General features: G+C 65.5%; 40 protein-coding genes (2 of these 40 only partly in view). 27 read left to right on the forward strand and 13 right to left on the reverse strand.

What is annotated here, in order from left to right:
• Positions 1-199, forward strand: partial view of a multicopper oxidase family protein gene (locus BT115_RS12080; protein WP_072322834.1) — the 3' portion only. 1,427 nt of this gene lie to the left of the window's left edge; the window shows 199 of its 1,626 coding nt (coding positions 1,428-1,626); its start codon lies beyond the left edge, outside the window; it ends in the stop codon at positions 197-199.
• Between the two features lie 8 nt (positions 200-207).
• Here the strand turns inward: BT115_RS12080 and BT115_RS12085 are convergent, their stop codons facing one another.
• Complete coding sequence (locus tag BT115_RS12085; protein ID WP_072323188.1) at positions 208-2,016, reverse strand: M14 family metallopeptidase; 1,809 nt, start codon at positions 2,014-2,016, stop codon at positions 208-210.
• 184 nt (positions 2,017-2,200) lie between these two features.
• On the opposite strand from BT115_RS12085, the gene BT115_RS12090 reads away from it, so the two are divergent.
• The 5 genes from BT115_RS12090 to BT115_RS12110 all read left to right on the forward strand — a co-directional run bounded on the left by BT115_RS12090 (position 2,201) and on the right by BT115_RS12110 (position 13,746).
• A complete protein-coding gene (locus BT115_RS12090; protein WP_072322835.1) occupies positions 2,201-6,481 on the forward strand; it encodes a dermonecrotic toxin domain-containing protein in 4,281 nt (1,426 codons plus the stop codon).
• A 278-nt stretch (positions 6,482-6,759) separates the two neighbouring features.
• Entirely contained in the window at positions 6,760-11,034 is a 4,275-nt protein-coding gene (locus BT115_RS12095; protein ID WP_072322836.1) for a dermonecrotic toxin domain-containing protein, read from the forward strand.
• Between the two features lie 58 nt (positions 11,035-11,092).
• Complete coding sequence (locus BT115_RS12100; protein ID WP_072322837.1) at positions 11,093-11,758, forward strand: response regulator; 666 nt, start codon at positions 11,093-11,095, stop codon at positions 11,756-11,758.
• Positions 11,755-13,146: an ATP-binding protein gene (locus BT115_RS12105; protein WP_072322838.1), complete on the forward strand. Its 1,392-nt coding sequence runs from the start codon at positions 11,755-11,757 to the stop codon at positions 13,144-13,146. Before BT115_RS12100 ends, BT115_RS12105 begins: the two co-directional genes overlap by 4 nt.
• A gap of 78 nt (positions 13,147-13,224) precedes the next feature.
• Positions 13,225-13,746, forward strand: coding sequence for a Dps family protein (locus BT115_RS12110; RefSeq protein WP_072323189.1), 522 nt, complete (start codon positions 13,225-13,227; stop codon positions 13,744-13,746).
• 39 nt (positions 13,747-13,785) lie between these two features.
• Here BT115_RS12110 and BT115_RS12115 read toward each other — a convergent pair whose 3' ends face one another.
• Positions 13,786-15,663, reverse strand: coding sequence for a M61 family metallopeptidase (locus tag BT115_RS12115; RefSeq protein ID WP_072322839.1), 1,878 nt, complete (start codon positions 15,661-15,663; stop codon positions 13,786-13,788).
• A gap of 142 nt (positions 15,664-15,805) precedes the next feature.
• Between BT115_RS12115 and BT115_RS12120 the strand changes: the two genes are divergently transcribed.
• Positions 15,806-16,255: a DUF4442 domain-containing protein gene (locus tag BT115_RS12120; protein WP_072322840.1), complete on the forward strand. Its 450-nt coding sequence runs from the start codon at positions 15,806-15,808 to the stop codon at positions 16,253-16,255.
• 13 nt (positions 16,256-16,268) lie between these two features.
• Here BT115_RS12120 and trxA read toward each other — a convergent pair whose 3' ends face one another.
• Positions 16,269-17,138 carry a thioredoxin gene (gene trxA / locus BT115_RS12125; RefSeq protein WP_072322841.1) on the reverse strand — a complete coding sequence of 290 codons (870 nt, stop codon included), beginning with the start codon at positions 17,136-17,138 and terminating at the stop codon, positions 16,269-16,271.
• A gap of 168 nt (positions 17,139-17,306) precedes the next feature.
• On the opposite strand from trxA, the gene BT115_RS12130 reads away from it, so the two are divergent.
• From BT115_RS12130 to BT115_RS12190, 13 genes are all read left to right on the forward strand, one after another.
• A complete protein-coding gene (locus BT115_RS12130) occupies positions 17,307-17,918 on the forward strand; it encodes a paraquat-inducible protein A (protein WP_072322842.1) in 612 nt (203 codons plus the stop codon).
• Positions 17,915-18,535, forward strand: a complete 621-nt coding sequence (locus BT115_RS12135; protein WP_072322843.1) for a paraquat-inducible protein A — start codon at positions 17,915-17,917, stop codon at positions 18,533-18,535. The genes BT115_RS12130 and BT115_RS12135 overlap by 4 nt, the downstream gene beginning before the upstream one ends.
• On the forward strand, positions 18,532-20,208 hold the full coding sequence (locus BT115_RS12140) for a PqiB family protein (protein ID WP_072322844.1): 1,677 nt from the start codon (positions 18,532-18,534) through the stop codon (positions 20,206-20,208). The genes BT115_RS12135 and BT115_RS12140 overlap by 4 nt, the downstream gene beginning before the upstream one ends.
• Positions 20,205-20,804: a PqiC family protein gene (locus tag BT115_RS12145; RefSeq protein WP_072322845.1), complete on the forward strand. Its 600-nt coding sequence runs from the start codon at positions 20,205-20,207 to the stop codon at positions 20,802-20,804. Before BT115_RS12140 ends, BT115_RS12145 begins: the two co-directional genes overlap by 4 nt.
• A 305-nt stretch (positions 20,805-21,109) precedes the next feature.
• Positions 21,110-23,851 carry a leucine--tRNA ligase gene (leuS, locus tag BT115_RS12150; RefSeq protein ID WP_072322846.1) on the forward strand — a complete coding sequence of 914 codons (2,742 nt, stop codon included), beginning with the start codon at positions 21,110-21,112 and terminating at the stop codon, positions 23,849-23,851.
• Positions 23,852-23,853: 2 nt separating this feature from the next.
• Positions 23,854-24,405, forward strand: coding sequence for an LPS-assembly lipoprotein LptE (lptE, locus tag BT115_RS12155; protein ID WP_072322847.1), 552 nt, complete (start codon positions 23,854-23,856; stop codon positions 24,403-24,405).
• A 54-nt stretch (positions 24,406-24,459) separates the two neighbouring features.
• A complete protein-coding gene (holA, locus tag BT115_RS12160; RefSeq protein WP_072323191.1) occupies positions 24,460-25,422 on the forward strand; it encodes a DNA polymerase III subunit delta in 963 nt (320 codons plus the stop codon).
• Between the two features lie 5 nt (positions 25,423-25,427).
• Positions 25,428-26,063: a nicotinate-nucleotide adenylyltransferase gene (gene nadD / locus BT115_RS12165; RefSeq protein WP_072323190.1), complete on the forward strand. Its 636-nt coding sequence runs from the start codon at positions 25,428-25,430 to the stop codon at positions 26,061-26,063.
• A 115-nt stretch (positions 26,064-26,178) separates the two neighbouring features.
• A complete protein-coding gene (rsfS, locus tag BT115_RS12170; RefSeq protein WP_072322848.1) occupies positions 26,179-26,565 on the forward strand; it encodes a ribosome silencing factor in 387 nt (128 codons plus the stop codon).
• A 7-nt stretch (positions 26,566-26,572) separates the two neighbouring features.
• Positions 26,573-27,043, forward strand: a complete 471-nt coding sequence (gene rlmH, locus BT115_RS12175) for a 23S rRNA (pseudouridine(1915)-N(3))-methyltransferase RlmH (protein ID WP_072322849.1) — start codon at positions 26,573-26,575, stop codon at positions 27,041-27,043.
• Between the two features lie 10 nt (positions 27,044-27,053).
• Positions 27,054-27,611, forward strand: a complete 558-nt coding sequence (locus BT115_RS12180) for a Maf family protein (RefSeq protein ID WP_072322850.1) — start codon at positions 27,054-27,056, stop codon at positions 27,609-27,611.
• 55 nt (positions 27,612-27,666) lie between these two features.
• Complete coding sequence (gene rng, locus BT115_RS12185) at positions 27,667-29,154, forward strand: ribonuclease G (protein WP_072323192.1); 1,488 nt, start codon at positions 27,667-27,669, stop codon at positions 29,152-29,154.
• A 30-nt stretch (positions 29,155-29,184) separates the two neighbouring features.
• Complete coding sequence (locus BT115_RS12190) at positions 29,185-33,063, forward strand: YhdP family protein (protein WP_072322851.1); 3,879 nt, start codon at positions 29,185-29,187, stop codon at positions 33,061-33,063.
• Positions 33,064-33,066: 3 nt separating this feature from the next.
• Here the strand turns inward: BT115_RS12190 and BT115_RS12195 are convergent, their stop codons facing one another.
• On the reverse strand, positions 33,067-34,263 hold the full coding sequence (locus BT115_RS12195) for a sterol desaturase family protein (protein WP_072322852.1): 1,197 nt from the start codon (positions 34,261-34,263) through the stop codon (positions 33,067-33,069).
• Between the two features lie 176 nt (positions 34,264-34,439).
• Here BT115_RS12195 and tldD point away from each other — a divergent pair, with 176 nt between their 5' ends.
• Positions 34,440-35,882, forward strand: a complete 1,443-nt coding sequence (tldD, locus tag BT115_RS12200; protein WP_177257420.1) for a metalloprotease TldD — start codon at positions 34,440-34,442, stop codon at positions 35,880-35,882.
• A 25-nt stretch (positions 35,883-35,907) separates the two neighbouring features.
• On the opposite strand, the gene BT115_RS12205 is transcribed toward tldD, so the two are convergent.
• Entirely contained in the window at positions 35,908-37,680 is a 1,773-nt protein-coding gene (locus BT115_RS12205; RefSeq protein ID WP_143144550.1) for a hypothetical protein, read from the reverse strand.
• A 101-nt stretch (positions 37,681-37,781) separates the two neighbouring features.
• Positions 37,782-38,399: a hypothetical protein gene (locus BT115_RS12210; RefSeq protein WP_072322855.1), complete on the reverse strand. Its 618-nt coding sequence runs from the start codon at positions 38,397-38,399 to the stop codon at positions 37,782-37,784.
• A gap of 697 nt (positions 38,400-39,096) precedes the next feature.
• Between BT115_RS12210 and BT115_RS12215 the strand changes: the two genes are divergently transcribed.
• Positions 39,097-45,972 carry a beta-1,3-glucanase family protein gene (locus BT115_RS12215; protein ID WP_072322856.1) on the forward strand — a complete coding sequence of 2,292 codons (6,876 nt, stop codon included), beginning with the start codon at positions 39,097-39,099 and terminating at the stop codon, positions 45,970-45,972.
• A 257-nt stretch (positions 45,973-46,229) separates the two neighbouring features.
• Here the strand turns inward: BT115_RS12215 and yjgA are convergent, their stop codons facing one another.
• Both yjgA and BT115_RS12225 read right to left on the reverse strand, forming a co-directional pair.
• The gene (gene yjgA / locus BT115_RS12220; RefSeq protein WP_072322857.1) at positions 46,230-46,769 is read right to left on the reverse strand and encodes a ribosome biogenesis factor YjgA; all 540 of its coding nucleotides are present in this window, start codon (positions 46,767-46,769) and stop codon (positions 46,230-46,232) included.
• Positions 46,766-47,011 carry a DUF1653 domain-containing protein gene (locus tag BT115_RS12225; protein WP_072322858.1) on the reverse strand — a complete coding sequence of 82 codons (246 nt, stop codon included), beginning with the start codon at positions 47,009-47,011 and terminating at the stop codon, positions 46,766-46,768. Before BT115_RS12225 ends, yjgA begins: the two co-directional genes overlap by 4 nt.
• A gap of 126 nt (positions 47,012-47,137) precedes the next feature.
• Between BT115_RS12225 and pmbA the strand changes: the two genes are divergently transcribed.
• Complete coding sequence (pmbA, locus tag BT115_RS12230) at positions 47,138-48,487, forward strand: metalloprotease PmbA (RefSeq protein ID WP_072322859.1); 1,350 nt, start codon at positions 47,138-47,140, stop codon at positions 48,485-48,487.
• A gap of 99 nt (positions 48,488-48,586) precedes the next feature.
• On the forward strand, positions 48,587-48,979 hold the full coding sequence (locus tag BT115_RS12235; protein ID WP_072322860.1) for a DUF4870 domain-containing protein: 393 nt from the start codon (positions 48,587-48,589) through the stop codon (positions 48,977-48,979).
• 133 nt (positions 48,980-49,112) lie between these two features.
• On the opposite strand, the gene ispA is transcribed toward BT115_RS12235, so the two are convergent.
• The 5 genes from ispA to BT115_RS12260 form a co-directional block, all read right to left on the reverse strand.
• A complete protein-coding gene (ispA, locus tag BT115_RS12240) occupies positions 49,113-50,015 on the reverse strand; it encodes a (2E,6E)-farnesyl diphosphate synthase (protein WP_072322861.1) in 903 nt (300 codons plus the stop codon).
• Positions 49,996-50,256 carry an exodeoxyribonuclease VII small subunit gene (locus BT115_RS12245; protein ID WP_072322862.1) on the reverse strand — a complete coding sequence of 87 codons (261 nt, stop codon included), beginning with the start codon at positions 50,254-50,256 and terminating at the stop codon, positions 49,996-49,998. Before BT115_RS12245 ends, ispA begins: the two co-directional genes overlap by 20 nt.
• 32 nt (positions 50,257-50,288) lie before the next feature.
• Complete coding sequence (gene tilS, locus BT115_RS12250) at positions 50,289-51,578, reverse strand: tRNA lysidine(34) synthetase TilS (protein WP_072322863.1); 1,290 nt, start codon at positions 51,576-51,578, stop codon at positions 50,289-50,291.
• Positions 51,575-52,315: an NYN domain-containing protein gene (locus tag BT115_RS12255; protein WP_072323193.1), complete on the reverse strand. Its 741-nt coding sequence runs from the start codon at positions 52,313-52,315 to the stop codon at positions 51,575-51,577. Before BT115_RS12255 ends, tilS begins: the two co-directional genes overlap by 4 nt.
• Positions 52,316-52,377: 62 nt before the next feature.
• Positions 52,378-53,337, reverse strand: a complete 960-nt coding sequence (locus tag BT115_RS12260) for an acetyl-CoA carboxylase carboxyltransferase subunit alpha (protein ID WP_072322864.1) — start codon at positions 53,335-53,337, stop codon at positions 52,378-52,380.
• 248 nt (positions 53,338-53,585) lie between these two features.
• Here BT115_RS12260 and BT115_RS12265 point away from each other — a divergent pair, with 248 nt between their 5' ends.
• The 3 genes from BT115_RS12265 to BT115_RS12275 all read left to right on the forward strand — a co-directional run.
• Positions 53,586-54,170 carry a hypothetical protein gene (locus BT115_RS12265; protein WP_072322865.1) on the forward strand — a complete coding sequence of 195 codons (585 nt, stop codon included), beginning with the start codon at positions 53,586-53,588 and terminating at the stop codon, positions 54,168-54,170.
• Between the two features lie 289 nt (positions 54,171-54,459).
• Entirely contained in the window at positions 54,460-55,467 is a 1,008-nt protein-coding gene (locus BT115_RS12270) for a glucokinase (protein WP_072322866.1), read from the forward strand.
• Between the two features lie 53 nt (positions 55,468-55,520).
• A protein-coding gene (locus BT115_RS12275; protein ID WP_072322867.1) for a beta-N-acetylhexosaminidase crosses the window boundary here: on the forward strand, positions 55,521-57,671 show its 5' portion. The gene runs 138 nt beyond the window's last position; 2,151 of the gene's 2,289 nt are visible here — the first part of the coding sequence; it begins with the start codon at positions 55,521-55,523; its stop codon lies off the right edge, out of view.

Genomic DNA, 57,671 nt, shown 5'->3' on the forward strand with positions numbered 1-57,671 from the left:
CCTGCGTTACGTGGGGCCGGCGCAGGAACCGCCGCCGCACGAGCGTGGCTGGAAGGACGTGGTACAGGCGTATCCGGGCATGGTCACCCGCATCGTGGCGACCTTCGACGGTTATGCAGGCCGTTATGCCTGGCATTGCCATCTCGCCGAACACGAAGCCAACGAGATGATGCGACCCTTCGACGTCGTCGCCGGGTAACGCCGCGGCTAGCGCGCTTCGCTGCGAAGTGCCGCCTGCCGCGCCGTGGCGTCGAGGCGAAGGATGGGATAGGCGCCCACTTTCTGTGCCGTGTACCACGGGCTGCGTTCGAAAAAGAACGACAGCCGTGCGCGCGGGCTCGCGGCAAAGGCCGGGTCGCTATGGAGCCTGGCATCGAACGCCGCCTTCAGCGAGGGATCTTTCGCCAGCATCTCGCGGGCCAGGGCTTCGAGCACGCGAGGCTCGCCGTATTCCTTCGGCTCGAAGATGGCATCGAGGTAGCCCCAGCGCAGCAACGAGTCCGGCGCGCGTGCGTCGAGCAGGTTCAGCACAAGCACGGCGTCGGCCTGGTCGGCGCGCACGATGACGGTGCCGGCCGGTAGATCCACCGTGGTGGGCGTGGGTGAGATCGTCACGTCCTTGAGCATGTGATGCCCTTCGAACGGCTTCTCGGACCACGTGGGTTGCGAGAGCTGATCCTGCGTGACCGCCACGTGCGTTGCGGCCGTTGTGCGGGTGTAGGGAATGCCGTGGGCGTCGAGGCGTTCGATCACAACCGTCCACTGCGGCGGAATGGCCCAGGCGGCAGGCAGTGGCGCAGTCACATCCGGCAGCAGGTCGTTCCAGCTCTGGATGGCGTACGTCTTCTTGATCGTCGGGTCGTAGCGCACCCAGGTGTCGCCCGAGATGTCGCTGGCCGTCTGGGTGAATGCATAGCCTTTCAGCGTGAACGGCTTCGAACGCGGGTCTTCCTTGAAGGTGACGGGCAGCGCGGCATCCGGCTTTGCCGACTGCGCGGCTGCCCAGGCGTCGGCGTCGCGCGAGGCCTTCAACAGTGCGGCCGGATCGCGGTTCACGGTTTCGAACACGCTGCGCAACACGTCATAGGTGGCGCGTACGCGCACCTCGTAGGACTTGAGCATGTGTGTTTCGATCAGCAGCCCCGCACGGTTGCGGATGGCGGCATAACCCGTCGAGAAACGTGGCCCTGAGCCGAAGTTGGCAATGCCCTTGGTGATGTCGCGACCGTCGCGGAACTCGAGATAGGGCGACGCGAGATGACCGAACGCTTCGTAACGGGGCATGACGTCGTTGGCATAGGCTTTCGCCTGCCACGCGGCAATCGAAGGCGGTAGCTTGTGGGCATCCTCGGCATACCAGGTAAGGTCGTACTGGTAATCCGCACCATCGGTGGTATGGATGTCGACCAGCAGGTCCGGTCGCCATGCGTTCCACAGTGTTAGCCAGGCCCGCGTTTCCGGCGCGTCGGCCTTGACGTAGTCGCGATTGAGATTCAGATACTGCGACTGGCCGCGGAATCCCATTTCCTCCGGTCCGTTCTGATTGATCCGGAAATAGGGCCCTGAGTTTTCGTGTCCATCCACGCTGTAGACGGGGATATAGACCAGCACCGCATGTTCGAGGAGGTGGGGGAGGCGACCCATCTTGGCGAAGTCGCGCAGCAGCATGAGGCCCGCGTCCTTGCCTTCGATCTCGCCAGGGTGGATGCCTGCCTGGACCAACACGATCGGTTTGCCCGCTGCGCGGGCACGTTCCGGCGTGAGATCCCCGTCCGTCGCCGCGATCACCACGGTCATCGGTCGCCCTTCCGGCGTGGTGCCGAAGGTTTCCAGGCGAATCGTGTCCGGCGACGCCATGGCGAGTCGGCGCAGGAATGCCTGAGTTTCCGCATACGACGGCGTTTTGTGGAACCCGTACGCCTCGGCGGGCGTGGTCCAGGTGTCTTTCGCATGGATCGTCATGGGGGCCACCGCGATCAGGGCGAGGAGGAGGCGTGCGGGGAACGTCGCAGGCATGAACACCTTCCGGCTGTGTGAGCGCGTCATTGTGTGGGTTTTTCGTCCCCAGCTCCATGCCGTAGGTGGCATAGCACGTCGGACATTGTCGACGGCTCCCTGGCGCCATCGTCCTCGGGCGACAGACGCCTCGTCGCCGCCCGATTATCGTCACGCGGCTCAATGTCTATCGCAAGGATGAAAGATGACTTACCTGCCTTCCATGGGATGTGCCGGGCGTGCCGGCATGTTCGTTCTTGCCGTGGCCCTGGCGCCTGCGGCATCGGCCAACACGCTGCAGGGCGCTGATACGCCCGCGGACGCGGAGAAACCTGCGATCACGAGTGAGAGCAGCACGAACCGGAGGCCGTCCGCGTTGCCGCGCGGCCTGCCGTTCGCGACGACCGACGATGAAAGTACGTTTCGCGAGATCGCGCGACACGCTTCGCTCTTTCCGATTCCCGCGCCGCACCGCGTGGCGAAGGATTTCCTCGCGCAACGCCTGGGCATCGATGGCGATGGCTATGTGGTGGCGCATTTCGCTACGGCAGAGCAGCGTGCCAACGGAAAGCCCGACCAGGTGATGCCGCTGACCGACGCGCTGATAGAAGCGTTTCCCGACCACGACCGGCATGGCTGGTTTGCCGAACTGTCGGACATGGTGGGTGGCCTTAACGGCGGCGGCGCATCGAGTCCAGGCGTCGTCGCCACAGCGATGCGTGTGGCACATGGCAAGAGCGCCGCAGACGTCTTTTCGGCGCTCGGTAAGCTGTTGTGGAGCCGGACCGGACCGGGCTACATCTACAACACGTTCATCGCGAGCGGCAATGTCGTGGCGACGGTCCGTGAAGACCATCGGCTGCTGGATGATGCATTTGGCATCTACGCCGTCGGTGGTTTCGATGCCGATCACGCCAGTCCGATCCGGCTCTCTCAAGTGGTGGACGCCTTCGCTGCGCCCGGTGCCTTCGCCGAACTGCCGTACGTCAGCCGGTTGAAGGCGGAGTTGGACGCGTATTGGTCTCGAATCCGCGCCGATTGGTCTTTGCTGGCGCGCTACGAGTTCGTCATGCAGGCACGTCATGCGCGCGATACGGGTCTGCTAACCGCGGTGCAATACCGCACGGTGATGCAGGCGGCGGCGCCGACGGTCCCGCGCGAGGGCGCCGTGACTCTCGAAGCGTTGCGGCAGACGGTTGATGGTACGGGCCAAGCCTTCCTCTTCGACATCAACGGCTACGCGGCGAGCGATCTCATCCGCTTCGTCGCTCCGGACAAGAGCGAAATCATGTACATGCCGGGCGAATCGTCGCCGTTTGTGGTCGTGCGCGATGAGGCGGCGCTTCGGCAATGGGTACTGACGCAAGCAAAAGACCCGGCAAAGCTGACCCGTCTGCTTGCGCATTTTTCCGAGCACGATACTCAGGACGGCCTGTTCTGGACGGGGGTGAAGCACGGTCTGGAAAACCTGGGCAGCGGTCGCTGGCGGGCCGATAGCGACGCCGTGGACCATGCGGACACGGCGATCGTCGGCGACGTGTTCGAGGCCATGCGGACACAAGCCGAAGCACGCTTGCGTAGCGATGCGACGGTGCAGGCCAGTACGGCTTGGGATGCGTGGCGAACCACCCTCAACCGCACGGCCACGCTCCTCGCGCCACTGGGCTATGTGCCTGCGTTGGCCATTCCCTTGCAGGCAGTCACCGGGCTCGCCGGCCTCGGCATAGGCGTGGAACAGGCCATCGACGGCCGTACCGAGGCGGAGCGGTTGAGTGGCGTAGAACAGGCGGTATCCACGGTCGTGACCAATGTGCCGCTGGGTGCGCTGTTCGGGGGCGAAATGCGTGGAGCGAGAGAGGGCGAGACGAAGGCCGATGGGAGCCCGTCGTTCGTTCGTCCGCAGCGCGTCCATGGAAAGATCGGCTACCCCCTGGGACCTACCCGGCCACCCTCCTGGCCAGCTGAGACAGTGGATCGCATCTATGCGCACGACGACGGCCGTCCCGGCCTTTGGATGGCGGCCGACCTGCGGCGCCACACTCGTCAGCAGCTGCCGCCCCGTGCGTCGCATCTCGGCGACGGCACCTATATTCAAGGCGGCGAGATCTACGTGCCATGGCGCCATGCCTCGCACGTGCGCCTGGCGCGTCTGATGCACAGTGAAAGCGGCTATCGCATGGCTCTGAGCGATGACACACCCGGCCCCCTTGTGGAACGTGGAAGCGATGGCCTCTGGCAGTTCGCCGAGATCGAGCAGAACTATCTGCCCGGAAGCTTGATTGCGCACCGCGTAGCGGGGATGCTCACCGCCGATCCTCGCGTGCTCGCTCATGCTGCGGAGGTGCTTGAACAATTCGGAGTCTCGGAGTCCTCACCGGGGGTGACCGGTATCGGCCCCGATGCGGACGCCGGAGAGCCCTTGCTCAAGCTGAGCGTCGGACACGGATTCATCGAGACCCTGTCCGCACGACTTCGCGATCCCACGGCCAAGGTGTGGACGCCGACCGAACTGCGTCTGGTCGCACCGATCCTGGCTGAGGCGACGCGTCGTCCGTTCGCGCTGTCTCTGGCGGATGGACGACTCGTCATCGCCGTATTGCCCGACGGGCGGGAAGTGACGGAGGGGTTACCCGCCACGGCGCTTCGCATAGAAATTCGTGGCGACAAGTATGTGGTGCTCGGACCGCGGCTGCCGGATACCGATGAGTCCTATGCCTCGGTGTTTTCTGCGTTCGAAAGGCAATACAGGCGTCTGGCCACACGCGATCAGGTGGTGGATCCCGCGCAGCGCGAACACCTTTTCCGAACCATGTTGGCCGACATGATCGATGCCAGGGGCACGCGCCCCGACCTCGAGCGCATGCACCGGTACTGGATCGACGGCCTCCGTCTGGCCACGAAGCACAAGGAGAGGATCAAGGCGTTATCACACCTGAGGTATGCATTGGCGAACGATTCGCAATCGCTGACGCCGGAACAGAGACGGCAGATCGACGAGGTACGTGACGTTCTGCCCAATACCCTTGCCGCGGACGTCACCGACTCGCGGCTGCTGGCGGCGGGTGTGATGGCTCGGATCGTGGAGCGGCAGAGCGCATTGCTGCCTCCGGCGCTGGCTCACCTCGCGGTCCGGGATCCAGACATCCTGAGACGAGCGAGGGCCGAAATGGGGGACGAATTCGGTATACAGGACAGCTACTACGTGAAGCTTCGGCATCCGGATGGCCGAATGCAGGTCGTCAAGGTCAACTTGAACGCGGCTGCTACAGGGTACGAGTTGTTGGCGCCAGGCGATGCGACGAATCGCGCCACTGGGTATTACCTCGTCGAGCGAGACGGCATGTGGCGACCCGAACAGTCACTTGCAGACGGCTTCGTTCTCGTGGATCCCGGTGAGTTCATTGCCACCACCCTCGCGGTCGGTAGTGTCCTGCCGGTCGATGTCGCGAGTGACCTTCAGAGTGTCATGGGCATCGTGGACGCCATTCCGCAGCCGCTATTGCGCTTCTTCAGTCGGTCGCTCACGGGCGCCGAGATCGCTGCCGACGGCGGGGTGGTCCTCACGCTCCGACATCCCACGTCGGGCGCCGTCTTGCGCTATGCGACGCACGTCGATCGACATGGGCAGCCCATCGCTTCCGCCCCGCCGACGGTCGCCATCGCTGCCGACGCGTTACCTTTCATCGATCAGCATGTCACGCCGCATGTGCCGTCCGCGACGAGACAAGGGGTTTCCCCACCAGCCCCATTCGATTCCGCCGCTTATAGGGAACTCGTCAGGACGGGACAGCCAATCAGTGCGTTCTTCGGCGGGGGATTCGCCGATCTGCACGTCAGTGCCCTGGTAAAAACGCGGCGGTTGCGTGGCATGTTGCGCGAGGATTCGCACATGGCGCTCGTGGGAGCCGCGGCGGACCACCTGTTCACGCTGGTGCTGCCCGTCGGTGAAGACGCCTTGCGGATGGCAGGGGCGGAGCGATCCGTCGGTCGCCCACTGCACGTGTTGCCCCCCGGTACGCTGATCGTGGACTCGATCTATGGCGCGGCGGTGAGCGCAGAGCATTACCCAGCCTTCGCACGTGAGGTGGCTCGTGGGTGGGAGGCAGCGGGTTGGCGCGTGACGCGATTGGAGCCCGATGGGCGTGAAGTGAGTGAATCGCCCATTGCCTTCACCGAGCGGATGCTCTCGACACCGATAACGGTGAATCTATGGAATCCGGAGCACGATCCGATATCCGAGCGACGCTATGTCGACTATGCGCGTCGCCGTTACGCAGGCGGTCTTCCTGTGCGTCATGCGGGGCTGGATTGGCTGGTGACGCGGGAGGCCCGGCGGGATTATCTGAGCTACTTCCAGCCTGACACCATGGCCATCCCCTTCGCCGACGATGCCCCGGCTCATGATCCAGTCGCATCGAGCGTCCGCGGTCTGGCCGAGACGGCCGTCGCTGCCGGGCTGACTTCGGGCGTGGCCCCAGGTATCTAAGGACGCGCTGAGCTCGGGCCAGGATCAGCGAGTGCGTCGCCACGCCCATGCCGATGCACCTCGCTGATCCGGACATGGTCACCCACACCGTGTGTATTCCCGCGACCACAGGGGAGCCCCGAAACCAACCGCGCCGTCGGCATGCGTTCGTCGGCGTGGGCGGCGTAGGACACCGGATCACGTCGATGCCGCCATCGCAATCCGTTCTCGGGCGACAGACGCTCCGTCGTCGCCCAACTATCGTCACGCCCCTCGATGTCCATCAACAGGGATGAAAGATGACTTACCTGCCTTCCAAGAGACGTGCTCACCTGCTCCTGCTCGTTGCTGCTCTGGTACCTGCGACGAGCGTCGCCAGCGCATCGGATCCCGCCTTGCGCAGGGACGCGGCGCAAACGGCGAACGCGAGCGATACGTCCGCGACACGCCAGCTTCCCGCATGGCCGCGCAGCCTGCCGTTCGCGACCGCCGACGACGAGCGGACGTTTCACGAGATCGCGCGCCAGGCGTCCCGGTTTCCTATTCCCAATCCGCGCCGCGTGGCGAAGGACATCATCAAGGAACGCTGGAACATCGATGGCGATGCGTACGTGGTCGCTCATTTCGCCACCGCAGATCAACGCACCCGCGAAACCCCCGACAACGTGATGCCCCTGATCGACGCGCTGATCAACGCCTTTCCCGATCATGATCGGCATGGCTGGTTCGCCGAACTGTCGGACACGGTGGGTGGCCTGAACGGTGGCGGCGCGGCGAGTCCCGGCATAGTCGCTACGGTCGTGCACCTCGTGCATGGCAAGAACGCCGCGGACGTCTTCTCGACGCTTGGCAAGTTGCTGTGGAGCAGGACCGGCCCCGGATATATCTACAACACGTTTTTTGCGAAGGGCAACGTCGTTGAGACCGTCCGCGAGGATCGCCGCCCGCTGGATGAAGCGTTTGGCATCTACACGGTCGGCGGTTTCGATGCGGGCCACGCCAGTCCGATCCTGCTCTCGCAGTTGGTGGAATCTTTCGCTGCGCCCGGCACGTTCTCGGAACTGCCGTACGTCAGCCGGTTGAAGGCCAAGCTGGACGCGTACTGGGCCCGAACCCGCGCCGACTGGCCCTTGCTGGCGCGTTACGAGTTCGTCATGCAGGCGCGGCATGCGCGCGAGACGGGCCTGCTTACCGATGCGCAATACGGAGCCGTCATGCAAGCCGCAGCGTCGCAGGTCCCCTTGAACGGTCCGGTGACTCTCGAGCAGTTGCGGAAGTCGTCGCCCAGCGCAGGTCGCGCTCGTCGCTTCGATATCAACGGTTATGCGGCAAGCGACCTTATCCGGTTCTTCGCCCCGGACAAGAGCGAAATCATGTACATGCCGGGCGAGACGCCGCGCTTCGTGGTCGTCCGTGACGAGGCCGCGCTTCGCCAATGGACGCTGACGCAAGCGAAGGACCCGGCGAAGGCAACCCGCCTGCTTGCGCATTTCGGCGAGTGGGAGAGCCAGGACGGCTTGTTCTGGACGGGCGTGAAGCACGGCCTGGAAGATCTGGCCACCGGCCGTTGGCAGGCCGATGGCCGTACGGTCGATCATGCAGAAACGGCGATCAGCGGCGACGTGTTCGAGGCTATGCGTACGCAGGCCGAAGAACGTCTGAGCGAGGATGCGAAGTTGCAGGCCAGCACGGCATGGGATGCGTGGCGAACCCGGATCAATCGTACGGCGACGCTGGTCGCGCCGCTGGGCTATGTGCCCATCCTGGCCATTCCCGTGCAGATCGCCACGGGACTCGCCGGTGTCGGAACGGGTATCGAACAGGCCATCGACGGCCGGACCGAAGCGGAGAGGGCTGGCGGCGTGGAGCAGGTCGTTTCCACGGTCGTGACCAATGTGCCGCTGGGCGCGGTGTTTGGGCATGAGATGCGGACCGGGAACGGCGACACGGCAAGCAATGACGCGCGGCCATCGTTCGTTCGTCCGCAACGCGTCCACGGAAAGATCGGCTATCCCCTGGGGCCCACGCGTCCGCCGTCCTGGCGGGCGGAGAGGGTGAATCGCGTCTTTGCGCGCGACGACGGCAGCACGGGCTTCTGGGCGGCAGCCGACGTGCGGCGGCACACCCGTCGGGCCGTTCCGCGCTATTCGATGCACCTTGGCGACGGCACCTTCGCCCACAATCACCAGATCTACGTGCCATTGCGCGTTTCCTCCACCGCGCGTTATGCGCAGCTCATTCATGCTGGCAGGGGCTATCGGATGGCCTTGGCCGACGGCAGCCCCGGTCCGCTGATCGAGCGTGAATACGACGGATTCTGGACGCTCGCCGACGTTGCCGACAACTACCTGCCTGGGAGTGTGCTCGCGCACCGGGTAGCGAACATGTTCACAACCGACCCGCGCGTGCTCACTCGTGCTGCGGAAGTGCTGGAACAATTCGGGCTGTGCGAATCCGGGCCCCTGGTGACGGGCATCGGGGCGAATGCGGACGTCGCGGATCCCTTGATACGGCTGAGTGTGGGACACGGCTTCATCGAGACGTTGTCCGCCCGCCTGCGCGACCCGGCGGCACGGACGTGGACCCTTTCCGAGTTGCGGATCGTCGCTCCCATCCTTGCCGAGCAGACGCGCCGTGCCCTCGCCGTGTTCCGCGGCGATCACAGCCTTGCCTTTGCGGTGCTGCCCGACGGCAACGAGGTGGCGCAAGAAGACGTTCCGGACACGGCACTCCTGGTGGAACGCCGTGGCGACGCCTATGTCGTGCTCGGTCCACGGCTTCCGGACAGCGGGTTTCGCTATGCCTCGTTGTTTGAGGCCGTGGAGCGACAGCGTCCGCAGTTCGGAGTGCCGGTGCAAATGGGGGATGGGGCGCAGCGCGAGCACGCCTTCCGTACGATGCTGGCCGATCGGATCGATGCCACGTCCAACCGCGTTCAACTCGAGCGCATGCATCGGTCCTGGATCGGTTCCCTTCCCATGCCTCACCAGCAGATCGTCCTGTTGATGCGTATCTCGCGGCTGAGGTATGCCCTGGCGCACGAACCCGCGTCGCTCACGCCGGAAGAGATACGACAGATCGATGAGGTGCGCGACCTCTTGCCCGATACGCTGCCACCCGGCGTGATGGACTCGCGCTTGCTGGCAGCGGGGGTACTGAGTCGGATTGCCGAACGACAGAGCGCGCTGCTGCCTCCCGCGCTGGAACACCTGACGGTCCAGGATCCGGCCGTCCTGGCACGGATGGGATCACAACCCGACGACGATCTTGGGATGCAAGGCCGTTACTACGCCCGGCTACGGCATCTGGACGGCCGCACGCAGCTCGTCGAGATCGCCCCGGATGCGCGCGCCGTCGGCTACGAGGTGCTTGCACAAGGAGACGGTACGCATCGCTCGACCGGTCGGTACGTCGTCGAGCGAGACGGCGTATGGCGTCCTGAGACATCGCTCGCGGAAGGGCTTGCGGTCATGGATCCGGGCGAGTTCATCGCCACTTCCCTCGCGCTGACGGATGTCCTGCCGGCTGACATCTCGCGCGATCTGCCGACCGTGATGAATATCGCGGATGCCATCCCGCAGCCGCTTCTGCGCTTCTTCAGCCGGTCGCTCAGCGGGGCCGAGATCGCTCCCGACGGCGGGGTGGTGCTTACTGTCCGGCATCCGACCTCAGGGACTGCGCTGCGCTATGCGACGCACGTCGATCGAAACGGGCGACCGATCGCCGCCGCGCCAGCATTGATTCCCGTGACGAATCACCCATCCCATCTTTCGGATGCTCATCTCAACCCCCGCGTGCCGATGGCGATGGACCTTCAGCTATCGTCGCGGCGTCCCCTCAATGTGGACACCTACGCCGAACTGTTCAGGACGGGGCAGCCCATCAGTGCTTTCATCGACATGGGGTTTGCCGACCTGCACGTCAGCGCCCTGATGACGACCCGGAGGCTGCGAGGCATGCTCCGAGAAGATGCGCATGTCGCCTTCGTGGGCAGCGCGGAGGATCACGTGTTCACGCTGATCATGCCTGCCGATGAGGGGGCCCTGCGGATGGCGGGGCCTGAGCGGGCCCTCGGCCGGCGATTGGATGATTTGCCTGCGGGCACGATCATCGTGGACCCCATGTATGGCGTGGTGGCGAGCGCGGACCGCTACGCGACGTCGGTTCGCGAGGTGGCGCAGCGATGGGATGCGTCCGGTCGGCAAATGATGCGTGTGGAACAGGATGGGCACGAATCGTCCGAGTCGCCCGTCGCCTTCACGGAGCGCATGCTGGCGGCGCCCGTGCGGGTCAATCTCTGGAATCCCGAGCATGACCCGATATCCGAGCGTCGCTATGTGGACTATGCGCTGCGACGACATGCGCGCGGGCTGACCGTGCGCCATCCGGGAAGGGATTGGCTGGCGACCCGGGAAGCCCGGCGGGACTACATGGACTATTTCAGGCCCACGACCACGACGATACCGTTTGCCGACGACGCTCCGGCGGGTGACCCGAGCACGATGGGCCTGCGCGATCTGGCCGAGGCCGCCATTGTCGCCGGCCTGTCGCCAGTACACGGACCAGATACCTAAGGACGCGCTAAGCTCGGGCCCAGGATAATGGTTCATATCCGATGCCGAGTCTCTGCCCGTGCACATCATCCTTGTCGAAGACGACGTTCAGTTGGGCGAGGCGATTCGCCGGGCACTGGAACGGCTGGCCTATACGATCAGCTGGTTCCGCGACGGCAACGAGGCCCTGCTCGCCTTGCGCGACCACGACGCAGACCTGGTCCTGCTCGACCTGGGTCTGCCGGGCAGGGACGGAATGGACGTGCTCACCGAAGCGCGGCGCCTGCGCGTGACCACGCCGGTGATCGTGATGTCGGCCCGCGATGCGCTGGACTCGCGTATCCGCGTGCTCGACGCAGGCGCGGACGATTACCTGATCAAGCCGTTCCACCTGGACGAACTGGCGGCGCGTATTCGCTCCCTGGCCCGCCGCGCGAGGGGCGCCGCCGTCAACCGCCTCGAGGCGGGGGCGCTGAGCCTCGACCTCGGCACCTTCGACGTGACCTGGCACGGCGAACGCGTGGAGCTGACTCGCCGCGAGTTCGCGCTGCTGCAGGCGCTCATGGAGCGCGCTGGCCGCATCGTTCGCCGTGAGTCGCTGGAGAATTCGCTGTACGGTCCTGACAACGTCATGAGCACGAGCGCGCTTGAGGTGCTGGTGCACTCGTTGCGACGCAAATTGAGCCACGGGGCGATCCAGACAGTACGCGGATTCGGCTACATGGTGCCCCGGGAACCGCAGTGACGGCGGCCAGCCTTCGCGCCCGCCTGCTTGTCCTCATCGTATGCGTGCTGGCGGCGGTGCTGGTGCCTCTGGGTTTCCTGAGTGCCCAGCACACGCTGGAGGAAGTGGACGAGCTTTCCGACGGCCGGCTGGCCCAGGCGGCGCGTACGTTGGAAGTACTCGTCGATCGCATCGGTGTGGAGCAGTTGCGTCAGCAGCGGGCCGCGCGCCTGCTCGTGCCCAGCGTTTCCAACCACCCGCAGGAACTGACCGTTCAGGGCCGTACGTTCGAGTCGGAAGTGGGATTCCAGGTATTCGATCGCGATGGCACGCTGTTGCTGGCCACGGAAAACCTGGCCGCGTTGCCGCGGACCCAGGCTACCGATGGAAGCTACGAGGACGTCCGTAAGGGCAAGTACGAGTGGCGCGTGTTCACCTTGATCAAGGAGGACGACGACATCGTCATCCGCGCGGGTGAGCGCTATGACAGCCGCAACGAGATCACGCGTGCCCTGTGGATCGAGCACGGTCTGCCGATGCTGCTGGGGCTGCCGTTGATGGCCTACCTCGTCGGCTGGGCCATCCGACGCGGCATGCGCCCGCTTGACGCCCTGGCCAAGGCGCTTTCGCGACGTGAGCCCGGCAGTCGCGAGCCTGTTCATCTGCGCGATGCGCCTACCGAACTGCAACCCGTGCTCGCGGCCCTGAACGAGCAGATCGGACAGATCGAAGAAGCGCTCGAACGTGAGCGACGCTTCAGCGCCGACGTGGCCCACGAACTGCGCACGCCCCTGGCCTCGACCATGATCAACCTGGAGGACGCCATGGCCTCCGCCCGTCCCGACGAAGCCGAGGCAGCACTGCAGGCGGCGCGGGAGTGTCTCGTCTCGCTGGCTCGCCGTACGGAACAGTTGCTGGCCCTGGCGCGCCTTGAGGCAGGCGCCGCGGCGGGCCCGCGCAGCCGAGTCGATCTCAGCGAACTGGCCCTGGACGTCATCGAGGAAATGTCGGCGCTGATCGGTTCCGGTGGCGTTGAACTCAGCGTCGAACTACCCGATCACCAGTTTGTTGAAGGCTATGGCGTGGCGTTGAGCGCGCTGCTGCGCAATCTGCTGGAGAACGCCTTCCGCCACGTGCCGCGAGGCGGCCATGTGGAACTGTCGATCCGCCAGGCCGGCGGCGAGGCCGTGATCGAGGTGGTGGACGACGGTCCGGGCATCCCGGCGGAAAAGCGCGAGGCCATGTTCACCCGGTTCCAGCGCGGCATCGATACCCACGGTTCCGGCTACGGTCTCGGCCTGTCGATCGTGCAGCGCGCGGTGGAACTCAACGGCGCCCGAATTCGCATGCTTGACCGCGACGACGGCGCCAGCGGCCTGCGCGTGGTGGTATCCCTGCCGACGGCGTGATCTGCGAGCGCGTTTCATTCAAGCACGCGAAAGGTGATCGGCGCATCCTCAGGAGCCCAACCCATGGAGCGTGTCACGATGAAGAACCCCGAAACGACCAAAAAGCTGCGCAAGTCGGATCTCGCCACCCCGACCGGCCTCGGTGCGGACGCCACGCGCGACATCTCGGGCGGACTGAGCGCATTGCTCGCCGACACCTTTGCGCTGTATCTCAAGACGAAGAACTTCCATTGGCATATGTCGGGGCCGCGTTTCCGCGATCTGCACCTGCTGCTCGACGAGCAGGCGTCGCAGATCTTCGCCATCACCGACGACATCGCCGAGCGCGCGCGCAAGGTCGGCGGTACGACGGTGCGTTCGATCGGTCACATCTCGCGCCTGCAGCGCCTGGCCGACAACGACGCCGACTTCGTCACCCCGCAGGACATGCTTGCAGAGCTGCGTGACGACAACGAGCGCTACGTCGGCTTCCTGCGCGAAATGCACGGTGTGTGCGACGAATACGGTGACGTCGCCACCGCGAGCCTCATCGAGAACTGGATCGACGAGGGTGAGCGCCGCGTGTGGTTCCTCTTCGAGACCGCACGCGAACACGCGTGAGGCGAAGGGGCCGGCGCGCTGGCGCCGGCCCCTTGTGTGTCACTTCCTCGGCGTAGCGATGTCGCCGATGAGGTCTTTGCCGTCGGCACGCACGAGGTGCGGGTATCTCAGCCCGCCGTGGTAATCCACCTTCACGGTCGAGTAATCGTCGATGTCCTTGATGAGAAACTCGATCGGCGCGCTGTTCGACTTCGCCGCCGTGACCGCATCCTTGAGGACCTGCGCCGAATAGTCCTTGCCGTTGATCGCGACCAGGGTCACGCCCGGGACGAGTCCGGCTTTCGCGGCGACGCCTTCCCACTGCGCATCTGTGATCACGCCCTTGTCGGACACCTGGATGCCGAGCGAATAGGCCAGGTTCACCGTCTTGCGGAGCGACTCCATCGTTTTCGCGAATGGCGTGGGCTTGTCGTCGTAGACGAGCTTCCAGCCGCCGCCCTCGATGCCGTGCTCGGGTAGCGTGTCGCCGGTGGCATCGAGGCGTTCACGCAGGAAGCTTGCCCAGTCGTACGGCTGGATGCCGTTGAGCGTGGCGATCACGTCGTCGAAGGTATAGGTCTTCGGCGTGTAGCTGCCGTTGTCCATGCCATAGAACGCACGCGCAAACTCGTCGAGCGTGTGCTTGCCGTTGGACAGGGTGCGGATCTTCGTGTCCACATCCAGCCAGAGCAGCTGCCCTTCGGGGTAGTAGTCCGAGCTGCGCCGATAGTTCGTCCACCCCGGCGTGCCGCGCGACATGAGCGGGATGCCGTCGGCCGTGTCCTGCAATGAGCGCCACGAACGTCCCGTGCGCGCCGACATGTCAGCGGCTATGCCCGCCAGCGAGTCGCGCCACTGCGCGGTGGTCCAGATGCCCGAACGCGCCGTGAGCACGCCGGCCCAGTAATCGGTCAGGCCTTCGTATACCCAGAGCAGGTCGTCCTGCATCGGTTCGGCAAAGCTCGGCGTCCACAGGTCCGCGGGGCGACGGAACTTGCCGTTCCACGAATGGATGTATTCATGCGGCAGCAGCGTGCCGGCGGCCACGTTGACGTCCGCATCCGTGAGGAAGTTCGCGAACAGGCGGTCGTCGCTGGACTGGTGGTGTTCGAGGCCGAAATGGCCGGTGTGGTCGGAGGTCACCAGCAGGAAATCGTAGTGCGCGTAGTGATGGGCGCCGAACAGCCGGTTGGCCTGCACCACGAGGGACCGCTGCTTCGCGATCTGCTCGTCCGTCGCCTTCACCCCCGCGGCCGTGTCGCCCGTGATGTTGAGGTGGACCTGGGTGTCCTGCCCAGGTGCGAGGTCGATGCGCGTGAAATGCTTGCCGGTCATCAGCGGCGAATCGACGAGGTTCTCGAAGCTCACCGGCTTGAAGCGGACCTCGTCACCGGATTGCGCGGCCGTTTCCAGGGCCGAGGCGTACTTCCAGCCGGCGGGCAGTTTCACGCTGGGTTCGACCGTGATGCGACTGCTGTAGTACCCGGCCGGATAGAAGGCCACTTCGTTGAACGAGAGGGGGATGTAGCCGGGCGTGGCCGGCGCCAGGTAGTCGAAGCTCAGTTCGAGCGCATTCACGCCTGCGGGTAGGTCGACGTGGAAGGCGTACATCTCCTGCAGGTCACGACGCCAGGGGAGGCGTTTGCCGTTGCCCGTCACGACGAATCCCGCGACATTGGCGAGGGGGCCGGAAGGCCCGTGTACGCCGGGAATCCACTTCGGGTAGTAGAGAATCGCGTGATTCCCGCTGACCGGTATGGTCTCGCGCACGTGATAGAGGTGCCTGGCGGCATCGGAAAGATCGACGTGCAGCACGAGGTTGCCCGGATACGGCTGGTCGACGGCAGCGGGCAGATCGGAGGCCGTGGCGGGCGCGGTAAGGGCGATCGCGGAAGCGACGGCGGCGGCGAGGGTGGCGCGACGAAGCAGCAGGCGCATGGTTCGGATCCCCTGGCGGTTGGCGATCCCCGATGGTCATGGGCGGCTGTCGCTCCGGGCCCGTGCCATAGGTCATGCCCACCCGGGCCTTGTTTGAAACGGGGGACTTCGCAGGGCAGGGACGCGTCGATAGCATGAGCCGATGAAAGCACCCACCCTGCGACGCATTCTCAACGCGTGGCCGCCCTTCCTGTTCACCGGGATACGCGTCGTTACCTTCGACGACTACCGCTACGCGAAAGTGCGTCTGAAACTCGCCTGGTACAACCGCAACTACGTGCGGACGCACTTCGGCGGCAACCTGTTCTCCATGACCGACCCGTTCTGGATGATCATGACGCTCAAGAGCCTTGGCGACGATTACATCGTCTGGGACCAGGCGGCCGAGATCCGCTTCGTAGCGCCCGGTCGCGAGGATGTCTACGCCGAGTTCCGCCTCGACGACGCGGTGCTGGACGAACTGCGCGCGGCGACCGCCAATGGCGAGAAGTGCCTGCGCTGGTTCGATACCGAGGTGCGCACGGCGGCCGGCGAGCATGTCGCCACCGTGCGCAAGCAGCTCTACGTTCGCCGCAAGAAGGCGAAGCGCTGATTCAGCGAGTGCCTCAGAACAGCAGGGAGGCCATTTTCTTGCGATAGGTGCTGACCAGCGCCGCGTCGTCGATGGTGGCGAAGGCGGCGAGGAGGCGCTTCTTGGCCTGACCGTCGTGCCAGTCGCGTTGGCGCTTGAGGATGTCGAGGAACTGCTGCAGACCCGCTTCGGTGTCGCCTTCGATCAGCAGGCGCACGCCGAGCAGGTCGCGGGCTTCCCAGTCGCTGTCGTCGTTCTGCACGCGTGTACGAAGGACGTCGAGCGACGGGGCATCCGTTAGCGCCCGGGCGAGTTCGAGCTGGCTGCGCAGACGCACGGCGCGCGCATCGGTGGCGAGGTTGGCGGGCAGGGCGTCGAGTTCCGCTTGTGCAGGTTCCACACGGCCCGCGCGCATCAGGGCCAGCGCGAGGTCGAGCTTCAGTTCGGCGCGGTCCGGCTGGGCAGCGATGGCCTGCTGGATGCGGTTGATGGCGTCTTCGGGGCTCTCTGCGGGAGCCTGCGTCGCCTCGGTCTCGACGGCCTCGGCCGGCTGTACCCCGTGACGGGTGAGGAATTCGCGGATCTGGCCTTCGGGCAGCGCGCCGGCAAAGCCGTCCACCACCTGCCCACCGCTGATCAGGATGACCGTGGGGATGCTGCGCACGCCGAACATGGCGGCGAGCTGCTGCTCGGCATCGACGTCGATCTTGGCGAGGCGGAACGCGCCCGCGTACTCGGCGGCCAGCTTTTCGAGAATCGGGCCCAGCGATTTGCACGGACCGCACCATTCCGCCCACAGATCCACCAGGATCGGTGTGGTGAGCGAGGCTTCGATGACGTCCTTCTCGAAGGCCGCCGTGGTCGCGTCGAAGACATGTTCACTACGGGCCTGGGCGCTGTTCACGGGGATGCTCCTTGGAAGTCGATGCCCCGTAGGTCGGGGAAGAGAGGCAGCATATCAAGGCCCGGCATGACGGGGAGGGGCGAGCCCCGACGGCTTCCGTCATGCGCCGTTTACGCGGATTTGCGATCATATGGCGCGGGCCCTCGCGGCCTTGGACCGCTGGAAGGCATGCATACCGCCCAGGAACTGATCGTCTGCGAACACTGCGATTCCGTTTATCGGAGGCAGGCGCTTGGCCGTGGCGAGGTGGCGGACTGCGTGGTCTGCGGCGCCGTGCTCGAACGTCACCAGTGGCTGGGTGTCGAGGCGCAGTTCGCGCTCATCGTGGCGGCGCTGATCGTCTTCGCCATCGCCAACCTGTCGCCGATCGTGACCCTGGGGCTGTCCGGCATGACGGCCGCCACCACACTATGGGGCGCCGTGATCGCCATGTGGCAGGACGGTGCCCAGGTGGTGGCGTTCCTGAGCGCCATGACCTTGTTCTTCTTCCCGCTCAGCCAGCTCCTGCTCTTCGGCTGGGTGCTCTGGTTTGCCCGTAGCGGTCGCCGCGCTCCGGGGTTCGCGCAGGCGATGTCGGCGCTGGTCAAGATCAAGCCGTGGAGCATGATCGAGGTCTTCATGCTCGGTACGCTGGTGGCGGTGGTGAAGGCACACACGTATTTCGACGTGGTTCCGGGGCCGGGCATCTGGGCCTTCGGGTTCTTGACGCTGTTGATCACCGTGTTCTCCAGCCACGATCCGCGCGACCTGTGGAACATCACCCGAAAGGACGCCGCATGAGCGCGCCACCGCGGGCCCGTGACCTCGGGATGATGTCCTGCCACGTCTGCCGGCTCATCACGGCCTACAGCGACGATCCCCATGCTCGCTGTCCGCGTTGCGACAACGTGCTGCACGTGCGCAAGCACGGCAGTATCGCCCGTGCCTGGGCACTGCTGGTGGCCGCGGCGATCTTTTACATCCCGGCCAACGTGTTCCCGATCATGCGCACGCAGAGCCTCTCGTCGAAGGATGACAACACGATCCTGAGCGGCATCCTGGAACTGTGGCGAGCCGGGTCGCCGGGGCTGGCGGTCATCGTCTTCACGGCGAGCATCGTGGTACCGATGCTCAAATTCATCATCATGGGCTACCTGCTGGTGTCCGTGCAGCGGTCCAGTGGCTTCGTGGCCCGGCAGCGGGCGAGGCTCTACCGCTTCGTGGAACTGGTGGGTTACTGGTCGATGCTCGACGTGTTCGTCGTGGCGATCCTCTCGGCCCTGGTCCACTTCAAGATATTGAGTCGCGTCGAGCCGCTGCCCGGCGTGGTGTATTTCGGCGTGGTCGTCGTACTCACGATGCTTTCGGCCATGAGCTTCGACCCGCGCCTGATCTGGGACAACAGGAAATCGCAATGAGCGACAGCAACGAAGGAAATACCTCGCCGCCGGAAGATCTGCCGCAACCGGTCGTGCGGAAGTCGAAGCTCGGCTTCTCGCTGATCTGGCTGGTGCCGATCGTGGCCGCGCTGGTCGGTCTCTCGCTGCTGGTAAGCCATTACCTGTCGGCCGGTCCCCGGATCACCGTCACGTTCCAGACGGCGGAGGGCATCGAGGCCGGCAAGACCCAGGTCAAGTACAAGAACGTCGTGATCGGCAAGGTCACGACCATGAAGCTGTCGAAGGACCGCACGCACATCTCGGTGATGATCGACCTGGAGAAGGACGCCCGCGCCTTTGCCACCAAAGGCACACGCTATTGGGTGGTGCGTCCGCGCGTCGGTGCCAGCGGTGTGTCAGGCATCGATACGTTGCTTTCCGGCGCTTTCATCGGCGCGGATGCCGGCGCTTCCGAAGAGGAGCAGAGTGATTTCAAGGGGCTCGAAACGCCACCGGCGGTCACCCATGGCGCGCCGGGTCGGCGCTTCGTGTTGCACGCGGGCGATCTCGGGTCGCTCGACATCGGCTCGCCGGTCTACTACCGGCGTATCCAGGTTGGACGCATCGTGTCCTATCAATTGGACAAGGACGGCAAGGGCGTATCGCTGCAACTGTTCATCGACGGTCCGAACGATCGCTTCGTGCTGAAGGACTCGCGATTCTGGAATGCCAGCGGCGTCGACGTCTCGCTCGGTGCAGACGGCCTGAAGATGAACACGCAGTCGTTGGCCACCGTCATTGCCGGTGGCGTGGCGTTCCAGGATCCCCCGGGGCCGCACGACGAAAACCCGGCACCGGAAATGGCCGAATACACGCTGTTCAGCGATCAGGCTACGGCCGTTGCGCCGCCGGATGGCAAGCCGCGCTACATCCGCATGCGCTTCGAGCATTCGTTGCGTGGTCTCGCGGTCGATGCACCGGTGGAATTCCTCGGGGTGAAGATCGGGCGCGTGGTGTCGGTCAACCTGGACTACGATCCGGCATCGCAGACCTTTCCGGTCATTGTCGGCGCGCTGGTCTATCCGCAGCGTCTCGGCCAGGCAAATGAAAAACTCGCCAAGGCCGTCGGTGGCGACGAGGACACGTTGTTCCCGCGCATCATGAGCGGGCTGGTGGCACATGGCCTGCGTGCTCAGGCGCGCACCGGCAACCTGTTGACCGGCCAGCTCTACATCGCGTTCGACTTCGATCCGAAGGCCAAGAAGGTGGCGTTCGACCCGAATGCCAAACCGGTGGAGCTGCCGACCACGCCGGGCGACTTCGACCATCTGCAGGAACAGATTTCCAGCATCGTCGACAAGATCGAGAAGATTCCCTTCGATTCGATCGGCCGCAACCTCGATGGCAGCCTGAAGGAACTCAACGGCACACTGAAGCAGGTCAACACCGAGCTGATGCCCGAGGCGAAGAAGACGTTGCAGGGCGTGAATCGCACCGTCGGCACAGCCAACGACGCGTTGTCGGAGAACTCGCCGCTGCAGCAGAACATCAGCCAGACGCTCGAGGAACTGCAGCGCACCGTCCGCTCGGTCCGCGCCTTCACCGACTATCTGGGCCGCCATCCGGAGGCGCTCCTGCGCGGCCGTGGCGCCGACGCACCGCCGAAGATCAGCACGCCGTCCGCGAAGACGGGCAAGGAAGAGCAGCCATGATCCATTCCCTTCGTCTCGCCGGTCTCCTGGCCCTCATTGGGGGCCTCGGCGCCTGCGCCTCGTCGCCCACTCATTTCCACACGCTGGTGCCGCCGGCCGCTCCGCCGGCCAGCGGCACGGCGGCGTTTGTCATCGACGTGCAGCCGGTGGGCGTCCCGCCGCAGGTCGATCAACCCGCACTCGTGCTTCGTCAGGGCGCCAGCTCGATCGCGGTGCTGGACGGCGAGCGCTGGGCCTCGCCGCTGGGCGACGAGATCCGGGCCGCGCTGTCGACCGACCTGTCGGCACGCCTGGGCACGCACGATGTGCACGGCCTGCCGCGCGCACGGGACGCAAAGGTGGTCCGCGTGCAGTTCGACGTCCGTCGCTTCGACTCGGTGCTGGGCGGCGATGCGACGGTGGAGGGTGCCTGGTCCGTGCGCGGTCCCGCCGAGGGCGCCGCGGTCACGTGTGCGTCGCGCGTGTCCGAGCCCGCCGGGTCGAGCTACGACAGCCTCGTGGACGCGCATCAGCGTGCGCTGGGCAAGGTCGCCGACCAGTTGGCAGTGGCGATCCGTTCGCTCGCCGCCGGCCAAGCCGCCACCTGCGCTCCATAGGCCCCGCTCGCCCCGTAGGACCCGCTATAGCGGCGAGGGAATGTTGCCTCACCGCTTCATTGCTCCGTCGGCTTCTCGCCGCCATGGCGGCTCCCACAACGTGCAGGCCAGCCCGCCACCTGCACTTTAGGAGCCGCTATAGCGGCGAGGAAATGCAGCCTCACCGCCGGGGGCTTCTCGCCGCGATAGCAGCCCCCACAAGGCCCCAGGCTTGGCCTCACCGTCCTCGTGGGATAGTCTCCCGCGATTGACCGCCGCGTTCTTCGCTGGCGGCCACCCCACGATTTCCACCGGTACCGAACACCATGCAGGACACCCACGATCAGGGCACGCGCGAGCAGGGCGGCTACGCCCCGGACGTCGTCGAGACGGCCGCACAGCGCTTTTGGAACGAGACCCGCGCCTTCGAGGTGACCGAGGACACGGGCAAGCCGAAGTACTACTGCCTGTCGATGCTCCCGTATCCGTCGGGTGCCCTGCACATGGGCCACGTGCGCAACTACACCATCGGCGACGTGATCAGTCGCTTCCAGCGCCAGCAGGGTAAGAACGTGTTGCAGCCGATGGGCTGGGACGCCTTCGGCCTGCCGGCCGAGAACGCTGCGATCAAGAACCGCACGGCGCCGGCCAAGTGGACGTACAAGAACATCGATCACATGCGCGAGCAGTTGAAGCGCATGGGTTTCGCGTACGACTGGACCCGCGAGGTCACCACCTGCGATCCCGAGTACTACCGCTGGGAGCAGCAGATGTTCACCCGGCTGATGAAGAAGGGCCTGGTGTACCGCAAGAACAGCGTCGTGAACTGGGACCCGGTCGATCAGACCGTGCTCGCCAACGAGCAGGTGATCGACGGCCGCGGCTGGCGCTCCGGCGCCGTCGTCGAGAAGCGCGAGATCCCGCAGTGGTTCCTGAAGATCACCGCCTATGCCCAGGAACTGCTCGACGGTCTCGATGCGCTGCCGGGCTGGCCGGAAGCGGTCAAGACCATGCAGCGCAACTGGCTGGGCCGGTCCGAGGGTCTGGAGATCTCCTTCGACGTGGACGGGCAGAGCGAGCCGCTGACCGTGTTCACCACCCGGCCCGACACGCTCATGGGCGTGTCGTACGTCGCCGTGGCGGCGGAGCATCCGATCGCGACGCGTGCTGCACTGTCCAACTCGGGCTTGGCCGAATTCATCGAGAGCTGCAAGTCCGGCGGCGTCTCCGAAGCCGAACTGGAAACCCAGGAAAAGCGTGGCTACTACACCGGCGTGGATGCGACGCACCCGCTCACCGGTGAAAAGGTGCCGGTGTGGGTCGCCAACTTCGTGCTCATGGGTTACGGCACCGGCGCCGTGATGGCCGTACCCGGCCACGATCAGCGCGACTGGGAATTCGCGCAGAAGTATTCCCTGCCGATCAAGATGGTGGTGGTCGACCGCGCCTTCGTGGACGCCGTGGCGGAACTGAAGCGCGATCTCGCGGCCGAGGGCACCGACACCGTGCAGAACGCACTGGATGGCGGTTCCTCCGATGCGTATCAGTCGTCCGCTGCCGTCGACACGATCAAGGACTTCGAAAACCGCATCCAGACCGTGGGTGCGTACACCGATTACGGCACGCTGATTCATTCCGGCCCGTTCGATGGCATGGACTTCAAGGAAGCCTTCGACGCCATCGCGGCCCGGCTCGAAGCCCAGGGCCGCGGCGAGCGCCGGGTGAACTGGCGCATCCGCGACTGGGGCGTCAGTCGCCAGCGCTACTGGGGCTGCCCCATCCCCGTCATCTATTGCCCGACCTGCGACGCGGTGCCGGTGCCGGAAGACCAGTTGCCGGTGATCCTGCCGGAAGACGTGGAATTCTCTGGTGTGCAGTCACCGATCAAGGCCGATCCCGAGTGGCGCAAGACCACCTGCCCGAGTTGCGGCGGTCCGGCCGAACGCGAGACCGATACGTTCGACACCTTCATGGAGTCGAGCTGGTACTACGCGCGCTATACGAGCCCGGGTGCGAAGGGGCAGGTGGACGAGCGCGCGAACTACTGGACGCCGGTGGACCAGTACATCGGCGGCATCGAGCACGCGATCCTGCACCTGCTGTATTTCCGCTTCTATCACAAGCTCATGCGTGACGAAGGGCTGGTGCAGAGCGATGAACCGGCCGTCAACCTGCTCTGCCAGGGCATGGTGATCGCCGAGACCTACTACCGGAAGGAAGCCGACGGTTCGTCCACCTGGTTCAATCCCGCCGACGTGGACGTGCAGCGCGACGAGCGCGCGCGCATCGTCGGCGCCGTGCTGCGCGCCGATGGGCAGCCGGTGGAAATCGGCGGCGTCGAGAAGATGTCCAAGTCGAAGAACAACGGCGTGGACCCGCAGTCGATGGTGGAGAAGTACGGTGCCGACACGGTGCGCCTGTTCTCCATGTTCGCCGCACCGCCGGATCAGTCGCTGGAATGGAACGAGGCGGGTGTGGAAGGCATGGCGCGTTTCCTGCGTCGCCTGTGGCGCGACGTCAACGCGCACGCCGAGGCCGTGCCCACGGCGACGCATCCGGCCGGCGAGGGCGCCCGCAAGGCGCTGCGCCGCCAGTTGCACGAGACCATCCAGAAGGTCGGCGACGACATCGGCCGCCGCCAGTCGTTCAACACCGCCATCGCCGCACTGATGGAGCTGCTGAACGCGCTCGGCAAGTTCGAGGACACGAGCAGCGAGGGCGTGGCACTGCGGCAGGAAGCCTTCACGGCGATGGTCCAGCTCATCAACCCGTTCACCCCGCACATGGCGCACGCGCTCTGGCAGGTGCTCGGCCACGGCGAGACGCTGGTCGAGGACGCCGGCTGGCCGCAGGTGGACCCGGCAGCCCTGGTCCGCGATTCGCTGACCTACGCGGTGCAGGTGAACGGCAAGCTTCGCGCTACCATCGAGGTGCCGGCCGCGGCCTCGAAGGACGAGGCGGAAGCCATGGCACGGGCGGAACCGAACGTGGCCCGCCTGCTGGAGGGACAGACCGTGCGCAAGGTGATCGTCGTGCCCGGCAAGATCGTCAACATCGTCGCAGGATAACCATGAGCCCGAACCTCCTTCGTTCGCTTCGCGTCGCCGCGCTCGTCTCCGTCGTGGCGCTGGTCAGCGCCTGTGGTTTTCACCTTCGTCACAGTGCCGCTCTGCCGCCGGGGATGAAAAAGATCCACCTCACCGTGTCGGGCGGAGGACGCCTCGAGCGCGAGCTGACCCGTGCGCTGGAGAATTCTGACGTCACGGTGGTGGACAAGCCGGCGGTCGATGCGGCCGAACTCGCCATCACGTCCAACACCTTCCGTACCGACTCGCTCACGGTGAGCGGCACCGCGCGCGTGACGGAATACGCGGTGCGTTACCACGTGGACTTCAACGCCAAGGCGAGCGACGGCACGGTGATCATTGCGCCGCAGTCGGTCGACATGTCGCGCGAGTTCAGCTACGACGCCACCAACACCATCGGTACCGCGAGCCAGACCGAGGAACTGCAGCGCAGCCTGATCGGCGACATGGTCCAGGCGATCCTGTTCCGTCTGCAGGCCGCCGGCGCGCATCCCGCCCTGGCAGCGCCTGCGCAGGCGCCCGCCTCGTCGAACTGACCGCTGGTGCCGCTCAATCCGTCCCAGTGGCAGAAACATCTGGCCGGCGACCGCATGGCGCCGGTGTATCTGCTGGTGGGCGAGGAATTGCTCGTACTCGAAGCGGCCGATGCCGTGCGCGCCATGGCGCGCCGGCTTGGCTACGCGGAGCGCGAGGTACTCGAAGCCGATAGCCGGTTCGACTGGGACGATCTTGCCCGCGCCTCGGCGGGGCTGTCGCTGTTCGCGACGCAGCGCCTGCTCGACCTGCGGCTCGCTGGCGGTCGTGCCGGCAAGGACGGCGGTGCGGCCATCACAGCCTTCGTTGGCGATCCGCCGCCCGACACCACCTTGCTGATCACCGCCACCGAGTGGAGCAGCAAGCACGAATCCGCCTGGACGAAGAACGTGGATCAGGGCGGTATCCAGGTCGTGTTCAACGCACCCCGGCCGCACGAGTGGACGGCATGGGTCGGCTCGCGGCTCGCCTCGCGCGGCCTCAAGGCCACGCCGGACGCGGTGGCGATGCTGGCCGAGCGCGTGGAAGGCAACCTGCTCGCCGCTGCCCAGGAAATCGACAAGCTCGTGGTGCTTGCCGGCGACCGCCCGCTCGACGCCGCGACGCTGGAAGGCCTGGTGGCGGACAGTGCCCGCTTCGACGCGTTCAAGCTCACCGATGCCGCTTTCGCTGGCGAAGGCGGCCGCGCGTTGCGCATTCTTGCCGGGTTGCGGGCCGAGGGCGACGAACTGATCGCGCTGATGGGCTGGCTGGTGAACCAATTGCAATTGGCGATGCGCCTCGCCAACGCCCGCGATGTCTCGGCGCAGGCGAAGATCGAGCGCCTGTGGCCCGCGCGTGAGCAGCTTTTCCGCAAGGCGCTGCGTCGTGCGCCACGCGAACACTGGATGGCCTGCCTCGCTCGCGCCGCGCGGATCGATCGCATGGCCAAGGGGCGCGAGCAGGGCGATGCATGGCTCGAAGCGGAGCGGCTGATCGCCGCCATCGCCGAACCGCGCGCGGCCACGGCATTCGCATGAGCGGCATGCGTCCGCTCGCCATCCTCGGCGGCACCTTCGATCCCATCCACCACGGCCATCTGCGTGCCGCGTGGGAAGCCGCGGAAGCGCTGGATGCCGAAGTCCGTATGGTTCCCGCGCGTACGCCCCCGCACCGGCCGCCGCCGGTCGCCGACGCGGCGGGGCGCGTGGCCTTGCTGCGCGCTGCGCTTTCCGGACAGCACCGTCTATCCATCGACACCCGCGAGCTCGAGCGCGAGGGCCCGTCTTACACCGTGGACACCCTGGCGTCTCTGCGCGACGAGATGGGGCCGGAACGCCCCCTCGTGCTGCTCGTGGGCATGGACGCGTTCGCTGGCCTGGCGTCCTGGCACCGCTGGCGCGACTTGTTCGCCCTGGCCCACGTGGGCGTGCTGACCCGCCCCGGTGCGGACCAAGCGCTTTCGGGTCCCCTGGCCGACTTCGTGGCGGATCGCCACGCGGCGCACGTACAGGGGCCGGCCGGCAGCGTGATCGGGATCGCCATCACGCCCCTGGACATCGCCGCCACCGCCATTCGCGAGACGTTCGCGGCAGGACGCGAGCCGCGTTTCCTGTTGCCGTCGGCGTGTTTCGAGGATGAGACGCTGCTCGCGCCGTACCGGGCGCTGGCCTCGGTATAGGGCCCTCGCCGCTTGCGTGGGGCCGAAAACCTGCCTCGGCATTTGACGCGACCCGACCGGGCGGGGGGTATACTCCCGCCAACCCCGGCATTCCGCCGTGAGAGGGTTCCGCATCTTGAGTTCGACCGCATCCCGCAAGGCCAAGTCCGCCGCCAGTAACGAGCACCTGCGCCAGCGCGTGGTTGCAGCCCTCGAAGATCTCAAGGCCAAGGACGTCCGCGAAATCGACGTCCGCGGCAAGACCTCCATCGCCGATATCCTGTTCATCGCATCGGGCACCTCGGCCCGCCACGTCAAGTCCATCGCCGACGAAGTGATCAAGTTCGCCAAGGAAGCGGGCGTGATGCCGCTTGGCGTCGAAGGCCAGACCGAAGCCGAATGGGTGCTCGTCGACCTTGGCGACATCATCGTTCACGTGATGATGCCGCGTATTCGCGAGTTCTACGGCCTGGAACGTCTCTGGACCGTCGGCGACGACGGCGCCGAAGCCGCAAACGCCTGAGCCCGCCGTGCGGGCTCGCCTCATCGCCGTCGGCGAACGCATGCCGGCCTGGGTGGCCGAAGGCTTCGCCGAGTACCGCAAGCGACTGTCGCACGAGCTGCCGCTCGAACTGGTCGAGATCAAACCCGGCACGCGCGGCAAGGGTCGCGACGACGCGAAGGCGATCCTCGACGAAGGTGTAGCGATCCTCGCGGCCTTGCCGCGCGACATCCACGTCGTGGCCCTCGATGGCCGTGGCAAGCCCTGGTCCAGCGAAGACCTCGGTCAGCAACTCCAGCAGTGGCGGATGGGCGGGCGTGACCTCGCCTTTCTGATCGGCGGCCCTGACGGCCATGCGCCCGACGTGCTCTCACGTGCCGACCAGACCTGGTCCCTCGGACCGCTGACCTTGCCGCACATGCTCGTTCGGCTCGTTCTGGCGGAGCAGTTGTATCGCGCCACGACGCTGGTCGCCGGCCATCCCTACCACCGCGCCTGAAGGAAACGACGTGCTTTACCTGGCTTCGCAATCCCCACGTCGACGCGAGCTTCTGGATCAGCTCGGCGTGATCCACCGGACGCTGGAGGTAGACGTCGAAGAGATCCGCCAGACGAGCGAATCGCCCGATGCCTACGTCTCGCGCGTGGCGCTCGACAAGGCACGCGCCGGCTTTGCGCGCGTTGCCGGTGAGCCGGATGCGCGCGTATTGGGCGCGGACACCGAGGTCGTGCTCGGCGACGAAGTGTTCGGCAAGCCGCGCGACGCCGACGACGCAGCCGCCATGCTGGCGCGCCTCGCCGGCCGCGAACACCGCGTGGTATCGGCGGTATGGCTGGTGGATGCGACGGGCGCACGGGATGCAGTGTCCGTGTCCACAGTGCGCTTCGCGCCGCTCTCGGCGGCAGAGATCGCCGCCTACGTCGCCACGGGCGAGTGTTTCGGCAAGGCCGGCGCCTATGCCATCCAAGGTGGCGCCGCTGCTTTCGTGGCTCATCTTTCCGGCAGTTATTCAGGTGTGATGGGCCTGCCGCTGTTTGAAACTTCCCGGCTCCTCCGCGGTCCGTGACAGGTCGTCGATGCGCGGGCTATAAAGCACGATGACTCAAGGAAAAGGGGCCGTGGTGAGCGAGGAAATCCTGATCAATGTCACACCGCGTGAGACGCGGGTGGCGATCGTCGAAAACGGCATGCTCCAAGAGGTCCACGTCGAGCGCGCGCAAAAGCGCGGCTACGTGGGCAATGTCTACAAGGGGCGGGTGCAACGGGTGATGCCCGGCATGCAGGCCGTGTTCGTGGAGATCGGCCTCGAACGTGCCGCCTTCCTGCATGCGTCCGACATCGTTCGCCCGCCGCTGCCGCCGACCGATGCGCCGGTGGAAGGCAAGAGCAGCGGCCACGGTCCGGTGCCGCCGATTTCCGAACTGGTCCACGAGGGCCAGGAAATCGTGGTGCAGGTGGTCAAGGATCCCATCGGCAGCAAGGGCGCACGCCTGTCCACGCACCTGTCGATTCCGTCTCGCTACCTCGTGCTGCTGCCGCATTCGCGCACGCTGGGCGTGTCGGTGCGCATCGAGGAAGAGTCCGAGCGGCAACGGCTGAAGGACATCATTCTTCCGCTCATCGGCGAGAACCACCTCGGTTACATCGTTCGCACCAATGCGGAAGGCCAGTCGGAGGAATCCCTGGCATTCGACGTGACCTACCTCGGCAAGGTATGGCGCGTGGTGCAGGAGAACATCCAGAAGGCCAAGGTCGGCGAGCGCGTCTACGAGGAACTGTCGCTGCCGCTGCGCTCCCTGCGTGATTCGCTGAACGACGGCATCGAGAAGGTGCGCGTCGATTCACGCGAAACCTACGAGAAAACCGTCAAATTCGTGCACAAGTTCATGCCGGTGCTTTCCGACCGCATCGAGCACTATGCGGGCGAGCGGCCGATCTTCGACCTGTACGGAGTGGAGGACGAAATCCAGCGCGCCCTGCGCAAGGAGGTGCCGCTCAAGTCCGGTGGCTACCTCATCGTCGACCAGACCGAAGCAATGACAACGATCGACGTCAACACGGGTGGCTACCTCGGTAGCCGCAACCTCGAGGAAACCGTTTACCGCACGAACCTCGAAGCAGCGCAGGCGGCGGCGCGCCAACTGCGCCTGCGCAACCTCGGCGGCATCATCATCATCGACTTCATCGACATGACCGACGACGAGCACAAGCGCCAGGTGTTGCGCATGCTCGAGAAAGGTCTGGCGAAGGACCACGCCAAGACCACGGTCTATCCCATGTCGGCGCTGGGTCTCGTCGAGATGACCCGCAAGCGCACCACCGAGAGTCTGGAACGCCAGTTGTGCGAACCGTGTCCGGCATGCAGTGGACGTGGCACGCTGAAGACCGCCGAGACCGTGATTTACGAGATCTTCCGCGAGATCACTCGTGCCGTACGTCAGTTCAATGCACAGAAACTCCTGGTGATGGCCAGCCCCAAGGTGGTCGGGCGCATCCTGGAGGAAGAATCGGCCGCGGTTGCCGAGCTGGAAGAATTCATCGCCAAGAGCATTCGCTTTCAGGCGGAAGAGCATTACTCGCAGGAACAGTTCGATGTCGTTCTTCTCTGAACCCGGCGCGATCCGCCGGCGCCCAGGCTGGTGAATTCGTCCTGGCGCCATCGCGTACGACGCCTGCGGTTTCTGCTTCTGGGTCTTGTCGCGAGTCTGCTGGTCGCCCTCGCGATCGTCATGGCGCTCGGCCAGCTTCTGCTGCCGCTGGCGGCCCGCTATCCCGAGCGCGTTGCCGCGCTCATCAGCGAAAAGGTCCAGCGGCCCGTGCGTTTCGCGTCGCTGGAAGGCTTCTGGCGTCCGTCGGGCCCGCTCTTCGTCATGCGCGATGTCACCATCGCTTCCACCGGCGGCGGTGAGCCGCTGCATCTTCCGCAGGCGGCGGTGAAGCTGGACTTCGGCGGCCTGGTGCTGCCGTCGCGTCACCTGATCAATCTGCGTCTGCGCGACCTCCGCCTCGGCCTGCGTCGTGCGGCAGATGGTCGGTGGAGTATCGACGGCTTCGATGCCGGTGGCGGTACGCAGAAGGTGTCGCTGGGCAATGTTTCTGCCGACCTGTGGCTCAGCAATCTGCATCTCGACATCGCCGACGAAACCACGCACCGGCAATACGGTCTTGTCGCCGATCAGCTGCGCATCAGCATGCAGGGTGCCATCACGCGTTTCGGCGGTACCTTGCGTCGCGAGAACGTCAGCAGCCTGCTCACGGCAGCGGGCACGTTCGCGACGGACGGCTCCAACGGGCGCGTCTACGTCAAGGGCGCAGACATCGACTTCGCCGCGCTGACCAGCGACTTCGAGTTCGATGGCTACGCGCTCGCCGCCGGCAAGGGCAGCTTCGAATCCTGGCTCGACTGGCGCGATGCGCGCGTGGTGCGCGCTACGTGGCGCGTGGACCTCGACAATCTCGCCGTGCGCGGTCCGGCGTGCACGGTCAGCACCGCCGGCTTGCACGGCATCGTGGATCTGCATCGTCGCGCCGATGGCGATCGTATCGACTGGGCGGGGCGCGACGGCGGCGATCTCGCCCTGCTGCTTCCTCACGCGGGCAACCGCAGCGACGGCGTGCTGGCGGGGCGCAACATCGATCTTGCACCGTTGCTTCCCTGGGCCGGCGTGCTTCCGCAGATGTCACCCGCGTTGGCGCGCTGGCTGGGCGAGGGCCATCCGCGCGGCCGCTTCGATCAACTGCGTGCGGACTGGAATTCCGATGAGGGTGTGCGTTTTGCGCACGCCACGTTCTCCGGCCTCGGCATCGACGCGAGCGGGCGCCTTCCCGGCGTGTCCGCGTTGAAGGGCGAGCTGTTCGGCGACGGCGAGGCGTTCGTGCTCAGTCTCCCGACGCAGGCGACGACGCTCGACGTCACCGGGGTGTTTCGCAAGCCCTTCGTCATGTCGTCGCTCGGCGGTGACATCGCGGTCTACAAGGACGACGGCGATTGGCACATCGGCGTCGATCCGCTGGATTTCCGTGGCGAAGGCTACGGCGGGCAGGTGCGCGGCGAGTTCGTCCTGCCGGCTGGCGACGGCGGACCGTTCGTCGATCTGTATGTGGCCTTGGGCGACGGCGATATCACCGCGGCGAAATTGTTCTGGCCGATCCACTCGATGTCCGAGGCCGCCCAGAACTGGTTGAATCGCGGCCTGGTGGCCGGTCACATCGAAAGTGGCGCTGCACTCGTGCGCGGCAATCTGCGCGACTTCCCGTTCAAGAACCAGGAAGGCCGTTTCGAAGGGCGCGCCGTCATCGACGACGTGGTACTCGATTACGGCACCGGCTGGCCGCGCGCCGAGGGCGTCTCGGCAGTAGCCACCTTCATCGACAATGGCATGTATGTCGAAGCCAGCGACGGTCATTCGCTCGGCAATGCGGTCAGTTCCGCCACGGCGGCCATTCCCGACTTTGCCGACGGCATCCTCGACCTCCGTGTCAGCGGTGCGGGCACGGGTGCCAGCTACCTCGATTTCGTCAAGAACAGCCCTGTCGGCAGTGGCAGTCGCGAGGCGCTCGACAAGATGAAACTGGGCGGCACCGGCGACTTCGGTTTCAATCTCCTGTTGCCGCTTAAGAACGCGAAGGATTTCACCTTGCAGGGCAAGGCGTCGATCAAGGACGCGGATCTCGTCGCCGATGCATGGAAACTTCGGCTGGATGGCATCACCGGGCCGATGAGCTTCGACGGCAAGGGCTTCAGCGCGAAGGGCCTGAGGACGTCGTTCCATGGGCAGCCCGCGCAGTTGGACGTCGCCATTGCGGACGCGACCGGTGATCCCTCGTCCATGGTCGCGGCCTCCGTCACCGGGGCGTTTACCGTCGGCGAGATGGTGGGCGATTACGAGAACCTGAAATGGCTCAGTGACGTCGCGAAAGGGCGGGGCACGTTCAAGCTCGGTTTCGATCTGCGCAAGACGGGGCAGGGCGACGAAACGGCGCAGACGCTGCGCGTGGATTCCGATCTGCGCGGCGTGGAACTGACCATGCCCACGCCGGTAAAGAAATCCGCCAACCTCGCCACGCCGCTCAGCGTGACCGTCGGTCTCCCTGTCGATGGCGCGCGTCTCGATCTGGCGCTCGGCGACATCGTGCGCGGACGCCTGCGTCTTCCCACCGACAAGGTGCCCATCGCGGCGGCGTTCAATCTCGGCAGTACGGCACCGACCACGCTACCGGCGCAAGGCTATGCCTTCGGTGGCCATGCCTCGGCGCTGGACGTTTCCGGCTGGGTGCAATACGTCGTCGGGCTCTCCAGTGGGGGTTCCGGCCCGGGCCTGTCATCACTGGACCTCACGGCCGACGACGCCCAGGTGTTCGGCCAGCATTTCGCCGGCATGCACATCGTCGCTAAGCCCGGCCCGCAGGAGCTTGCGCTGCGCGTGGACAGCGACGGCATGGCAGGTCAGCTGACCGTCCCCAACGACGACTTGCGTCGGCGCGGCATCACCGCACGCATGGATCGCCTGTGGTGGCCCTCGGCGGACGATGCAGCGGATGCGGCAAAGAAGGGCAAGGCCGTGGCCGGCAGTGCCACTGCGACCGCTGCCGCGCTGGCAAGGACCGAAAGCGCCAAGGCGCCTGCCTCGGCCGCGGCGCCGAAGACCCCGTCGGAAACCAACGAAGCGGGCGTCGCCCCGGCCAGCCTGCCGCCCATGCATCTGCAAGTCACCGACATGCGCTTGGGCAAGGCGCGCCTCGGCGAAGCACGCCTCGAAACCTGGCCCACCGACGAAGGCATGCACATCGATCAGTTGCGTGCGCAATCGAAGAACGTGCAGATCACCGCGTCGGGCGACTGGAACGGCGACGAGAAACGCAGCCGCACGCACCTCGCCATGGATTTCGCCTCCGAAGACGTGGCCCGCATGTTCGACGCGCTGGGCTTCGCCGGCATTCTTCAGGGCGGACGGACTGAGGCGCGCCTCGACGCCACCTGGCCAGGTGGACCTTCGGCGCTCGCGCTGGCGAACATGGACGGCACGTTGAAGGTCGACGTGGCGAACGGACGCATTCTCGAAGTGCAGCCGGGTGTGGGTCGGCTGTTCGGACTCGTGTCAGTCACTGAGCTGCCGAGGCGCCTTTCGCTCGATTTCGGCGACGTGCTGGGCAAGGGCTTCGGATTCGATTCGATCACCGGCGACTTCCGCTTCGCCGATGGCAACGCCACGACTCAGAACCTCAAGATCCGCGGCCCGGCCGCCGAGATCACCATCACCGGACGTGCGGGCCTCAAGGCGCGCGATTACGACCAGGAAGTGCTGGTGGTGCCGCACCTCGGCAACAGTCTTCCTGTGGTGGGCGCGTTGGCCGGTGGTCCGGTTGGCGCCGCTGCTGGCCTGGCTGTGCAGGGGCTGCTGGGTCATGGCCTCAATCAGGCGGCGCGCAAGCGTTACAAGGTCACCGGTAGCTGGGACAAACCCGTGTTCACGCCGATCGACAAGGGGCAGCCCTCGACGGCACCGCCCCTGCAGTGATCGTCAGGGCTTCTGTCGGCGGAACGGGAACAGCTGCTGGCGGACGAATCCATCGGGCATGTAATCGCCGACCACGCCGTACTTTTCCGGAAAGCGTTTCGTCGACGTCACGGCGGTGCCGAACAGGTAGTCGATGAAGGCGTAATGGGCGGCGTAGTTCTTGTCGATTGCCTCGTCGTCCGACGCGTGATGCCAGTGGTGAAAGTCGGGCGTCACGATCACGTATTTCAGCGGGCCCCACGGAAGATGCACATTGGCGTGGTTGAACACCGCCTGGAAGCCCACGACGATGATGTACGCATTCATCACCGCTTCGCTGAAACCGAGCACGTAGAGCGGTGCGAGCACGCATACGCGGGTGAAGATCAGTTCGAGCATGTGCTGGCGCGACCCAGCCAGCCAGTCCATGGTCTTCACGCTGTGATGTACGGCGTGGAAGCGCCAGAGGAAGGGCACCTCGTGGTAGGCGCGATGCGTCCAATACTGCGCGAGGTCAGCCACGAGGATGCACAGCAGCAACTGCGGCACGAAGTGGATGCCCGCGACCATGCGCTGGAAATCGCTGTTGACCATCCAGCCGAAGGCGTGATGGATAAGGAAATTCACGATCAGCAGCGAGAGGCCGACGATGAAGTGATTCACCGCAAAGTGCTTCATGTCGGTCTGCCACTCGAAGCGGAAGACACTCTGTCCGCGATAGAGCGGAAACAGTTTTTCGATCACCACGAACAGCAGGGTGGACCCGAGCAGGTCGAGGATGAACCAGTCGAGGCCGATGTAAGGCACGTGCTCGGGGAACTCGCCGACCGGCACGCGCGAGCCACCGAGGGCCACTGCGGCAATCACCATGACGAAGGCGGCGATGTTGAGGTTGCGCTGGCGGCCCAGGATCACGTTGGCCAGCGACAGGCCTCCGGCGACGAGCAGGCCGCCCAGGAGCACCTGGCGCATCACGTCGACAGAGTACTTGTGGCGCAGGTCGGGCGTGGTCAGGTACTGCGGAAAATGGAAGGCGAGGACGGCGAGCAGGCAAAGGAAACCCAGCGAAAGGGCGATCGCCGTGCTCACCATGGCCTTGCGCGGCGAAAGCTCGCCACTGCGATGAAGCAGATCGCGGGTCTCGTCCACCACGGCCTCGACGCGCCTTACCGGCGCCTGCGCGACCCGCTTGGCGAACGCCCGTTTGGTTCCCTTGCTCATGACCCCGTCCTTCCTCGTGAATGCTGGCCGCATCGTACGACAGCCCCGCCCGCTGGGGATGCTTTGAACAAGTTATCGCGAGAACTTAATCAGAGCATCCCCGGGGGCCAACGAGGGTTTAAGCTGAGCCCTTTCGGCCCCACATCCGGGGTTCTCATCAATCTTTGCCGGGCAACCTGATGGATTCCCTGATCTCCCTCGCCGAACGTCGCTTGCTGACCCCGGGCGGCCTCGCTGCCAACGACCTGGATCGCGTGTTCTCGCAGTTGATGGGGCCCTCCATCGACGCCGCCGACCTGTATTTCCAGCATTCGCGCAGCGAATCCTGGGTGCTGGAGGAAGGCATCGTGAAGGACGGCAGCCACTCCATCGAGCAGGGCGTGGGCGTGCGTGCCATCTCGGGCGAGAAGACCGGGTTCTCCTATTCCGACGAAATCGTGCTGCCGCAGCTCCAAGAGGCGTCACGTGCCGCGCGCGCCATCGCGCAGGGCGGTGCAGGGGCCGGCAAGCCGCTGGCGCTCGCGACGGGTCGCGGCCTCTATCCCGCCATCGATCCGGTCGAGAGCCTGCCGAACGAAGACAAGATCGCGTTGCTGCGCGAGGTGGACGCGTATGCGCGTTCGCGCGACCCCCGGGTCAAGCAGGTCGTGGTGAGCCTGGCGGCCACGATGGATACGATTCTCGTCGCGGCGTCCGACGGCACGCTGGCCGCTGACGTGCGGCCGCTGGTCCGCTTGAACGTGCAGGTCATCGCCGAACAGAACGGCCGTCGCGAACAAGGCCATGCCGGCGGCGGTGGACGCTACGGTTACCGCGAACTCATCGACAACGGACGCGCCCAGGCCTTCGCCGAGGAAGCCGTGCGGCAGGCGCTGGTGAACCTGGAGGCGATCGACGCGCCGGCCGGCAGCATGACCGTCGTGCTCGGTCCCGGCTGGCCCGGCATCCTGTTGCACGAAGCCATCGGGCACGGCCTGGAAGGCGACTTCAATCGCAAGGGCAGTTCCGCATTCGCGGGGCGCATCGGTCAGCGCGTGGCGGCGGAAGGCGTCACCGTGGTCGACGACGGCACGTTGCCCGGTCGCCGTGGCTCGCTGAGCATCGACGACGAGGGCACGCCAAGCGAATGCACCACGCTGATCGAGAACGGCATCCTCAAGGGTTACATGCAGGACAAGCTCAACGCGCGTCTGATGGGCGTCAAGTCCACGGGCAACGGTCGCCGTGAGTCGTTCGCCCAGCTGCCGATGCCGCGCATGACCAACACCTACATGCTCGCCGGCAACCGTGACCCGGAAGAAATCCTCCGTTCGGTCAAGCGCGGCCTCTATGCCGTGAACTTCGGCGGCGGCCAGGTGGACATCACCAACGGCAAGTTCGTCTTCTCTGCAAGCGAGGCGTACCTCATCGAAGACGGCAAGATCACCCGTCCGGTGAAGGGCGCTACGCTGGTTGGCTCCGGCCCCGACGTGCTCACGCGTGTGTCGATGATCGGCAACGATCTCGCGCTCGACGAAGGCGTGGGCGTTTGCGGTAAGGATGGCCAGAGCGTGCCGGTGGGCGTGGGCCAGCCGACGCTGCGTGTGGACGGCATGACCGTGGGTGGCACGGCCGCGTGATAGCGATCACGCGGCGTGCGCCGGGCTATTCCAATACGAACCTTAGTACATCGACAACATGATGCTCGCCGACAGTGGAGCCGCCTTCGCCGATGATAAGTCGTCGAATCGGGAAGCGAGACGTATGATCGAAGAGTTGCTCGACGTTCCAGCCTAATCTGGCGAAAGTCTCCGTCTGCGTGCCGTCGTCGCCATATGTCGTGATGAAGGCGGTGCGGACGTTGGACACGATGGCGACTTGGACGTGCGTCACCGGTTCGCCGACGATCTCGATTTGTACGCGTGCGGTATCCGTGACGGACAGCCAACCACGGCTGATGTCCCCCGTCGGCGATCTATCCTGACTAATGGCGACAAACGGACTGAGCGCTGTGATTTTCACCGCGCCGCCGACAAACGAGACCGGCGTATTGATCGGCAATGTCCCGGTATAGATGCCCGGCTCCTTGAAATCCAGCGCGATCCGGCTCCTGCCGGTGCGAGCCACTTCCAAGAAGGCGGGATCGGACGCGTAGGATAGACCGCCGCGCGTGAGGGTATAGAACACGGGCACTCGCTGGCCAAGATAACGTGCGAACTCGGTCACGGGAATCTCGAAGGTCATGCCGTTGGTCGCTGACCGGGTGGTCGTGGTGTACTCGCCGACACTGACGCTGATGAGGTCGCCGGCTTGGAGCGTCAGCCCCGCAGGGAGGCGGACGATGACCGTGTCGCCAATGGTTCCGATGTCCAGCTTGCCTGAGGCGGCGCCTTCGATCGTGGGAGCCGTGAGATCGCGCAAACGAATGCCGACGTTGAACTCGGCGATCTCCGCATTAAACATCTCGTCGTCTCGCTCGACGGTATACAGCACGGTGATCGTGCTGCCGACGTTCTTGTTGAGGAACGGTTCCTTCGGAACGAGGAACGTCAAGGGGGAGCCAAGCGAAGTGAGGGTCTTCTTGTAAACGTTCCTGTCGATGCCGCCATACCAATAGAGCGTTATTCGATCGCCTGACTGCATGCCGGGGTAGTTCACCATTACCCGCGTGCCCAGATTGTTGTCGATCTTCGCCGGATCGATGGTGTCGCCGTCCGCTTGCGAGACGATGGCTGCGGGCAGGACGGGTAGCGTGGGGTCGCGCAAGCGATAGGTTCGTTCGGGTGCCTGGATCGATTGCACCGGCTTTCCTTTTCCGGGCGCGCCACTGTAAACGAGCAACTTGTAGGTGAAGGTGACGGTACTCCCGTTCAGCGCGTTGATCTCGTTGCTGAGAATGTCGAAACGTAGCGGGAAGGTGCTGGTCGCGGTGATGTCGATGTCACCTTCGGACATGATCGTCGTGCCGTCCATGGCGGTGCCGTGCATGAGGTAGCGAACTCGCGTGCCCGGTTTCATCAGTGAGCTGTAGGGAATGGCGAGCGTGGCCTTGCCTGCGACAAGAACCTTTTCCGGGTCGAGGCTGTCCCCTTCCGCTTCGACGATGTCGGGCGCCACGAGGGAGGCCGGCTTGCCGACGATTGAGAAGTTGAAACGATCGGATATCGCCACCGCGCCTGCCCGCTTCCTCTGGTACCACACGGCGGCATCGCCTCCCATCAGTGATGCCAGTATGTCGTTCGGAAGCGTGGTGCGACTGAAGGTCTCCGTGACGGTCACGTCCGGGCCGGTGTATTCGACCGGAAGTCCCTCCGCCGTCGTGCCTGCCAGGTGGACGATGACCACATCGCCTGGCTCCAGAGGTGCGATGGTCATCTTGGCGGGTGCCCCAAGCAGCGCGTCCACGTCGAGCACATAGTCGCCGTCGATCAGCGTCACCTGGGAGATCGTTGGCGGGTTCAGGGGCGATGCGCCTGCTACGTCCACGTTAGTGGAGGGCGATATTGCGATGTCGCCCGAGTCGTCCTTGACGGTGTAGCTCACGTTGATGCCCTGGCCCGTGCCTCCTGCGTCGATGAGCGTTCGGGCGATGGCGATGTCGACGGCCTGCCGACGTCGCTTGCGGTGATGACGCGCGTGACTTCATTGCCGGCGGCGCCCCAACGAATCGTAATCGTGTCGCCGGCTCGCATGTTGGCGTAGGAATCGATGGTGACCGTGGCGCCAGGCGTCGTTGGAGTAATCGGGGTGGGCGATACGCGTGGTGCTGCAAGGGAGTTTGTTCCATCCGGGGCGATGCCGGGTCGATCGAGCCGGATGGCGATCTGAGTGGTCGTCGAGGCAACGGATGCACCCGCCCGGAGGACATCCACGATGAAGTCGTGAGTGCCGCTGCCCAGCGCGGCAAGGGCCTTGCCGGCAATATAGAACGACAGGGTCTTCTCGACGCCAGCCGCGGTTTGCAGTGGCTCGGCGATGCCAATGGCGCGCCTGCCCGGCGCGAGTAGCACCACGCTGTCGCCTGCTTCGAAATCCCAGGGGCCGACGGTGACGAGCGTCGGGCGGTCCGGAGGGTTGAGAAGATCGTCGTACCCCAGGGCGCCGTCGGCGGCGTCGCGGAAGACGGCTGTCGGCTGCGAGGTGGTCTGGCTGTTCATGGGCGTGCATTCCTTGCGTGGTGCCGGTCCTGCCGGCCAGGGTCGTTGTCCTTGACCAACGTATGCGATGTATCGCCGCACTCCGATAGGCCCTTCGGCGTAGGAGCTACGCGGATTCGGTGTCTGCACTGCGGCGAGCTCGGTCTCCGCAGCGAATCTCTTTCTCGCCACGACGACGAGCGATGACACCGTTGTAGGAGCCGCCATGGCGGCGAGGGAAGGTTGCTGGTGGGAGCCAGCCTGCTGGCGATGGGGGCTTGCCTCACGGCTACACCGCTTTGTTGGCTTCTCGCCGCCATGGCGGCTCCCACATGCGCTTCGTTGGCTGCTCTTTGTTGTGGCAGGGCTGGCGCGCAAACCGGACGTGCGTCACGGAACGCGAGCGTATGGTCCGCGTTTTCGGCCGAGTACCCCTATTTAGTATTGTGGCTGTCATTCATCAGGCGGATGATCCGGCGCGACGGCGTATGGACGGCTAAACCCGGTTGAGCTGCAGGGGCTCGCACAGACCGGCATCAGGGTCGAACAGTCCACTCATCGCGAATGACTTCGAAGCAGCTGGCGCCCGTCGCCGGCTCCCTGTCGTTCGCGTCGCGAACTGCGCCGTTCCCACGTGGACCAGACAGGGGACCCCAGCCCAATGAAGCGAATACCCGCAGCACACCGGAGCGCACCTCCGCGAGCCCGGCTTTCCGCCATGCTCGCCATGGTGTTCCTCGGCGTGACCGCGACGGCTCAGGCCGTCACGCTTGCGCCGTCGGATCGGCAGGACATCAACCTCGGCGCCCAGCCGTGGAAGTACACCAAGCAGGCCATCGTCAATCCGAACGACCCGGTCGTCTACGCACCGGTGCCGAATGGCGACGACGGTGCCGCCGTCGGCTTCGACGACAGCAAGTGGCTCACGGTCGGCCTGCCGCACGCGGCCAACGATTTCACGACCTTCATCAACCAGGAGTCCGGCGGCGGGCAGGGCAGCCTCGATGGCGAGACGAGCTGGTATCGCACCAGGCTCGCCGATTCCTCGTCGTACCGTGGCAAGAAGGTCATGGTGGAGTTCGAAGGCGCGCACACGGGCGATCGCGTGTATGTCAACGGCCGGTTCATCCCCGGCACGGGCGTGTTGAACCAGCCCGGCAAGCCGGATGCGCAGGCCACACACGTGATCGGCTTCCTGCCACACATCGTGGACCTGACCCCTTACCTGAAATTCGATGGCACCGACGTGCTGGCGGTGAAGGTCAGCCGTAGTGGCGGTGGGTTCTTCGAGGATCCTGGCTTCTCCGGCTCGTTCCGCTTCGGTCAAGCCGAAGCCGGCATCTTCCGCCCGGTCAAGCTGCACGTGACCAACCTCGTGCACATTCCCGAGAACGTGTACGCGGGCCAGAACACCTGGGGCACGTACGTGGGCACGCAGGCGCTCAGTGCGGATCACAAGCAGGCCACCATCCGCGTGCAGACCAACGTCGTCAACGAGACGACTGCACCGCAGGCGGTCACGTTGACGACGCAGATCGTCGATGCCGACGGCAACCTCGTGGCGAGCGATCAGAAGCAGGCGACACTGGCGCCCGGTGTGGTTCCGGGCGATCAGAACCCCGTCTTCGACGAGACGCTGACGGTGGCCAACCCGACGCTCTGGTATCCGAACAACAGCGTCGACGGAAAGCCGTATCTCTACCGCGTGCTGCATACGGTCAGCATCGACGGCACGGTGGTGGATGCGAAGCAGAGCACGCTCGGCATCCGCACCATCACCTGGGACAAGGACTTCCCGTACGTCAATGGCAAGAAGCAATACATGTGGGGCGGCTCGGGTCGCTATGACTATCCGGGCCTCGGTTCCTCGGTGCCCGAAGAGCAGCAGTGGCGCGATCTGAAACAGATGGCGGCGGCGGGCGGCAACCTCTGGCGCCCGGGTCATTCGCCGTCGAGCCCCGAGTTCGTCGAAGCGGCGGACGCGCTGGGCGTGTTCATCGTGCAGCCCAGCGGCGACGGCGAGAACGGCTTCGCCAATGCCTGTGCGGCAGGCGACCAGGCCTGCGCGGACATGTGGACGATCAAGCGCGAGGTCCACCGCGACATCGTGATCCGCGATCGTAGCCACCCGTCGATCCTCGCGTGGGAACACAACAACGGTGCGATGAATACCGCCTTTGCGCAGGAGCTTCGTGCCCTGGCCCGGAGTTGGGACAGCATCGCGCCGCGTGCCGCGGCCGACCGTACGCCCAATGCCGCCAACGGCGACATCCTGAGCTGCTCCAAGGCCGGCTGCGAGACCTATCTGCACTCTACCGAGTACCCGAACAAGCCCGCATGGGGCGCGGAGTATTGGGGCCCTGGCACGTTGCGTCACTCGTACGACTACGAACTGGCCTTCGCGCTCAACTACCTCGTGCCGTATTCGCAAGCGCGCAAGGTGGGCACCTTCGGCATGGCGCAGTGGTATTTCGCGGATACGCCTGGAGAGACCATCGAACTTGTCGAGGGTCTGGAAGACGCCACGCACTGGGTCTATCAGCGCAACCCCGACGGCAGTATTGCCACGCGTGCCGACGGCACACCGATCAAGGGCTTCCGCCACAATGCGCGTGGCAACAACGCGTCGATGACGGACGCGAGTCGGTTCCCGCGCATGCTGTATTACATCTACGAGTCTGTGTGGGTGCCGTACGAGCTGCGTCCTGTCGTGAAGCTCGCGCACCATTGGAACCGCGGCGGCGACGTGCAGGTCAATGCGTTCAGCAACTGCCCCAAGGTTCGCCTGCTCATCAACGGTGTACCGCAGGGTAACGATCAGGTACCGAACACCTGGGACACCATCGACGAGGCGTCGTACAACCTCGAGAACGGCGATACCGATCACCTCACCGGCAAGATCGTCGGTGCCGATCAGGCGCAGAAGACGACGAAGCTTCCGGGTCAGGTGCATTGGAACGTGACCTGGCAGGCCGGCACAGCGACTGCCCAGTGCCTCGACAATCTCGGCAACGTGCGCACGGATGCCAACGGCAACCCGGTCGCCGATACGCTCACCACCGCCGGCCCGGCGCATCACATCGAGTTGGAAGTGGTGAATACGGCCGACCCGATCGTCAAGCCCGACGGCACCGCGTTCCGCATCACCGCGAACGGCTCGGACGCGGCGTTCATCGTTGCGAAGGTGGTCGATGCGCAGGGCGTGGTCGTACCGGATGCGGCGCAGAAGGTGACCTTCGACGTCGATAGCGGTGCGTCGCTGGTGACCTACAACGGTGGCACCCAGCAGTACGTCGATTACAGCGACGGCGAGACGCCGGATCCGAACGGCGGTATCGCTGAGCCGCACCATTACTACCATTCACCCGGTTCGCACGAACTGCAATTCGAAGGCGGCCTGCAGAAGATCGCCCTGCGTACGAAGTTCGATACCGGCACCGTGACGGTGAGTGCGTCGGCGGCAGGCCTGCTGCCCGGGCACGTCTCGTTCACCATTTCGCCGGTGCCGAAGGCGCCAACGCCGTCGGGTCCGCCCTCGGTCATTGCCGACCCGGTCGACGACAGCGTGACCGTGGGCGATACCGGTCACTTCTCCGTGACGGCCTCGGGCGCGCCGCCGCTCAGCTTCACCTGGAAGAAGAATGGCGTGGAGATTGCCGGCGCCACGGGGGCGAGCTACACCACGCCGGCCACGACGCTTGCCGACGACGGCTCGCGCTACTCGGTAGTCGTACATGGCCAGGGGCCGGATCAGGAATCGGCATCCGCCACGCTTCACGTCTTCCCCTTCAAGCCCGTGGTGATCGCCACGCAGCCGCTGCCGCAGAACGTCGATGAAGGACAGGTAGCGCACTTCGCCGTCGTGGCGTCGGGCTCGCCGAAGGTGCAGTACAAGTGGATGAAGGACGGTGTGGCGATTCCCAATGCCACCGGGCCGACCTACGACACACCTGTGCTTACGCAGGCCGATAGCGGCAAGAGCTATAGCGTGTTCGTCAGCAATAGCGGCAGCCAGCAGTTGTCCGACGCCGTTCGCCTCACCGTGAATGGCGCGCGTCCGCCGGTGTTTACCGGCGCGATGCCGGACGTGCGTGCGAACCCCGGTCAGCCCGCGACGTTCGACGTCTCCACGCTGGTCGCGGGCACGGCACCGTTCCACTACACGTGGTCGCACGGCGGACAGCCGGTCGGCGACGACCAGCCGACGCTCACAATCGCCTCGGTGCAGCAGGCCGACGTCGGTACATACAGCGTTACGGTGAGCAATATCACCGGCGATGCCGCGGCCGTTACCGCATCGGCGAAGCTCACGCTGGCGCCGCCGGGAGCAAACCTGGCCCGCGAAAAGCAGACGCTGTCGTCGGAAGTGGAAAATGCGCAGGGTACGGCCGCGTGGCAGGCGGTGGACGGCAATGAAGGCACGCGCTGGGGCTCCAAGATCGGCGACGACAATGCGTTCATCACCGTCGATCTCGGCGCTTCGCGCACCTTCAATCGCGTGGTGCTGAAGTGGGAGAACGCCCACGCTTCCGAATACAAGATCCAGTACTCGGACGATCCGAACACCGGCTTCAAGGATGCGTACCACGCCGAGACCAGCAATGGCGGTACGGAGGACTTCACCTTCGACCACCCGGTCACCGGTCGCTATGTCCGCATGCAGGGCATCAAGCGCGCCACGGACTACGGTTACTCGTTGTACGAGTTCGAGGTGTACGACTCCGCGGGCTGCTGCGCGACGACCGATCGCTACACGACGACCGTCGGTTCGAGCCTCGTGACCGACACGCTGAGCGGCTTGCAATGGGATCGCGTGCAGCGTGGCTTCACCGATCAAGGTGCGCAATTCACGCAGTCCATCGCGATCCAGACCTGCGCGAAGGACAGCATGCGTCTGCCGACCGTCGACGAAGCGCTGGCGATCAGTGGCCAGAACTACTCCACCGCTGCATTCCCGGGCGCGTGGACGACCTGGACCGAAGGCACCGATCCGAGCGACTCGCAGTTCGCCTTCCAGGTGAACTCGCTCGGTGTGAAGAGTCGTGAAGTGGCGGAGAACAACCCGGGTCACGTGCTCTGCGTGAAGGGTGCGAAGGTCTTCGCGCCGGTCATCAGCGCACAGCCCGCCAGCCAGAAGGCCGGTGCGGGTCGCTCCGCGCACTTCGCCGTCGCCGCCACCGGTATCGGCCCTCTGAGCTACGACTGGTACGGCGTCAGCAAGAACGCCGATGGTGTGGACGTTGAGTCGTTCCTCTCCAGCACGTCCGACGGCACCTATGCCACGCCGGCATTGACCGCGGCCAACAACGGCGCGCGTCTCCGGGTAAAGGTGGTGAGCGCACAGGGGCTTTCGACGACCAGCGGCGACGTCACGCTGACCGTGGACACTTCCACCGATGGCTTCGATCCCGTGTTCGGCGCGCCGGTTGCTACCCAGCCGGGTAACGGCAATGGCGGCGACGGCGATGGCACCGGCAATCCGCCGAGCCCGGGCACGCCGGGCGATGGCAAGGGTGGCGTGAACATCGCGATCGGCGCGATCGCCTCGTCCTCGGTGGCCAGCGAGCGGGGCGATCTGGGTCCGTCGGCCGCCATCGATGGTGATTTCACCACGCGTTGGAGTTCGGCCCCGAAGGTCGACCCCGCCGATCTCGTGCTGAACTTCGGCACGCCGAAGACCTTCGACCACGTGATCATGCGCTGGGAAACTGCCTCGTCCGCCCAATACACGATCGACGTGTCGGACGACGGCAAGCAGTGGCGTACCATGAAAGGCCCGATCGCGGGCAAGGGCGGCGTCGACATGCAGTCGTTCGCACCGCAGACGGCCCAGTTCGTGCGCATGAACAGCACCGCACGCACCACCGACTACGGCAATTCGCTGTTCGAGTTCGAGGTGTATCAGGCAGCGGCGGTGCAACCGACGCAGCCGGTCGTCGACCAGCCACCGCAGACTACGCCGCAGCAGCCCGACACGACGGTGCCCGCCACGGGCAACCTCGCCCTCCACCGCACCGTGCTGGCTTCCGACAGCGAGAATCCTGTCGCCTTCAAGCCGGAGAACGTGAACGATGGCGATGGCGGAACGCGCTGGTCCTCGGGCTTTACGGATGACCAGTGGATCCAGGTCGATCTCGGCTCGGTGAAGACGATCGGCAAGGTGGTGCTCTCGTGGGAGAACGCGCATGCGCTGGCCTACCGCATCGATGTGTCCATCGACGGGAAGACCTGGAACGTGGCGTATGACAACGAGAACGGGCAGGGTGGCGTGGAAACCGTGACCTTCCCTGCCGTCTCGGCGCAGTACGTGCGGATGACAGGCCTGAAGCGTTCCACGGCCTACGGCTATTCGCTGTGGGAAATGGGCGTCTATGCCGCTACCGACGATGGTACGGGCACGCCGCCGCAGAATCCGCAGGCGAACGATCCGGCTCAGGGTTTCAGCTACGAAACCTATCCGGGCTTTGTTGGCACGCAACTGCGCAACGTGACCAACGGCAAATGGCGCGATGACCAGATCTTCGTTGCCGTCATCGGTCGTGATCCAACGTCGCACGCGTTCTCGTGGGTGAAGCCGGACGGCACGCTCACGGCCGCTGCGGTGGAGGACAACGACGGCGCGGGGCACCTGATCAAGAACGGCCAGAACTATCCGAACTACTTCTTCACGCTGGCGCAGGCCAAGCTGCTCAAGCTGCCGAAGATGGATTCGGGTCGCATCTTCGTTTCGGTCGGTGAACCGATGTACATCAAGATCCTGAAGGCGGCAGACGGTTCGATCGGCTTCGCGGGCCCCAACCCGCTCAACGACACCGATCCGAACATCGGCGTGTACTACGACTGGTACGAGTTCACCTGGAACGACAACGCCATCTTCATCAACACGACACAGGTCGATCAGTTCTCGATCCCGCTGTCGCTCGATGTGTATGGCGGCGAAAAGACCAGGCACGAGGCATCGGGTATCACGCAGACGCGCGCGCAGATCTTTGCGCAGTACAACCAGGAAGTGCCGGCGGAGTTCCAGTTGGCCGAGGCCGATCCGATCCGTATCCTGGCGCCGGGCAAGGCGGCGTTCGACATCGGCAAGCCGCAGGAGCACTACTTCGACGACTACATCGACCAGTCGTGGACGTACTACCAGAACCACGTGTTGCAGATGACCATCGGCAACAAGCAGTTCGAGGGTACCGTGGTCGATGGCGTGCTGACCTTCACCCATACCAACTGGGCGGACACGCACGAGCCGGACGAACCGCAGGGGATGCTGTTCAAGGTGAGCAAGCCCAGCACGCAGGACGTACTCGAAGGCAAGGGCGCACTGGCCCGGTCGAGCGATCCCTGGGGTGTCGAAGGCCAGCTCGAAGCGCAGATCTGCGCGGCGTTCAACCGTCACGTGATGGAAGACGTGACCCAGTGGAAGGATCCGAGCACGTTCTACACGCAGTCGCCAGCGAACTACTACTCACGCTTCTGGCACCTGCATGGCGTGAACGGCAAGGCGTATGGCTTCGCCTATGACGATGTATCCGACCAGAGCTCGACGCTGATCGAGACGCAGCCGGAACATCTGGAGCTAGGCATCGGCTGGTAAAGCCGTATCAGTGCGGAAACAAGGAAGGGCGGTGGAGAAATCCACCGCCCTTTTTGTTCTTCAGCGTCGTTGTAGGAGCCGCCATGGCGGCGAGGAAAGGCTGCCCAGAGGTTGGGTATTGGGGGCTGGGCGATGGGGGATCTGCATCGCCGCTTCGTTGGCTTCTCGCCGCCATGGCGGCTCACACACGCTGCTCGGTGGGAGCCAGCCTGCTGGCGATGGGGATGACCCGATAGCCTGCAGGCGCCGACGGCCGGTCAGTCGTTGGACGACGCTTCGAGCTCTTTCAGGATGCGGTAGATCTCGCGGAAGGCGTGCAGTGGCTTGTTCGCATCGCGCTCGGCCTTGGCCTGGCGGACCAGTGAGCGCAGATGCTGGCGGTCGAGGCCGGGATGGCGATCGAACAGTTCGCCCAGCGCCACGTCGCCGCCTTCGAGCAGGCGCTCGCGCGCGGCTTCCAGCCGGTGCATGTGGGCAGCTTCCTGGCGCTGGCGGTCGCGATCTTCGCCGAGTGCAGCGCGGGCGTCCACGAACGCCTCGTCGCCGTGCCTGCGCATCTGCTTCGCCAGGAAGGCGAGCTGCCGCTTGCGCGCGATATGCGAGGTGACCTTCCGGGTGCGGCCGATCTCGTCGACGATGTCTTCGGGCAGGTTGAGCTTGGGAATGCGGCTGGGCGGCAGCTCCATGAGCTGGCCGGCAAGCTTCAGGATGTCGAGCGCATTGCGGCGCTTTTCGCTGCGGCTGGGGCCGAAGTCTTCTTCGTGCTCGTCGTTCGGGCGCTCATCGGAGGGCTTCATGGCAGGGCAACCGTGATGGATGGGAAGTCGGCTTCGCGCTCGAAGGCGAAGCGGGGGAAGGTCTTGCCGTCGCGTTCGACGGTCTCGGCGAACATCGCAGCGGGGCGCACCCACAGGCGGCGCTGGTCGTAGAGGTCCTGGTAGATGACCATCTCTTCCATCGTTTCGCTGTGCAGGGCCGTGCCCAGCACGCGATAGGGCATGCCCTTGAAGTGGCGGTAGTAGCCCACGCGGACGCTCATAGGAAAATCCATGGCACCATGGGATGGATGGTGCGTTGCTTTTGATCGGGCGACGCGACCCCACTTTGATGGGGATCGGCCGGATACGGCCTGACATTCTAACCGCCCAGCCCCCAGGACGCCCACGTGAGCCAAGTTGCCACCCGCGATACCAGCCTTCAGGACCTCGACCGCCTCGCCGAACTGGCCGAGGACACGATCCGCCGCGCCCGTGCGGCGGGCGCGACCCAGGCCGAAGTCTCGGCCAGCGTCGACGTCGGCCTGAACGTGAACGTGCGGCTGGGTGAGGTCGAGACGGTGGAACACACCCGCGACCGCGGCTTCGCGCTCACCGTGTATTTCGGCCAGCGCAAGGGCTCCGCGAGCACGGCGGACCTGAATCCGGACTCGATCCAGGCGACCATCGAGCAGGCCTGTGCCATCGCCCGGTTCACCGAAGAAGATCCCGCTGCCGGTCTTGCCGACGCGGACCGCATGGCGACCGCGTTCCCTGACCTCGACCTGTGGCATCCCTGGGATGTCGACGTTGATCGGGCGATCGCGCTGGGGCAGGAGATCGAGGACGCCGGCCGCGCCGTCGCCGGGATCACCAACTCCGACGGCGCGAGCGTGAACGCGGGGCAGAGCGTGTCGGTGTACGCCAACTCCCATGGTTTCGTCGGTCGCGAGCGTGGTACGCGGCATTCGCTTTCCGTGGCGGTGATCGCCGGCGACGACGAGGGCATGCAGCGCGACTACTGGTACGACAGCGCGCGCTCTGCGAGCGATTTCATGGATCCCGCAGCGATCGGCCGCAAGGCTGCCGAACGTACGCTTTCCCGTCTGGGTGCGCGTCGCCTCGGGACGCGGCAGGCGCCGGTACTGTTCGCGCCGGAGGTGGCCCGTTCGCTGCTGGGCCACTTGCTTGGCGCGGTCAGCGGCGGATCGCTGTACCGCCGTTCCAGCTTCCTCGTGGATCATGTGGGCAAGCAGATTCTGCCGTCGTGGTTCCGTATCGACGAGAAGCCGCTGGTGCCGCGCGGCATGGGTTCGTCCGTATTCGACGCCGAAGGCGTGGCGACGCTGGACGCTCCGTTGATCGTGGACGGCGTGCTGCAGCGCTACATCCTCGGCAGCTATTCGGCACGCAAGCTTGGATTGGTCTCCACGGGCAATGCCGGTGGCGTGCACAACCTGTATGTGAAGACGGGTGACGACGATTTTGCCGGCATGCTGCGCCGTCTCGGCACGGGGCTGCTCGTCACCGACGTGATGGGGCAGGGCGTTTCGATCGTGACGGGCGACTACTCGCGCGGCGCGTCGGGTTTCTGGGTCGAAAACGGCCAGATCGCGTATCCGGTCGAGGAAATCACCATCGCCGCGAACCTGCGCGACATGTACGCAAATCTGGTGGCGGTCGGTGCCGACGTGGATCGCCGCTCGCACATCCTCACCGGCTCCTGGCTGGTGGAGAAAATGACCATCGCAGGCGAGTGACCGGTGTCACAGACGACCGGCACATAGGCCGGTCGTCAGCTTGACAGGCAGGCGGGCGGGCCCGAGAGTGAGTGCTGACATCACCTGGGGAGGTTCATCATGAGTACGCCGTCCGATCAGATTCCGCCGTCGCCACCGCCGTACGAGCCCACGGGGCACGCGGCCGTGAACACCGATGACAAGAACATCGCCATGCTGACCCATCTCTCGGGGATCATTTTCAGCATCATCGTGCCGCTCATCGTGTGGCTGATCCACAAGGACCGTGCCGACAAGACCTATCTCGTCACGGAAGCCAAGGAAGCGCTGAACTTCCAGATCACCGTGCTTATCGGCTACGTGATCTGCTGGGTGCTCGCCTTCGTCATCATCGGCGCGTTCCTCACGCCGCTGCTGTGGCTGTTCAACCTCATCTTCTGCATCGTGGCAGCCATTCGTGTCAGCCAGACGGGCAGCTACCGCTATCCGTTCACGCTGCGCTTGATTGCCTGATCGATTGACTCGGTCGGTACGCAGAAGGAGGCCCGCCTTGGCGGGCCTCCTTCTTTTTATCTCCCGGTGGGGAGAACCTTTTGCGGCGAGCGCCAGATGCCTCGCTGCGCTGTTCGACGCAACAGTGTGCTCTCTAGTGCTGCCGCCGCGCGGCGTAGTGCGCCAGCTCCGCGAGCCACTCGCCGCGTTCGCCGAGTGGTGCGATCGCATCGAGGGCGTCTTCGATCAGCGTCTTCAATCGCGCACGCGACGCATCGAGGCCGATGATCGACGGGAAGGTGGGTTTGTCGGCGGCAGCGTCCTTGCCGGCGGTCTTGCCGATCACGGCGGACTCGCCTTCCACGTCGAGAATGTCGTCGCGCACCTGGAAGGCGAGACCCACTGCGTGGCCGTAGCGGTCCAGCCGTTCAAGGGTGGCGTCGTCGACGCACCCGGCCGCCAGCGCACCCAATCGGACGGAAGCACGGATGAGCGCACCGGTCTTGTATGCGTGCATGCGTTCGAGTTCGTCGAGCGAGAGTCGGCGGCCGACCGCGGAAAGGTCGAAGGCCTGGCCGCCGGCCATGCCTTCCGCGCCACACGCGGCGCCGAGGGTGCGGAGCATGGCGATGCGTTGCCGCGAATCGTCGTCGTCGTTGGAGATGGCGAGAATCTCGAACGCCAGCGCCTGCAGGGCATCGCCCGCGAGAATCGCCATGGCCTCGCCGAACACCACATGACACGTGGGTCGGCCGCGGCGGAGATCGTCGTCGTCCATCGCCGGCAGGTCGTCGTGCACGAGCGAGTAGGCGTGGATGACCTCGACGGCGCAGGCCGGTGCGTCGAGGATCGTTCCGTCGCAGCCGAGCGCATGGCCGGCAGCGTAAACGAGCAGCGGACGCAGACGCTTGCCCCCGCCGAGCACGGCATAGCGCATGGCCTTGTGCAGGTCGGCGGGCGGGAGTTCTTCGCCGGGGAGGACGCGTGCAAGCGCGTCGTCGGCCCGGCCGACCAGCGCCTTGAGCGGCGCTGGCAGGTCAGTCGATGCGGGAGTCAAAGGGTTCGGCGGTATCGGGGGCTTCGGGATCGAGCAGCAGGCGCACGCGCAATTCCGCTTGCTCCAGCGCCGTCTGGCAGTGCCGGTAGAGGCCGATACCGCGTTCGAACGATTTCAACGATTCGTCGAGGCTCAGCTCCCCGCCTTCCATGCGCGTGACCAATTGCTCCAGTTCGTCGAGCGAATGCTCGAACTCGGCAATCGAGGCGGTGGGAGCAGTGGGGGCGGGGGACTTCGGCATGGCCGCAAAACTAGCTCACGCAGGGCTTTCGATCAATCGTCGCGATGCCACACCAGGCGCCCGCCCACGTCGGCGAATAGCCTTTTCCCTTCCTCGCTCAACCACTTGTCGGCCACGGCGATGAGCTTCCCAGCATGCTCGATCAGCGGGATGCGCTGACGCTCCCAGGGCGGTACGCCGGCTTGCTGGAAGAGGTCGCGCAGTTCACGCGTATGTCGATCGCCGTCGGGGCGGAGGGCTTCGCCGCCGCGCCGGTAGCGCGCGGTCACCGGTTCCGGTAGCCGTGCGCCGGACAGCATCAGCGTGCCGCCGCCCGGCAGCACAAGAGGCTCACCGCGCCACGGCGCAGACCAGTCCGTGTCGAAGCCGGCACGCCGAGGCATGGCCCAGAGCCGGCCTCGCCACACGCGCAGTTCCGTGTCCGCCCAGCCCACCAACGGCAGCCGCTCGGCTGCTGCTTCGCGTACCTGCCGCTCAAGCGTCTCGCGTTGCGCGGTAGTGGGCGCGGTGAGCCCCTGGGCGTGCAGCCAGTGTTCGAGCAGCGGGGCGCGCCACGCCAACGGGAGGTCCAGCCACGCGCTTGCGTCGAGACTGTTGCGATCGTCGCGCAGCCCGGCAAGCGCCTGAAGCCAGGCCTCGCGCAGGCTCTCGGCGGCCTCGCCGCAGAGGCGCGCGCTGTGCGCGATGCTGACCGCCGCCTGCGGCCACTGTGCCGTCAGCGCCGGCATGACGGTGCCGCGGAGGTAACCGCGCGCGATGCGCGGGTCGTCGTTGGACGGATCGTGCACCGTCTCCAGATCGAAGGCTGCGATGTGTTCGAGTAGGGCGGCGCGTGGCAGGCCGAGCAAGGGGCGCCACAGCATGCCGGCACCCAGGGGGCGCAAGGTACGCATGCCGGCGAGGCCTTCCGGCCCCGCGCCCCGCAGGAGCTTGAGCAGTACGGTCTCTACCTGATCCTCGCGATGGTGGGCGAGCACCAGCCGTTCCCCTGGTCGAAGCGACGCCGCGAAGGCGCCGCGCCGTGCGCGTCGCGCCGCGGCCTCCACGCCTTCGCCGCGGGTCAGGTCGACCGTAACGCGCAAGGTCTCGTACGGAATGTCGAGCGATTCGCAGAAGCGACGACAATGCACCGCCCAGATGCCGCTTTCCGCATGCAGGCCGTGGTCCACATGCAGCGCGCGCAGTGCGGGGCGCGGGGTGCGTACCGCGAGCGCGTGGAGCAGGGCGGTGGAATCCGGGCCACCGCTGTAGCCCACCACGAGCGGGGCCTCCCCGGCGGCCTCGAGCTCACTTGCAAGATGATCGGCAAGCGTGGCGCTCATTTCCCCTTGCCACGCATGCGCACGTAGAGATGCTTCGCGTTGCCGAACTGGCGTTCCTCGACGTCGAACAAGCCGATGCCGTTGATGAGCCCGCTCAGTTTCGAATACCCGTAGTTGCGCGAGTCGAAATCAGGCGAGCGCTTGCTGAGGATGCTGCCGATACCGCCGAGCGCGGCCCATCCGTTCTCATCGGATGCCGCGTCGATCGCGTTGCGCAGCAGGTTCATCAGTTTCGTGTCGCCACGCAGTTCGTTCCCGCTCTTCGGCGCGGCGGCCACTTCGGCTTCGCTTTGCTCCGTGCCGACGAGCACCTCGGTGTAGATGAACTTGTCGCACGCCGAAACGAACGCCTTGGGCGTTTTCTGTTCGCCGAACCCGTAGACGATGAGGCCGGCCTCGCGGATGCGCGAGGCAAGGCGAGTGAAATCGCTGTCGCTGGACACGATGCAGAAGCCGTCGAAGCGCTCCGAATAGAGCAGGTCCATGGCGTCGATGATCATCGCCGAGTCGGTGGCGTTCTTGCCCGAGGTGTATGCGAACTGCTGGATGGGCTGGATCGAGTGATCGAGCAGAGCCGTTTTCCAGCCGTTGAGGTTGGGGCCGGTCCAGTCGCCGTAAATGCGCTTGACATGCGCCGTGCCGTATTTGGCGACTTCGGCGAGCAGGCCGTCCACGATGGCCGGCCGTGCGTTGTCGGCATCGATGAGCACGGCCAGCTTGTTGGCGTCGTTAGCCATGGCGGTATCCAGGGTTGACGGTGCACCGATGGTACACGGACCCGGGCGACCGCCCGGTGACATCAGCCCTCGTTGAAGGCGCCGTAGCCGCGCAGGCGCTGGTAGCGCTTCTCCAGCAGTTCGTCGATCGGCAGGCTTTCCAGTTCGTCGAGCTGGTTCAGCAGCACGGCCTTGAGACGGACGGCCATCGACTGCGGGTTGCGGTGCGCGCCGCCCAGCGGTTCGCGCACGATCTTGTCGATGAGACCGTTTTCGAGGAGGCGCGGCGCGGTGAGGCCCATGACCTCCGCGGCGTCCTTGGCCTTGTCGGCGCTCTTCCAGAGGATCGACGCGCAACCTTCGGGCGTGATGACCGAGTACGTGGAGTACTGCAGCATCAGCGTACGGTCGCCCACGCCGATGGCCAGCGCGCCGCCGGAGCCGCCCTCGCCCGTGACAGTGCAGACGATCGGCACGCGCAGTTCCGCCATTTCCAGCAGGTTGCGCGCGATGGCTTCGGACTGCCCGCGCTCTTCCGCATTGATGCCGGGCCAGGCGCCCGCGGTATCGATGAAGGTGAACACCGGAATCTGGAACCGCTCGGCGAGCTTGAACAGACGCAGCGCCTTGCGATACCCCTCAGGGCGCGGCATGCCGAAGTTGCGCTTGACCTTGGACTTGGTATCGCGGCCCTTCTGGTGGCCGACGATCATGATCGAGCGACCGTTGATGCGACCGAGGCCGCCGACGATGGCCTGGTCGTCCGCGAACATGCGATCGCCCTTCAACTCGTGGAATTCCTCGCACATGCCCTGGATGTAGTCGAGCGTGTACGGCCGCGCCGGGTGGCGGGACACCTGGCTGATCTGCCACGGCGTGAGGTTGCGGAAGATCTCGGCGGTCTTGACCTTCAACTTCTCGCGAAGCCGGCCCACTTCCTCGTCGATGTTGAACGCCTGCCCGCTACTGGCATGGCGCAGTTCTTCGATCTTCGCTTCCAGTTCGGCGATGGGCTGTTCGAAATCGAGGAAGTTGGGATTCATGGATTCGGATATTCCGGACAAGACCCGTGATTATAACCGGGGGATGCGGCGGGTGGCGTGCGCGCCGGTATGGACGGTTCCAGGGGCTTTCGGCCCTGGGCCGGCCCGTAGGCCGATGCCGTCGCCGGCAGTCAGGGTTGGGCTCGCCCGATGTAGCGGGTGCCCTGGATGAGGCCGGACTAGGGTGTAATCGGTCGGCCGGTGCACCGCCGGCTTTTCCCCCCAACGACTGACAGGGAGTCTAGTCAATGTCCATCCCCCGTTTCACAACCGCCTGCCTCGCCGTCGCGCTGTCGCTCTCTGCAACGGCGGCCGCTGCCAGCGTCCCGTTCTGCTCGCCGTCATCGGCGACCGCCGAATGCCGCGTGTCTATCGAGAACGCGCATTTCGAACAAGCCTCGTCACGATTTTCCTGGGGCTCGGGCTTTCCCTCGGTCACGTCGCCCGCATGGGAGCGGCTTGGGGATGCCGACGGCCAGCTTGCCTTCGCACCGGATCAGATGATTTTCCAGATGGTCCATGCTCCCGCCACGGCCGACAACCACGCCATGAACTTCGTTCCGCAGTTGCGCGTGCGAAGCGAGGGCGGTGAGGCCACGGTCCGTCTCAAGGTGCAGGTGCTCGACGGACCGGAAAGCCCCGTCGTTTTTTCCAGGGACTACGTCGTGGACGGTGAGTGGAGCACCCCGTCCGGCGGGTTCGTCCTCGACCAGGTGCCGTCGTCATCGACCACTCTTGCCATCACCGTCAGCCGTGTCGACACGAACGCCGCGGCGTCCTTGAAGCTGGATAAGGTGCGGCTGCTGCGCCAGCGTCTGGCCAGCGAAGAGTAAGCACCTGCGTTAGCGGTGTCCGCTTCACGATCGGTCACCCGATATCGGGCTCGGCCGGCGGAAGCGGACTCCGCCTCTGCCTCGCGCAGGCTGCATAGAAGGATTTTCACGAACGCCGCTTTTCTCGCCGGCCACGGCTCGCGAGCGATTTGCTGCACCCTGCTGCCCCTGCTGCGCCATGCCTTGACACCGGTGTCAGTCCCGTTACACCCTGATGACCAATCCAGTGCGGGGGCACTTGGATGGGGTGATTCACCCAGGGGACCAAAAGGGTGGGGGACATCGGGGGATGAACTTTCTTGCGGGCGATATCGGCGGCACGAACGGCCACGTCGCGCTTATGCGTGCCGCCACCGACGGGCGACCGGGCGGCATCGAGACGCTCGCCTATCGGGTGTTCACCTGCGCCGACTTTCCCTCGCTCACCGCCATGCTCCAGACATTCATCGTGGCCGAGGTACATGAACCGGTCTCGCACTGTGTGCTGGCATGCGCCGGCCAGGCAATGGGTGACGAGGTAGTCAACGACAACCTCGCCTGGCCCGTTCGGTCCGACATCCTGCGCGCCACGCTTGGCTTGGCCGAGGTCGCGCTTCTCAATGATTTCGAAGCCCTGGCCTATGCCATCGAGGGGCCGCTGGCGGCGAGCGGTAGGCACCTTTGCGGTCCTTCCGTACGTGGCTTGGGACCGTCGCTGGTGGTCGGCCCGGGCACCGGCCTGGGCGCGGCGGTCTATGTGCCTGGGTCGCCCAATGCGGCGGTCTTCGCGACGGAAGCCGGCCAGATGGATTTTGCGCCGCACTCGCTGCGCGAGCGCGCGGTGCTGGCGTGGCTCGCGCCGGAGGGCGGTTACGTACCGGTCGAACGCATCGTATCGGGACCGGGACTGCTGACCCTCTACGAGGCGCTGTGCAGCATCGACGGCGAGCTGCCGACGTTGGCGACACCGAGAGCGGTCACCGCCGCGGCCGCGGCGCAAGCCGACCCTTACGCGATGGAAGCGGTCGACGTGTTCTGCGCGGCGCTCGGTAGTTTCACGGGCAATCTCGCCATGACGACCATGCCTACCGGCGGGATTTTCCTGGCGGGCGGCTTCCTGTCCTCCATGTTCGACCTGCTCGCACGCAGTGCCTTCGAAGAACGCTTTCTGCATGGGCGCAGCGTGCGGGCGCTCCTGGCCGGGGTGCCGGTATGGGTCACCGAGCACGGTAGTCACGGCGTGCAGGGCGCCGCACGCTGGTACATGCACCACCGTGCGTTGTCCGGCGTCGCATCCGCCACGGGCGCATCGCCGTGAGGCTGCGCGGATCGGCAACAGCTATTCGACGTTTCGCCGGGGCGTGCGCGGCAATGACCGCGTGTGTGCTGGCGACGAGCGCGTTCGCCGCATCCGCCTCGGGCTGGTCGCTGCTTCCCATGCCCGCCACGGTGAGGCCGGCCGCTGCGGGCACGGTCGACATCCGCGACGGCGCAGGTGTCGCCGTGCGCGGAGCCGCCGACCCCGCCATGGCGACTGTCGTCGACAACTTCGTGCAGCGACTCGCGACCGTGCGTGGTCTGACGATGCGCAAGATCGCTGGCGGCGAGCCGGCGATGGTGACATTCGACGTCCGCTCGGACGCACCCGTCGTGGGCGAGGAAGGCTATGCGATAGCCGTGGGCGAACAGGGCATCGTCGTCACGGCGCGCACGCCGCGCGGCGCGTTCTACGGAAGCGTGACGGTATGGCAGTTGATGACGCAGCCGGGTTGGACGCGTGGCGAACCCGCGCGCGTGCCTTACGGCAACATCGAGGACCATCCGCGCTTCGCATGGCGCGCCGTGTTGCTCGACTCCAGCCGGCATTACCAGGGCGCGGACGAGATCAAGCGACTGATCGACGGGATGTCGCTCGACAAGCTCAACGTGCTCGTCTGGCATCTCACCGATGACCAGGGCTGGCGCCTGCCGGTACCGAGCTACCCCGAGCTGTCCACGACAGGCGCCTGTCGTGACGCGGTGGGCAACGACAGTGAAGTAACAGGTGCTCCGACCAAACCGTATTGCAAGGTCTACACGGCCGTCGAGATCGGCGACATCGTGCGTTATGCCGCCGCGCGCTATGTCGAGATCGTGCCGGAGATCGATCTTCCGGGTCACTCGCAAGCCGCCATCGCCGCCTATCCGTGGCTCGGCGTGACGGGCAAGCGCCCACCCGTGTGGACCGATTGGGGTGTGAGCCCATGGTTGCTCAATCCGAATGAGAAGACGCTGCGCTTCGTGACTGACGTGATGGACGAAGCGATGCGGCTGTTTCCGTCGCGCTACATCTCCATCGGCGGCGACGAAGCGGACAAGCAGCAGTGGAACGCGTCGCCCGAGGTCAACGCGCAGATGAAGGCGCTGAAGCTGGCCAACATGGATGAGTTGCAGGGCTGGTTCATGCAGCAGGTGGCTACGTATCTCGTCGAGCACGGTCGAACACCGGTGGGCTGGGATGACGAGGTCGCCGCAGGCGTCGCACTTCCGCAGGCGCAGGTGGTGATGTCCTGGCACGGCGATCACGATGAGCGCGTGGCGCTTGCGGCGCTTCGTCAGGGCCACGACGTGGTGATGACACCGCAGGAATCGTTGTACTTCGACCACCGGCAATCCGGGCATGCGGACGAATGGGCTGGCCCGCCGCCTGAAGTCACGCTGCGCGACGCCTACGACACGCAGCTCGTACCCCCGGGCACCCGTGCGGACGAAGCGAAACATATCGTCGGCGTGCAGGCCGGCCTCTGGTCCGAGCAGTTGCTGACGTTCGCGCACGTGCAGCATGCCGCCTTCCCCCGCATCGCCGCGCTGGCCGAGCTGGGCTGGTCGCCCCCGTCTGCCCATGACTGGGATGGATTCCTCGCGCGTCTCCCCGGTGAGTTGGCGCGTTACCGCGCATTGGGTATCGCCAGCGCGGATAGCGCGTTTGCGCCGACGTTCGAGATATCGCGCTCGGCCGACGGAGCATTTCGCGCCGTGCTCGCGAACCAGATCCACATCGGCGACATCCGTTACACCGTCGATGGGACCGAGCCTGCCGCGAACTCCCCGGCGTATACGCAGCCCCTCTCGCTGCCGGCGGGCACCCTCCTGCGGGCAGCCACATTCGCGAGCGACGGTAGCCTCCTTGCGTCGGTCCGTTCGGCCTCGCTGGACGAGGCTACGCTGTGGAGCCGCGACAGCTCCGCGCTGGAGACCTGCTCGGGCGAGTCACCGTCGCGTCTGCAGGGTTCGGCACCGGCGCGTGGCCCGAGTCCCGTCTACGCGGTCGAGATCGGAAACGCCTGCTGGATCTGGCCGGTAGTAAGCCTGCAGGGCGCGACCCGTGTGGCCGTGACGGCCGAAAAGTTGCCCTGGCGCTACGGCGACGAAGCCCGTGGTGCCGTGGTGCATACCGGCAACGGTACGGGCGACGCCATCGAAATCCATGCCAATCGTTGCGACGGCCCGCGACTGGCGATGCTGCCGCTTGGCAGCGTCTTG

It is taken from the genome of Luteibacter sp. UNCMF366Tsu5.1 (assembly GCF_900119235.1).
Lineage (GTDB): Bacteria > Pseudomonadota > Gammaproteobacteria > Xanthomonadales > Rhodanobacteraceae > Luteibacter > Luteibacter flocculans.

Coding starts and splice junctions, on each gene's coding strand:
- BT115_RS12085 (WP_072323188.1), bottom strand. CDS start 2,016: ATGCCTGCGACGTTCCCCGCACGCCTCCTCCTCGCCCTGATCGCGGTG.
- BT115_RS12090 (WP_072322835.1), top strand. CDS start 2,201: ATGACTTACCTGCCTTCCATGGGATGTGCCGGGCGTGCCGGCATGTTC.
- BT115_RS12095 (WP_072322836.1), top strand. CDS start 6,760: ATGACTTACCTGCCTTCCAAGAGACGTGCTCACCTGCTCCTGCTCGTT.
- BT115_RS12110 (WP_072323189.1), top strand. CDS start 13,225: ATGAAGAACCCCGAAACGACCAAAAAGCTGCGCAAGTCGGATCTCGCC.
- BT115_RS12115 (WP_072322839.1), bottom strand. CDS start 15,663: ATGCGCCTGCTGCTTCGTCGCGCCACCCTCGCCGCCGCCGTCGCTTCC.
- BT115_RS12120 (WP_072322840.1), top strand. CDS start 15,806: ATGAAAGCACCCACCCTGCGACGCATTCTCAACGCGTGGCCGCCCTTC.
- BT115_RS12130 (WP_072322842.1), top strand. CDS start 17,307: ATGCATACCGCCCAGGAACTGATCGTCTGCGAACACTGCGATTCCGTT.
- BT115_RS12135 (WP_072322843.1), top strand. CDS start 17,915: ATGAGCGCGCCACCGCGGGCCCGTGACCTCGGGATGATGTCCTGCCAC.
- BT115_RS12140 (WP_072322844.1), top strand. CDS start 18,532: ATGAGCGACAGCAACGAAGGAAATACCTCGCCGCCGGAAGATCTGCCG.
- BT115_RS12145 (WP_072322845.1), top strand. CDS start 20,205: ATGATCCATTCCCTTCGTCTCGCCGGTCTCCTGGCCCTCATTGGGGGC.
- leuS (WP_072322846.1), top strand. CDS start 21,110: ATGCAGGACACCCACGATCAGGGCACGCGCGAGCAGGGCGGCTACGCC.
- lptE (WP_072322847.1), top strand. CDS start 23,854: ATGAGCCCGAACCTCCTTCGTTCGCTTCGCGTCGCCGCGCTCGTCTCC.
- holA (WP_072323191.1), top strand. CDS start 24,460: ATGGCGCCGGTGTATCTGCTGGTGGGCGAGGAATTGCTCGTACTCGAA.
- nadD (WP_072323190.1), top strand. CDS start 25,428: ATGCGTCCGCTCGCCATCCTCGGCGGCACCTTCGATCCCATCCACCAC.
- BT115_RS12195 (WP_072322852.1), bottom strand. CDS start 34,263: ATGAGCAAGGGAACCAAACGGGCGTTCGCCAAGCGGGTCGCGCAGGCG.
- BT115_RS12210 (WP_072322855.1), bottom strand. CDS start 38,399: ATGAACAGCCAGACCACCTCGCAGCCGACAGCCGTCTTCCGCGACGCC.
- BT115_RS12215 (WP_072322856.1), top strand. CDS start 39,097: ATGCTCGCCATGGTGTTCCTCGGCGTGACCGCGACGGCTCAGGCCGTC.
- yjgA (WP_072322857.1), bottom strand. CDS start 46,769: ATGAAGCCCTCCGATGAGCGCCCGAACGACGAGCACGAAGAAGACTTC.
- BT115_RS12225 (WP_072322858.1), bottom strand. CDS start 47,011: ATGAGCGTCCGCGTGGGCTACTACCGCCACTTCAAGGGCATGCCCTAT.
- BT115_RS12235 (WP_072322860.1), top strand. CDS start 48,587: ATGAGTACGCCGTCCGATCAGATTCCGCCGTCGCCACCGCCGTACGAG.
- BT115_RS12245 (WP_072322862.1), bottom strand. CDS start 50,256: ATGCCGAAGTCCCCCGCCCCCACTGCTCCCACCGCCTCGATTGCCGAG.
- tilS (WP_072322863.1), bottom strand. CDS start 51,578: ATGAGCGCCACGCTTGCCGATCATCTTGCAAGTGAGCTCGAGGCCGCC.
- BT115_RS12255 (WP_072323193.1), bottom strand. CDS start 52,315: ATGGCTAACGACGCCAACAAGCTGGCCGTGCTCATCGATGCCGACAAC.
- BT115_RS12260 (WP_072322864.1), bottom strand. CDS start 53,337: ATGAATCCCAACTTCCTCGATTTCGAACAGCCCATCGCCGAACTGGAA.
- BT115_RS12265 (WP_072322865.1), top strand. CDS start 53,586: ATGTCCATCCCCCGTTTCACAACCGCCTGCCTCGCCGTCGCGCTGTCG.
- BT115_RS12270 (WP_072322866.1), top strand. CDS start 54,460: ATGAACTTTCTTGCGGGCGATATCGGCGGCACGAACGGCCACGTCGCG.